At 46.0% G+C, this 57,671-nt stretch carries 53 protein-coding genes and 1 tRNA gene (2 of these 54 running past the window's edge); 40 read left to right on the forward strand and 14 right to left on the reverse strand.

Features of this window, described 5'->3' with window-relative positions; translation table 11 throughout:
• The 5 genes from uvrA to pelA (AC6B99_RS07450) all read left to right on the forward strand — a co-directional run.
• Positions 1-716: the 3' portion of an excinuclease ABC subunit UvrA gene (gene uvrA, locus AC6B99_RS07430; protein ID WP_496663100.1), read on the forward strand. 1,861 nt of this gene lie to the left of the window's left edge; the window shows 716 of its 2,577 coding nt (coding positions 1,862-2,577); its start codon lies off the left edge, out of view; the stop codon is at positions 714-716.
• A complete protein-coding gene (locus AC6B99_RS07435) occupies positions 682-1,002 on the forward strand; it encodes a hypothetical protein (RefSeq protein WP_056041855.1) in 321 nt (106 codons plus the stop codon). Before uvrA ends, AC6B99_RS07435 begins: the two co-directional genes overlap by 35 nt.
• Positions 1,003-1,023: 21 nt before the next feature.
• Positions 1,024-1,629, forward strand: a complete 606-nt coding sequence (locus AC6B99_RS07440; RefSeq protein ID WP_496663101.1) for a pentapeptide repeat-containing protein — start codon at positions 1,024-1,026, stop codon at positions 1,627-1,629.
• A gap of 204 nt (positions 1,630-1,833) precedes the next feature.
• Positions 1,834-2,331, forward strand: coding sequence for an EVE domain-containing protein (locus AC6B99_RS07445; RefSeq protein WP_081419113.1), 498 nt, complete (start codon positions 1,834-1,836; stop codon positions 2,329-2,331).
• Between the two features lie 167 nt (positions 2,332-2,498).
• On the forward strand, positions 2,499-3,449 hold the full coding sequence (gene pelA / locus AC6B99_RS07450; RefSeq protein WP_496663102.1) for a pectate lyase: 951 nt from the start codon (positions 2,499-2,501) through the stop codon (positions 3,447-3,449).
• A 128-nt stretch (positions 3,450-3,577) separates the two neighbouring features.
• On the opposite strand, the gene AC6B99_RS07455 is transcribed toward pelA (AC6B99_RS07450), so the two are convergent.
• Genes AC6B99_RS07455 through AC6B99_RS07465 form a run of 3 tightly spaced genes read right to left on the reverse strand, consistent with a single transcriptional unit; the run spans position 3,578 to position 6,031 of the window.
• Positions 3,578-4,582, reverse strand: coding sequence for an alpha/beta hydrolase family protein (locus AC6B99_RS07455; RefSeq protein WP_056041849.1), 1,005 nt, complete (start codon positions 4,580-4,582; stop codon positions 3,578-3,580).
• A gap of 25 nt (positions 4,583-4,607) precedes the next feature.
• Positions 4,608-5,243, reverse strand: coding sequence for a GNAT family N-acetyltransferase (locus tag AC6B99_RS07460; RefSeq protein WP_056041847.1), 636 nt, complete (start codon positions 5,241-5,243; stop codon positions 4,608-4,610).
• Entirely contained in the window at positions 5,240-6,031 is a 792-nt protein-coding gene (locus AC6B99_RS07465; protein ID WP_496663103.1) for a helix-turn-helix domain-containing protein, read from the reverse strand. The genes AC6B99_RS07460 and AC6B99_RS07465 overlap by 4 nt, the downstream gene beginning before the upstream one ends.
• Before the next feature lie 269 nt (positions 6,032-6,300).
• Between AC6B99_RS07465 and pelA (AC6B99_RS07470) the strand changes: the two genes are divergently transcribed.
• From pelA (AC6B99_RS07470) to AC6B99_RS07525, 12 genes are all read left to right on the forward strand, one after another.
• Positions 6,301-7,251 (forward strand): pectate lyase, encoded by a 951-nt coding sequence (gene pelA, locus AC6B99_RS07470; RefSeq protein ID WP_056041843.1) that lies wholly within the window; start codon positions 6,301-6,303, stop codon positions 7,249-7,251.
• Between the two features lie 216 nt (positions 7,252-7,467).
• Positions 7,468-8,487 (forward strand): DMT family transporter, encoded by a 1,020-nt coding sequence (locus AC6B99_RS07475; protein ID WP_235533310.1) that lies wholly within the window; start codon positions 7,468-7,470, stop codon positions 8,485-8,487.
• 279 nt (positions 8,488-8,766) lie between these two features.
• A complete protein-coding gene (locus AC6B99_RS07480; protein ID WP_056041841.1) occupies positions 8,767-9,597 on the forward strand; it encodes a histidine racemase CntK family protein in 831 nt (276 codons plus the stop codon).
• A 27-nt stretch (positions 9,598-9,624) separates the two neighbouring features.
• Positions 9,625-10,422: a methyltransferase domain-containing protein gene (locus AC6B99_RS07485; RefSeq protein ID WP_496663104.1), complete on the forward strand. Its 798-nt coding sequence runs from the start codon at positions 9,625-9,627 to the stop codon at positions 10,420-10,422.
• A 46-nt stretch (positions 10,423-10,468) separates the two neighbouring features.
• Positions 10,469-11,782 (forward strand): opine metallophore biosynthesis dehydrogenase, encoded by a 1,314-nt coding sequence (locus AC6B99_RS07490; protein ID WP_056041837.1) that lies wholly within the window; start codon positions 10,469-10,471, stop codon positions 11,780-11,782.
• Positions 11,783-11,813: 31 nt separating this feature from the next.
• A complete protein-coding gene (cntA, locus tag AC6B99_RS07495) occupies positions 11,814-13,448 on the forward strand; it encodes a staphylopine-dependent metal ABC transporter substrate-binding lipoprotein (protein WP_494861973.1) in 1,635 nt (544 codons plus the stop codon).
• Positions 13,449-13,474: 26 nt separating this feature from the next.
• Positions 13,475-14,407 (forward strand): nickel/cobalt ABC transporter permease, encoded by a 933-nt coding sequence (gene opp1B / locus AC6B99_RS07500; protein WP_056041833.1) that lies wholly within the window; start codon positions 13,475-13,477, stop codon positions 14,405-14,407.
• Positions 14,408-15,301, forward strand: a complete 894-nt coding sequence (gene cntC / locus AC6B99_RS07505; protein ID WP_056041831.1) for a staphylopine uptake ABC transporter permease subunit CntC — start codon at positions 14,408-14,410, stop codon at positions 15,299-15,301.
• 4 nt (positions 15,302-15,305) lie between these two features.
• A complete protein-coding gene (gene cntD / locus AC6B99_RS07510) occupies positions 15,306-16,127 on the forward strand; it encodes a staphylopine uptake ABC transporter ATP-binding protein CntD (RefSeq protein WP_056041829.1) in 822 nt (273 codons plus the stop codon).
• Positions 16,114-16,857 (forward strand): ABC transporter ATP-binding protein, encoded by a 744-nt coding sequence (locus AC6B99_RS07515; protein ID WP_056041827.1) that lies wholly within the window; start codon positions 16,114-16,116, stop codon positions 16,855-16,857. The genes cntD and AC6B99_RS07515 overlap by 14 nt, the downstream gene beginning before the upstream one ends.
• Before the next feature lie 62 nt (positions 16,858-16,919).
• Positions 16,920-18,110, forward strand: coding sequence for a staphylopine family metallophore export MFS transporter CntE (gene cntE / locus AC6B99_RS07520; RefSeq protein WP_056041825.1), 1,191 nt, complete (start codon positions 16,920-16,922; stop codon positions 18,108-18,110).
• A gap of 234 nt (positions 18,111-18,344) precedes the next feature.
• A complete protein-coding gene (locus AC6B99_RS07525) occupies positions 18,345-18,653 on the forward strand; it encodes a hypothetical protein (protein ID WP_056041823.1) in 309 nt (102 codons plus the stop codon).
• Between the two features lie 81 nt (positions 18,654-18,734).
• Here the strand turns inward: AC6B99_RS07525 and AC6B99_RS07530 are convergent, their stop codons facing one another.
• Positions 18,735-19,397, reverse strand: a complete 663-nt coding sequence (locus AC6B99_RS07530) for a helix-turn-helix transcriptional regulator (RefSeq protein ID WP_496663105.1) — start codon at positions 19,395-19,397, stop codon at positions 18,735-18,737.
• A 169-nt stretch (positions 19,398-19,566) separates the two neighbouring features.
• Here AC6B99_RS07530 and AC6B99_RS07535 point away from each other — a divergent pair, with 169 nt between their 5' ends.
• From AC6B99_RS07535 to AC6B99_RS07570, 8 genes are all read left to right on the forward strand, one after another.
• Positions 19,567-20,967 (forward strand): MFS transporter, encoded by a 1,401-nt coding sequence (locus tag AC6B99_RS07535; RefSeq protein ID WP_494861968.1) that lies wholly within the window; start codon positions 19,567-19,569, stop codon positions 20,965-20,967.
• A 19-nt stretch (positions 20,968-20,986) separates the two neighbouring features.
• Positions 20,987-22,351, forward strand: coding sequence for an FAD-binding oxidoreductase (locus tag AC6B99_RS07540; RefSeq protein ID WP_496663106.1), 1,365 nt, complete (start codon positions 20,987-20,989; stop codon positions 22,349-22,351).
• Between the two features lie 54 nt (positions 22,352-22,405).
• A complete protein-coding gene (locus AC6B99_RS07545) occupies positions 22,406-23,338 on the forward strand; it encodes a transposase (protein ID WP_496663107.1) in 933 nt (310 codons plus the stop codon).
• Between the two features lies 1 nt (position 23,339).
• A complete protein-coding gene (locus tag AC6B99_RS07550; protein WP_496663108.1) occupies positions 23,340-23,696 on the forward strand; it encodes a HesB/IscA family protein in 357 nt (118 codons plus the stop codon).
• A 142-nt stretch (positions 23,697-23,838) separates the two neighbouring features.
• Entirely contained in the window at positions 23,839-24,021 is a 183-nt protein-coding gene (locus tag AC6B99_RS07555) for a hypothetical protein (protein ID WP_056041814.1), read from the forward strand.
• A 149-nt stretch (positions 24,022-24,170) separates the two neighbouring features.
• Entirely contained in the window at positions 24,171-25,823 is a 1,653-nt protein-coding gene (locus AC6B99_RS07560; RefSeq protein ID WP_496663138.1) for a spore germination protein, read from the forward strand.
• Between the two features lie 26 nt (positions 25,824-25,849).
• Entirely contained in the window at positions 25,850-26,953 is a 1,104-nt protein-coding gene (locus tag AC6B99_RS07565; protein WP_494861961.1) for a GerAB/ArcD/ProY family transporter, read from the forward strand.
• Complete coding sequence (locus AC6B99_RS07570) at positions 26,946-28,136, forward strand: Ger(x)C family spore germination protein (protein WP_496663109.1); 1,191 nt, start codon at positions 26,946-26,948, stop codon at positions 28,134-28,136. The genes AC6B99_RS07565 and AC6B99_RS07570 overlap by 8 nt, the downstream gene beginning before the upstream one ends.
• Positions 28,137-28,308: 172 nt before the next feature.
• On the opposite strand, the gene AC6B99_RS07575 is transcribed toward AC6B99_RS07570, so the two are convergent.
• Positions 28,309-28,725: a MarR family winged helix-turn-helix transcriptional regulator gene (locus AC6B99_RS07575; protein ID WP_155973513.1), complete on the reverse strand. Its 417-nt coding sequence runs from the start codon at positions 28,723-28,725 to the stop codon at positions 28,309-28,311.
• A gap of 366 nt (positions 28,726-29,091) precedes the next feature.
• On the opposite strand from AC6B99_RS07575, the gene AC6B99_RS07580 reads away from it, so the two are divergent.
• Positions 29,092-30,102 (forward strand): LLM class flavin-dependent oxidoreductase, encoded by a 1,011-nt coding sequence (locus AC6B99_RS07580; RefSeq protein WP_496663110.1) that lies wholly within the window; start codon positions 29,092-29,094, stop codon positions 30,100-30,102.
• Positions 30,103-30,187: 85 nt separating this feature from the next.
• On the opposite strand, the gene AC6B99_RS07585 is transcribed toward AC6B99_RS07580, so the two are convergent.
• The 3 genes from AC6B99_RS07585 to AC6B99_RS07595 form a co-directional block, all read right to left on the reverse strand.
• A tRNA-Leu gene (locus AC6B99_RS07585) sits at positions 30,188-30,271 on the reverse strand.
• A gap of 80 nt (positions 30,272-30,351) precedes the next feature.
• Entirely contained in the window at positions 30,352-31,086 is a 735-nt protein-coding gene (locus AC6B99_RS07590) for a hypothetical protein (RefSeq protein ID WP_496663111.1), read from the reverse strand.
• Positions 31,087-31,146: 60 nt separating this feature from the next.
• Positions 31,147-31,977, reverse strand: a complete 831-nt coding sequence (locus AC6B99_RS07595) for a hypothetical protein (RefSeq protein ID WP_496663112.1) — start codon at positions 31,975-31,977, stop codon at positions 31,147-31,149.
• Positions 31,978-32,180: 203 nt separating this feature from the next.
• Between AC6B99_RS07595 and AC6B99_RS07600 the strand changes: the two genes are divergently transcribed.
• Entirely contained in the window at positions 32,181-33,125 is a 945-nt protein-coding gene (locus tag AC6B99_RS07600) for a divergent polysaccharide deacetylase family protein (RefSeq protein WP_235533309.1), read from the forward strand.
• Here AC6B99_RS07600 and AC6B99_RS07605 read toward each other — a convergent pair.
• Positions 33,078-33,815 carry an N-acetylmuramoyl-L-alanine amidase family protein gene (locus AC6B99_RS07605; RefSeq protein WP_235533308.1) on the reverse strand — a complete coding sequence of 246 codons (738 nt, stop codon included), beginning with the start codon at positions 33,813-33,815 and terminating at the stop codon, positions 33,078-33,080. The two genes, AC6B99_RS07600 and AC6B99_RS07605, sit on opposite strands and share 48 nt — an antisense overlap.
• 179 nt (positions 33,816-33,994) lie before the next feature.
• Between AC6B99_RS07605 and AC6B99_RS07610 the strand changes: the two genes are divergently transcribed.
• Positions 33,995-34,189 carry a YqzE family protein gene (locus tag AC6B99_RS07610; protein ID WP_056041798.1) on the forward strand — a complete coding sequence of 65 codons (195 nt, stop codon included), beginning with the start codon at positions 33,995-33,997 and terminating at the stop codon, positions 34,187-34,189.
• Here AC6B99_RS07610 and AC6B99_RS07615 read toward each other — a convergent pair.
• From AC6B99_RS07615 to AC6B99_RS07625, 3 genes are all read right to left on the reverse strand, one after another.
• Positions 34,180-35,076 carry a hypothetical protein gene (locus AC6B99_RS07615; protein ID WP_056041796.1) on the reverse strand — a complete coding sequence of 299 codons (897 nt, stop codon included), beginning with the start codon at positions 35,074-35,076 and terminating at the stop codon, positions 34,180-34,182. The genes AC6B99_RS07610 and AC6B99_RS07615 overlap by 10 nt on opposite strands.
• Positions 35,077-35,254: 178 nt before the next feature.
• Entirely contained in the window at positions 35,255-36,454 is a 1,200-nt protein-coding gene (locus AC6B99_RS07620; protein ID WP_494880623.1) for a YqhG family protein, read from the reverse strand.
• Positions 36,447-38,297, reverse strand: coding sequence for a DEAD/DEAH box helicase (locus AC6B99_RS07625; RefSeq protein WP_496663139.1), 1,851 nt, complete (start codon positions 38,295-38,297; stop codon positions 36,447-36,449). Before AC6B99_RS07625 ends, AC6B99_RS07620 begins: the two co-directional genes overlap by 8 nt.
• 302 nt (positions 38,298-38,599) lie before the next feature.
• On the opposite strand from AC6B99_RS07625, the gene AC6B99_RS07630 reads away from it, so the two are divergent.
• From AC6B99_RS07630 to AC6B99_RS07665, 8 genes are all read left to right on the forward strand, one after another.
• Positions 38,600-41,365 (forward strand): adenosylcobalamin-dependent ribonucleoside-diphosphate reductase, encoded by a 2,766-nt coding sequence (locus tag AC6B99_RS07630; RefSeq protein WP_496663113.1) that lies wholly within the window; start codon positions 38,600-38,602, stop codon positions 41,363-41,365.
• A gap of 503 nt (positions 41,366-41,868) precedes the next feature.
• A complete protein-coding gene (locus AC6B99_RS07635) occupies positions 41,869-42,777 on the forward strand; it encodes an ABC transporter permease (RefSeq protein ID WP_496663140.1) in 909 nt (302 codons plus the stop codon).
• Between the two features lie 21 nt (positions 42,778-42,798).
• Positions 42,799-43,680 (forward strand): carbohydrate ABC transporter permease, encoded by an 882-nt coding sequence (locus tag AC6B99_RS07640; protein ID WP_056041787.1) that lies wholly within the window; start codon positions 42,799-42,801, stop codon positions 43,678-43,680.
• 37 nt (positions 43,681-43,717) lie between these two features.
• Entirely contained in the window at positions 43,718-45,235 is a 1,518-nt protein-coding gene (locus AC6B99_RS07645) for an extracellular solute-binding protein (RefSeq protein WP_496663114.1), read from the forward strand.
• Between the two features lie 210 nt (positions 45,236-45,445).
• Positions 45,446-47,713 carry a helix-turn-helix domain-containing protein gene (locus AC6B99_RS07650; protein ID WP_496663115.1) on the forward strand — a complete coding sequence of 756 codons (2,268 nt, stop codon included), beginning with the start codon at positions 45,446-45,448 and terminating at the stop codon, positions 47,711-47,713.
• Between the two features lie 239 nt (positions 47,714-47,952).
• Positions 47,953-48,621: an NAD(P)H-dependent oxidoreductase gene (locus AC6B99_RS07655; protein ID WP_496663116.1), complete on the forward strand. Its 669-nt coding sequence runs from the start codon at positions 47,953-47,955 to the stop codon at positions 48,619-48,621.
• Positions 48,622-48,831: 210 nt separating this feature from the next.
• Positions 48,832-49,281, forward strand: a complete 450-nt coding sequence (locus AC6B99_RS07660) for a MarR family winged helix-turn-helix transcriptional regulator (RefSeq protein ID WP_056041780.1) — start codon at positions 48,832-48,834, stop codon at positions 49,279-49,281.
• Positions 49,282-49,480: 199 nt separating this feature from the next.
• Positions 49,481-50,428 (forward strand): glycoside hydrolase family 43 protein, encoded by a 948-nt coding sequence (locus AC6B99_RS07665; protein ID WP_496663117.1) that lies wholly within the window; start codon positions 49,481-49,483, stop codon positions 50,426-50,428.
• Between the two features lie 123 nt (positions 50,429-50,551).
• Here AC6B99_RS07665 and AC6B99_RS07670 read toward each other — a convergent pair whose 3' ends face one another.
• Both AC6B99_RS07670 and AC6B99_RS07675 read right to left on the reverse strand, forming a co-directional pair.
• A complete protein-coding gene (locus tag AC6B99_RS07670) occupies positions 50,552-52,156 on the reverse strand; it encodes a helix-turn-helix domain-containing protein (protein ID WP_494861885.1) in 1,605 nt (534 codons plus the stop codon).
• Positions 52,149-53,954 (reverse strand): sensor histidine kinase, encoded by a 1,806-nt coding sequence (locus AC6B99_RS07675; RefSeq protein ID WP_496663118.1) that lies wholly within the window; start codon positions 53,952-53,954, stop codon positions 52,149-52,151. Before AC6B99_RS07675 ends, AC6B99_RS07670 begins: the two co-directional genes overlap by 8 nt.
• Before the next feature lie 188 nt (positions 53,955-54,142).
• Between AC6B99_RS07675 and AC6B99_RS07680 the strand changes: the two genes are divergently transcribed.
• From AC6B99_RS07680 to uidA, 4 genes are all read left to right on the forward strand, one after another.
• Positions 54,143-55,096 carry a carbohydrate ABC transporter permease gene (locus AC6B99_RS07680; RefSeq protein WP_327204955.1) on the forward strand — a complete coding sequence of 318 codons (954 nt, stop codon included), beginning with the start codon at positions 54,143-54,145 and terminating at the stop codon, positions 55,094-55,096.
• 13 nt (positions 55,097-55,109) lie between these two features.
• Positions 55,110-55,940, forward strand: coding sequence for a carbohydrate ABC transporter permease (locus AC6B99_RS07685; protein ID WP_046229276.1), 831 nt, complete (start codon positions 55,110-55,112; stop codon positions 55,938-55,940).
• 27 nt (positions 55,941-55,967) lie between these two features.
• Positions 55,968-57,320 (forward strand): ABC transporter substrate-binding protein, encoded by a 1,353-nt coding sequence (locus AC6B99_RS07690; protein ID WP_496663119.1) that lies wholly within the window; start codon positions 55,968-55,970, stop codon positions 57,318-57,320.
• Between the two features lie 68 nt (positions 57,321-57,388).
• Positions 57,389-57,671, forward strand: the 5' end (the start) of a protein-coding gene (gene uidA, locus AC6B99_RS07695) for a beta-glucuronidase (RefSeq protein ID WP_496663120.1). The gene runs 1,517 nt beyond the window's last position; only the first 283 of its 1,800 coding nucleotides appear in the window; it begins with the start codon at positions 57,389-57,391; the stop codon falls past the right edge of the window.

The following is a 57,671-nucleotide window of genomic DNA, read 5'->3' on the forward strand; positions in this document are numbered from 1 at the left end:
ATGAAGCGAAAGTTCGTGGCTACGGCCCGGGAAGATTTTCGTTCAATATATCGGGGGGCCGCTGTGAGGCATGTGCCGGCGACGGAATGATGAAGCTGGAGATGCATTTTCTTCCTAGCGTATTTGTAGCCTGTGATGTATGCAAAGGGAAGCGATACAATCGTGAAACGCTGGAGGTTCACTATAAAGGTAAAAGCATAGCGGAAGTGTTAGAAATGACAGCGGATGAAGCGGTCACTTTTTTCGGCAACGTTCCTAAAATTCGTAAAAAGATCGAAGCGCTTTACAAGGTAGGACTGGGGTATGTGCAGCTGGGACAATCCTCCACGACCTTGTCAGGAGGGGAAGCACAGCGAGTGAAGCTTGCAGCAGAGCTGCAGAAGCCGGCTACAGGCTCAACCCTATATGTTATGGATGAACCTACGACAGGGCTGCATGTGGCGGATGTGCATCAACTGGTTCATATAGTGCATGCACTCGTCGATGGCGGGAATACGGTAGTTGTTATTGAGCACAATTTGGATTTGATTAAAAACGCAGATTATATCATCGATTTAGGCCCCGAAGGTGGTACACATGGCGGCAGTATCGTTTGCACAGGTACCCCAGAGGAGGTGGCCGATTGCGAAGCGAGCTACACCGGCCAATATTTGCGAGCTGAGCTGAAAGGAAACGAATCCAATGAATATGATGGATCAACCGGTTACCCATATTAAATTTGGTATTGGGCGTGTAGTAGGCAAGGAAGACGGGAAAATAAACGTTTTATTTTCAAATGCAATTGGGGAAAAATCATTCCAATATCCGGAAGCTTTTGCTCAATTTCTGCAAATGAACAATTCTGATCTCCAAAACTTTATTATATCGGAATATCAATCGAAGCAAGAAAAGCTGCTCAGAGAAGAGGCGGATCAATTGGCTGCTGTACTAGCTGAGCGAAAAACGCCAGAAAAATCAACAAAGTCATCGAAGAAAAAGGCAGAATCCAAAAAGAAGCAATAAAATAGGGCAGGAGGGTTATTTTTGTACCAATACAAGGAGCAGTCTTATAATGAGGTTCGGTTTGATGGACGTGATTTGCGTTATGGCGAATTATTTCGCTGTACGTTTACTAAATGCACATTTACGAATACTTCCATGGAGGAAGTAGTTACGACTAACTGTCGTTTTGTCGAATGCAGCTTTCGCGGAACATCCTTAAACGGCTCCGTTCATACGGGGACAGCCTTCGAAAATTGTAATTTCAACGATGCAAACCTATTTGTTTCCATATTCAACGCTTGCAAAATGACAGGCTCCGACTTTTCGAGTGCCCAAATGGACGGAATTACGATTGCTCAAGGAGATTGGGCTTACACGAACTTAAGGCATGCCCGATTTTCAAAACAAGATTTAAGAGGCGTTCGTTTTTTGGAGGCTGACTTTACGGATGCTAATTTGGAGAAGGCGGATTTAAGAGATGCCGATCTGACCCGAGTTTCTTTAAGCAAAGCTAGACTTAAAGGAGCCGATTTAAGAGGGGCCAAGCTGGATGGGATTGATTTAAAGGGCCTTGATTTGAAGGGGGTACGTATGGATAGCGAACAGGCCGTTATTTTCTTGCGATCCTATGGAGCCATCATCAATTAATTTGAAGGAAATGGACGAGCTAGAGAAGGTGATCAACACTACTGACAACCTGTTGTCAGTAGTGTTTTTGTATAGTTAGCTTAATAAAAGGCCGAGGAGAGAGCAAATATGTTACGAAATGAAGCGTATGATGCGAAAGCCGTAATGAAGAAGTTAGAGCAATTGGCGCAAAGGGGACACACTCAGCAGCCGGCGCAGCTTGCAATGTCCATGGAGCAGGATAGTTTAGCCGCAGTAGCAAGCGATTCGCTAGAGCAGCGCCGCTATTGGATAGGCGTCGTCTCGGAAGCGCATGTGCGGATAGGTGTGGAGGAGGGGGTTGCACAGCTTTGCAACGGCAAGGAAGCTGCGCTGAAGCGGATGCGGGCGGGAGATTGGCTCATTTATTATTCGCCGCGTACGGAGATGAACGGAGGAGAATCGCTGCAGGCGTTTACCGCCATTGGGCAGATGATGGATGACCGGATTTATCCGCATCAAATGACGGAATCGTTTATTCCCTTTCGGCGGGCCGTTCGCTTTCTGCCTTGCCGGACCGTGAAAATCGCGGGTCTGTTGGACGACTTGACGTTTACGAGTGGCAAACGCAACTGGGGCTATTGCTTCCGCTTCGGACAAATTAAAATTAGCGAGGCGGATTTTTTGACAATTGCCATAAAAATGCTAGGGGAAAGTATAGAGGAAGAGCTACATGCTTTATAGGTGTATAGCGAATGTCATATAACGCCATGTTTAGACACTCTTCTACATCTAGCGACAATTTTTTACAAGGATATTATTGACAAATTTATAAGGTCTAAGTATAATTCGAAAGGTAATTATGAGACAAAAATTACAACTATTTGAAAATTAGGAGAGTGAATTGTTCCATGAAAAAAAGTACGGTATCCGTAGCTCTAGCTTTTACTATGCTGCTCTCGGCTCCAGCAGTGCTGCTGCAGCCAGTTGCAACCGTTATGGCGGCAGATGCGTCGGGTACGACAGCAAGCATCTCGAATGTGCTGAAGAACCAGCAAAGTGACGGAGGGTGGAGAAAAGATTACGGACAGAGCAGCGGCGAATGGGCTAAATCTACGATTGATAATAAGGCAACTTATTCGGAGATTCGCAGATTAGCTAGTGAGTATAAGAAAACGAAGGACAGCAAATATTCCGCAGCGGCGATCAAGGGCATTAATTTCCTGATCAATATGCAATATGCCAATGGCGGTTTCCCGCAAGTGTATCAAAGCTCCGGCTATCATAAACATATTACTTATAATGATAATGCGATGATTAATGTGCTGATTTTGCTGGATGAGGTTGCGAACAAGAAAGGCGATTTCTCCTTTATCGACAGCACTTTGGCTAGCAAAAGCAAGCAAGCGGTGGACAAAGGAGTAGACTGCATCCTGAAATCACAGGTTACTGTCAATGGCAAATTGACGGCATGGGGACAGCAGCATGATTCCAGCACGCTGAAGCCAGCCGGAGCTAGAATCTATGAAGTGCCGTCTCTCACCGCTCAGGAGAGTGTAAACATTGTAAAATTTCTAAAAACAAGAGCATCCGATGCTAAAATCGCTGCGGCCATCAAGGGCGCTGAAGACTGGTTCAAAGCGTCGCAGATTACGGGAATCCGGGTCGAGAAGAAGAGCGGCGATGTCGTTGTCATTAGCGATCCAAATGTGAAGACGCCGATCTGGGCACGCTTTTACGAAATAGGCAGCAACAAGCCGATTTTTGTAGGCCGGGACGGCATAGTGAAGTACAAGCTTAGCGACATCGAGAAAGAAAGAAGAACAGGCTATGCCTGGTATGGCAACTGGCCGGCTAAGTAATGGTGCAATTGCCTTTGTCATAGGAATAGGGATAGGGATAGGGATAGGAACCAGCCGCGAGATTGCGCAGCTGGTTCCTATTTTTACTGCAGCATCCTTTTGGTTTCGTTCCTGACATTCAGATCAAGTCAGGGAAGCTGTTTTATAAAAAGCTCGATTTGATTCATATATTCGCTGACGGTTATTTTTCTTGGCGCAAACAGACTAATAAAAGTTGCTTTAAGCTCCGAATCTGCCGTGCTCGTGCTCAGCATCGAATGCTCTGTATTCGGGAAGACCGCGACAGTGAGCAGCGAAGGGGCCACGCCCTCGCGGTACACCTGTTCAGTCTCTTTTACATCTATGTGAATATCGTCCTCTCCGAGCAGCAGAAGCACGGGTGAACGGAAATTAGCCAGATCGCCAGCGGCGTCAGATAAAAAGTTTTTGCTCACAAATGCCCATCTTTCCTGTGACATCATTTCGCCTTGATGAGCTGTTTTTACATATTTCTCGTACGGGGCTTTGTTTTTTAACAGCGCATTGACTTGTTGCTCATATGCTAGCCGGGCTGTAATATCGTCCTCTGAGTACCCTTCCTTTTTCATTTGTTCGCGCGTATTATATTGACCCTGAGACAGCCAATTGATGGCAGGGGATACCAAAATGCTGAAAGCAAGCTGTTCTTCCCCTGCAAGCTTTGGGATGACCCATCCGGCTTGGCTGGCACCCCATGCACCGATTCTTGTATGATCAATCATGGGCTGTGTTCTGGCCCACGCTAAAGCTTGCTGCGCCTCTTCTACCCGGTCATCGATGCTCTGATCGAGCCAGTTGCCGGCAGAGCCGTCAATTCCCCGCTTATTGAGGGACAAAGAAGCGTAGCCGTGGGCAGCAAGCCGCTCCCAAAGCGGCTTGTATCCGTCATTATGAGAGGCATTAATCGGGCCGTCACCATGCACGAACAATACAAGCCCAAGCTTTCCCGAAGCGTGTTTGGGCATGGCGAGTATGCCTGTTAATTGGCCTTCGGGGCTGGGAATCTGGATCGTTTGCTCTACTATGTCAAAGCTATTTTGCTGCAATACATAGAAAGTCGAACTGCCTATAATCAATAAAATAACGATAAGGACAATGCCCATTTTCTTTTTCATAGCGGCTCCTCAATAGGTATTCATTTTATTTCAACTTAATTTTCATATATTCCCATTCCAATTCATGGAACAACATATACTTTAGCAGGCTGCGTTCTTTACGATGCATGTGATAGGAAAGCTGTTCATATAACCGTTTGGCGCCCAGATTATGGCTCGAAACGTGCAGACTCAGGACATTAAAAGAAGGATGGGCACGGGCATAAAGCTCCGCCCACCCCAGCATCAGCTTGCCGATGCCTTCGCCTCGATAATTAGGATGGACGGTTACGTCTGCGATATAACATTCGCCTGGTTGCGGCTTGTACGATAGAAAATACAAACCAAGCAGCAGTTTGAGTAAAGCTCCCTTACCAAATATACGGAATTCCCGCCATAAAGGGAGCATAGGCTGTGGTGTGCTTCCTTCCAGTTCGGACTCAGGCCACCACTTGATGGACAATGTCCCTACGATATTACCAGCTTGCAGCGCTACTACTCGATGTGTTGCGGGCTCATTGGGAAAGTGCTCCAGAAGCTTCTCAAAAAAGAGCGCAAGAATAGAGTCATTCAGCTTAGAAAGCTTAAAAAATTTCTCTTTAAAGCCGTGTACAAGCAATTGGCCGACTTGCCGATTATATTTGGCCTGCATCGGCTCAATTGTAATAGAAGAAACCTTCATATTTTCGCCTCCTGTTCGGCACGTAAGGCTGTTTCAACTTGGATGAGCAGCTCATAATGGAGTTTGTCGTGGCTAAACAAAGATAAATAAGATTTTTCAATGACAATTAACGGTCCCTCCGTAACATAAGCTTGTGCTGCTGCATGACCGTATAGCTGTTCGATTCGTTGTTCAAGCTCTTCCTCGTCGTTAACCTGGAAATGGGCGGAAAGATAGTCTCCTGAAGGCAGGACAAGGTCGCTGGGTTCGGGTGTTTCGGTGCATAGCTTAAGGGTAGATGATTGTTCATACACATAATAAATATCCGACTCGAACAAGTCCGGAACAGGGTCCGACTGTTCAGACAGCAGCCTCGCATGAAGTTTAGTTTGTTCAGCCTTGGCGAACCAGCACTTCAAATGAACCGATTTTTGCCATTTGATTTGATAGGGCTTGTTCTGTGTGCTAAATGCTTGCTGTTCATGAAGCACTTTGCGAATTAAAAGTTGGAGCTCCTGGAGCCTGGCAATCTCCTGATCGGTTTCGAGCAAAGACGTATGCAGCAATTGCTCATATTGCTCGGAAGAATAGGTAGAGAAGCAGTCCTTAATAGACGAGACAGGTATACCGAGCCTGCGCAGCAGTAATATATGGGACAACCGATAAATCTGATCTATTCCGTACATTCTATACTGGTTGTTATCAATATACGCAGGTTGAAGAATTCCTTTTTCTTCAAAATAACGAATTTGATGAACAGATACATGCATGAGTTTTGCGAGACTGCTAATTGTAATATCATTTTTCATTATGTCGCTCCTACTATTTTATGGGGGGAACATTGTCATTAGCTTCACTATATACCTTAGGTCAGCCCTAAGGTCAAGCCTGTGCTCCATTTATTTTCATTTGGCTTATGGATGGTTAGAAAATCGCCAACGACAGACAGCTTTCTACACAAAAATACAATTTTTTACAAGGATATTATTGACAATTGAGTCGAGACTCAGTAAACTAAAAAAGTAATTAAATATCATTAATTACAACTATTAGGAAAAAAGAAAGGGGATTTTGTTCAATGAAAAGAAGTACAGTAACCGCAGCTTTAGCTCTTAGCATGCTTCTCTCTGTTCCAGCCGTAATCATGCAACCGCTTACGACAGTGATGGCGGCAGATGCTTCGGGCACGACAGCAAGCCTTTCCGATGTTTTGAAAAACCAGCAAGCGGATGGAGGCTGGAGAAAGGATTACTCAGAAACTAGTGGCGAGTGGTCCAAGTCAACAATCGACAATAAGGCAACTTACTCGGAAATTCGCAGATTGGCGACCGAATATCAGAAAACGAAGGACAGCAAATATTCCACAGCGGCAATCAAGGGCATTAATTTTCTAATCAATATGCAATATGCGAATGGAGGATTCCCACAAGTTTATCAAAGCTCTGGCTATCATAAACATATTACCTATAATGATAATGCAATGGTTAATGTCCTGATTTTATTGGATGAAATTGCGAATAAAAAAGGGGATTTCTCCTTTATCGACAGCACGCTCGCTGCCAAAAGCAAGCAGGCGGTAGATAAAGGGGTAGACTGCATTTTGAACACGCAAGTTACAGTTAGCGGCAAATTGACAGCATGGGGCCAGCAGCATGACTCCAGCACATTGAAGCCGGCGGGGGCAAGAATTTATGAAGTGCCTTCACTCACCGCTCAGGAGAGCGTAAACATTGTGAAGTTTTTGAAAACGAGAACGTCCACTACGAAAATCGCCGCTGCGATTAAAGGGGCTGAAGATTGGTTCAAAGCGGTACAAATTAAGGGAATCCGGGTCGAGAAAACGAGCAATGATGTTGTTGTAATCAGCGATCCGAGCGTTACTACCCCAATCTGGGCGCGGTTCTATGAGATTGGTACCAACAAGCCAATCTTTGTGGGCCGTGACGGTGTAGTGAAGTACAAGCTCAGCGATATCGACCAGGAAAGAAGAACAGGCTACGCCTGGTATGGCAACTGGCCATCCAAGTAAGTAGAGGGATGCTCTTTCGAAATAGAAGGTGCGGAGAGCTGAATTGAAAGCGATTTCCTGATTGTGCCATAAGCCCGGAGGACCTTTATTATAAAAGGTTTTTCCGGGCTTATTCGATTTTTCTCCTTACAAGCCGTGCCGAATTATGATATGGTCGTTGAAGGCGCGCCATTAGAGCTGACGCTTGAGATATAAAGGATGAGGAGAAGGTTGGCTGTGAAGGAACAGAAGGAACAAAAGAATCAACAGAAACAACGCAATGGAATGCAACAAAGTAATCGGAGCAGGTTTAGCGATCCGAAATTTGTAGCGTTAATTGCTACTTTGTGCTGCTTATTATGGGGGAGTGCCTATCCGACTATTAAGCTGGGCTATCTCGCCTTTGATATTATGCCAGAGGACATCGCTTCAAAATATGTTTTTGCCGGCTATCGCTTTGTGCTGGCAGGGCTGTTGCTGCTGGTGTTATTCCGGGCCACGGGCAAGAAGGTGCTTTCCTTATCCAAAAGCCAGCTAACAAGCTTGCTCGTTCTGGGCCTGCTGCAGACAGGTCTCCAATATATATTTTTTTATGTGGGAGTAGGCAATACAACAGGCGTCAAAGGCTCGATTATGAATGCAACGACGACCTTTTTCAGCGTCATTTTGGCCCATTACCTTTATAAAAATGACAAGCTGGGCAAAAATAAAATTTTCGGCTGCCTGCTCGGGTTTATCGGCGTTATTGTTGTGAATTTCCATACGGATTTGCTGGAGTTTTCCTTTTCCTTTAAAGGGGAGGGGTTCGTCATTGTGGCAGCCCTCATCTTCTCCATCACGGCCATTTATGCCAAAAAGCTGACAGCTACCATTGATGTTTTGCTAGTGACAGGCTACAGCTTGCTCATTGGCGGCTTGGCTCTAACCTTGCTGGGCCTTGGACTTGGGGGCCGTGTGACGCATTTTACACCGGAGTCGACAGGCAACCTTATTTATTTGGCGCTGCTGTCCTCGGCCGCGTTCTGTCTGTGGAATTTGCTGCTTAAATATAACAAAGTCGGGCAGGTGTCCGTTTATAACTTCCTGATTCCTGTGTTCGGGACCTTGCTATCCGCATTGTTTCTCGGTGAACAGATTATGGAGTTTAAAAATCTCGTGGCCCTGCTGTTCGTTTCTCTTGGCATTTATATGGTCAATCGGACAAGAAAAGAGGTCATAGTCTCTCAAAGTTCCGAAGCCTTGCGAAGCAGTCGTTGATAGTAGTCGTTAATAGACGATGCTTCAGCGTAAAATACGTCAAAGCGTCAGAAGTTAAAACCCGTCAAGAGCCTTGTGAGATCAAGGCTCTTGACGGGTTTTTTTGATTGTTCCATTTTGGAGCTGCTAGTCCGAGCACAATCTGTCTATTTTCATCATTGACAGTGCTCCAAATTATGGTTATGATGTACTCGAATGTTAATAGTAATTATTACTATTAAGCAACAATAAAGCAAGAGGAGCGCTGGATCAAAAAAATTGAATTAGAGGGTAGTTATGATGAAACGAGAAATCGATTTTGTAAAGTTCAACCCCACGCAAAATATGACCATTCTTGTGAAAACCAATCATGCCGCTTCCGAGTACAAGCAAATTGCTTCAAAAATGATGTCTTATGACCATGTTTATGCTGAACAAGTAGGCTTTATCGAACAGCCCAAGCACGGTGCTGCTGCCTATTTGCAAATGGCGGGAGGTGAGTTTTGCGGAAATGCGTGTATGGCGCTGGCTGCATTTATTGCTTCTGAACAAGGAATCAATCAAAGCGATTTAATGGAAATCGTATTAGAAGCGTCGGGAACCGATCAATTAGTGACATGCCAAGTGAAAAAAATGCAAGAGGAGTTTTTTTGCCAAGTGGCGATGCCTATGCCTCGAAAAATCGAGCAGAAGACCGTTGTGTATGAAGGCGATGATTTGAATATTGTCATTGTGCGCTATGATGATTTTTTTCATATTGTCATTGAAGTAGAGCAGTTCGACAGGGCCGAGAAGGACAGAGCACAATCACTAGCCAAGCTGCTTGGCATAACGTTAGGAGCCAACTTGATCGGCATATTATTGTTTAAATCTGACTCTAATGAAATGGCTCCGCTCATTTACGTTCCTTCTTTAGACAGCATGATATGGGAGCGAGGGTGCGGATCAGGTACGGCTTCACTTGGCGCATATCTGTCTTGGAAAAACAAAGGAGCTATTGCTGCACCAGTTAAGCAGCCCGGCGGCACGATTCATGTAATGGCTGATTGCTATAAAGATGAAGTAACAAGCTTGAAAATTGAAGGATCTGTTGGAATCGTAGCACAAGGCAAAGCATTTATTTCTGTATAACGATTAATGGGTATGGGGGAGAAGGGAATGAATCAGTTAACGACATTTGAACAAAGCTTGACCTTGTTTCGAGAACGGTTTACGGATTTAGTAAAGCGATATGACGGCACGTCTCATAAAAGCTCGGAGCTAGAGCGGGTCATAGATGACTATTCAGCTTTCATCCTAGACGAGGGGAACAAAGCATCATGGGAAGCCTTGGAGCAGCAAGTCGGTAATGAGCTTCCTCTGCTTCTCGCTGACCTAAGGAAGATGTCTTCGTTATGCGTCGCTATTATGGAAAAATATCGCGCCTTGAAGCTGCTGGATGGAGAAGTGGACAATACCGATTATTTTAAAAATATCGAGTCCTGCATTGAACAAGAATTTGGCAGCTTTCAGGTCACGGAGGGATCCATCGTATTGTTGATTGGCTCAGGCTCGTTCCCCATGACGCCATTATTTATCGCAAAGCGGACGGGCGCACAAGTAGTCGGCATTGATATCGATGAGGAAGCTATCGAGCTAGGACGAAAAGTGATACATAAATTAGGAAGCGAATTAAACATTCGGTTAGAAAAATCGTTCATAGAGCAGCTTGATATCATCAAGGATGTGACCCATATTATTTTCAGCTCAACCGTTTCCAATAAATACGAGCTGCTGGAGCAATTATATGACTTAACGAATGAGCAAGTGGTCGTGGCGATGAGATACGGCGATCAACTGAAGTCCTTATTCAATTACCCTATGCAAGCGGTGGATGAAGGAAGGTGGAGGCTGGTTGACACCATATTGCGTCATGACCATGTGTTTGATATAGCTTTGTACAAGCGTAATTCTTAGATTTAAAAAAAGCACAGGCTTAATCATGATCCAATAGGAGGTTTATATGAGTGAATTCCAACGCGTGTTAATCGTAGGCACGGGGCCCGCTTCTATTCAGCTTGCCGTCACGCTAAAAAAGGATTTGAACAGCTGTATTGGCATTGTTGGCAGAAAGTCGGCTCGTTCGGAACGTTTTTTTACGGCACTTAAGCACAGCCAAAATCAAGTGAGGGTAGACGTTCAAAATAAAAAGCATCAGCAGATGGAAGGCAGCTGTATCATCGATCATGTTTATGATGGATATGGCAGCATGACGGGAGAATGGGATACGCTGATCTTTGCTGTCACAACCGATGCGTATATGGAGGTTTTGAAGCAGCTTAATGATCAACTGCTCCAACAAGTAAGGTGCATCGTATTAATTTCGCCCACCTTCGGCTCCAACAGCTTAGTACGCCATTATATGAATACGATTTTGCCAAATGTAAATGTGGACATCATCAGCTTTTCTACCTACCTTGGCGATACACGCTGGAAGAGCGGCGAGCCAACCAATCATGTGTTGACGACAGGGGTTAAGAAAAAGGTTTTCATTGGCTCCTCGAACAATGCTTCACCCCATGTAGAAAGGCTCTGTGCATTATTTGAACGATTGGGCATTAGGCTGGAAGTCATGAGCAGTCCCATAGAGGCGGAGACGAGAAACATCTCTCTCTATGTCCATCCGCCATTGTTTATGAACCCTTTCTCACTAAACGTTATCTTCGGCCATTCAGCTGTAAGGAAATATGTATATAAAATGTTTCCCGAAGGACCTATTACGCAATATTTAATTCGCGATATGCTGGCCGGGTGGAAAGAGATGACGAATGTGATCGAAAAGCTGAATTTGAATGGTGTAAATCTGCTGAAGTTCATGATCGATGATAATTATCCAGTTAGATTAGAGAGCTTATCGCGTCATGATATCGATAATTTTATTCAGTTGGAGACGATTCATCAAGAGTATTTATTGTACATACGCTATACGTCGCTGTTAATCGACCCATTCTCGGAGCCGGATCAGGACGGGAAATATTTCGATTTTTCCGCCGTTCCCATTCGTCAAATCTTCGTCAACCAAGAGCAATATTGGGATATTCCACGAATGCCCAAAGAGGATTATTATCGGATAAAAATCATTCAGGGCATTGCAAGATTCGCAGGCTCAAGCTGCCCAACCCTTGATCAATTCATTGCAGCCTATGAGCATAAAATCGAGGAAGCTGCCCAAGCGCTTAAAGGCGAAAAAATATCGGATGCATTCGTTGTCCAGAGCTTTGAAGAAGATTTGAAGATGATCTGCAGTGAAATCGGCAGCAGCATAGAACACAGGTGATGGAGTGCGCACTTATACAGGAGGATATGACATGACAAGAAAAATCGTTGTTTTATTATCGGCATTAATCGTTTCAATTGTATTATTGGCAGGCTGCAGTGGCGGTAATGATCGTAATGCTGGAAATGCTGAAAATGCTGCAAAAACAGAAGCAGCGGATCAAGGCAAGGAACTGGTGTACGCCACAGCAAAAGATATTAATGATATGAACCCCCATCTGTATCCCGGCTCATTGCCAGCGCAAGGGATGGTGTACGAATCATTAGTTGAAAACACGGAGGATGGTATCAAGCCATTGCTTGCCGAGTCCTGGACAGTGTCTAACGATGGCAAAGTATACACCTTTCATTTAAGAAAAGATGTGAAATTCCACGATGGCGAGCCATTTAACGCCGATGCGGTAAAGAAGAATATAGAAGCGGTGCAAAGCAATGCAAGCAAGCATGCCTGGATCAAGCTTTCGACGAAAATTGTGAGCGTAAGCGTACTCGATGAGTATACGTTTGAAATGGTGCTGTCCGAGCCGTATTACCCGGCATTGCTTGAATTATCGATGACTAGACCCTATGTATTCATCTCGCCCAAAGATTTTGTTAATGGGGAAACGAAAGATGGCGTAAGCGGCCATAACGGCACGGGGCCCTATAAGCTGACCGAACATAAAACCGATCAATATGCGGTATTCGAAGCGAATGATAGCTATTGGGGCGGTGCGCCAAAGGTGAAGAACATTACAGCGAAGGTGCTTCCGGCAGGGGAGACAACCTTTTTGGCGCTGCAAAAGGGAGAGGTCAACTTTATATTTACAGATGATCGGGGCTCAGACAGCATTGATGTGGAGGCGATGAATCAGTTAATGGATTCGGGCGACTTCCAGCTTGTCAGAAGCAAAGCGATGAATACGAAAATGATCGTTGCCAACAGCAGCAAAGCGGATAATCCCGCCCATGAAACGGCTGTTCGTGAAGCCATTTGGTATTCGATTGACAGAGAAACGATCAGCAAGCAAATTTTTAGCGGTACGGAAACAGCAGCCCATACGCTATTTTCCGCTAACGTCCATTATGCCAATGTCGAGCTAAAGCAACGCGGCTTTAATTTGGATACAGCGAAGCAGCTACTGGAGAAAGCAGGCTGGATGCAGAAGAATGGCAGCGAGATTAGAATGAAGGACGGCAAGCCATTAGCGATGAAGCTTTATTATGACGTCAGCTCCTCCTCGCAAAAAACAGAGGCCGAGTTCATTCAAAACACAGTAAAAAAGATCGGGGTCCAGTTGGAGCTTATCGGCGAAGAATCTTCCTCCATTGCAAGCAGAAGAGCTACGGGAGACTATGATTTGCTGTTCAATCAAACATGGGGACTCGCCTACGACCCGCAGAGCACCATTTCCGCTTTTACTTCCGAGTCGGCTTATTACCACACGACAAGCGGCATCAACCAAGCGGATGAGCTGTACAAGAAAATTGATGAAGTAATGGTCACGCTGGATGAGGAAAAACGGAAATCGTTGTATGCGGATATTTTAGCGATCGTTCATGATGAAGCCGTCTTTATTCCCATTACCAATGGCAGCGTTACGATTGTAGCTCCCAAAGACTTGCAGGGTATTTCATTTAAGCAAACCCAATTTGAACTGCCCTTTGAGCAAATGCATTTTGAATAGATGATAACCAAAACAAGGAGCTTGCTATGGTCAGCTATATTATCAAACGGTCACTCCTTTCGATTCCGTTGCTTGTAATCATATCTTTTTTAACGTTTGGCTTGAACAATTTGTCCCCGTTAGATCCGGCTGAAGTCATATTGCACGCGCAAGGCGTGCCGGCCATTACGGATGAATTAATAGCGGAAACGAAAGCAGCGCTTGGGATGGATCGGCCATTTCTAATCCGCTATTTGAACTGGTTCGTGTCATGCCTGCAGCTTGATTTCGGGAACTCGTATGTTACCGGCAAAACCGTGTGGTCCTTGCTGGCTCCCGCTTTTCTAAATACGTTAAAGCTGACGTTGGTGTCGGCGGCTGCCATTATTGCGCTGTCCATTGGATTAGGTGTAATTAGTGCCCTTAGAGAAGGGAAAATGACCGATAAATCGATTAGAGGCGTTTCCTTTTTTCTAACCTCCATGCCGCCTTATTGGCTTGCGGCGCTTATGGTTTGGTATTTTTCCGTGCAATTGGATTTGCTGCCGACAAGCGGGATGGATTCGTACGCAAGTTATATTTTACCGGTTCTTGTAATCACGATCAGTTATACAGGCATTTATTTTCGAATCGTTCGAAGCTCGATGTTAAGTAATATGAATGAAGACTACGTGCTGTATGGCAGGGCAAGCGGTTTGCCAGAGATGAAAATAACGATGCATATATTGAGAAATTCATTGCAGGTTGCTGTATCAGTGTTTTGTATGGCGATCCCGATTATTTTAGGCAGCACGGTCGTTGTGGAAAATATTTTTGCATGGCCGGGGTTAGGAACGCTGAGTGTTAAAGCCATTCTTAGCAGGGATTTCCCGATCATTCAGGCGTATGTCCTTGTACTCGCCATGGCTTTTGTGCTGTTCAACACCGTTTCTGACATTATGAATGCGGCGATGAACCCTAAATTAAGGAAGGGACACTAAATGAAACGATTGCGATTTCTGTTGAAAGATAAGCTGGCCGCAGCTTCTTTATCGATTCTTGTTTTGACCCTGGCTGCCGGCATATTCGCTCCTTTATTTGCTCCGCATGATCCTGAAGAAGTGCATATGGAGCTTCGATATGCTGCGTCATCGTGGGAGTATTTGTTAGGCAACGATCACCTTGGGCGCTGCATTTTATCGAGATTAATTTTTGGAATCCGTCCTAGTGTTCTTTGGGTGCTTGCTGCATTGGCCGTATCGGTCGGAATTGGAGCGGTTTTAGGCTTAATAGCAGGTTACTTTAGAGGGATCATAGATGCCATTGTGATGAGAATTTGTGATGTGATGCTTTCTTTCCCTGGCTATGTCATGACCTTGGCCGTGATCGGTATTTTGGGGGTAGGCCTTGAAAATATTTTGCTCGCTTTCGTCTTGATGAAATGGGCATGGTTTGCGCGAATCATTAGAACTTCTGTGATGCAATATGCTGAATCCGACTATGTGAAATTTTCCAAAGTGCTTGGTGTCAGCAACCTCAAAATAATAGCCAAGCATATTGTTCCAGTAGCGCTTCCGGAAATTGCGGTCATTGCAAGCAGCTCCTTCGGTTCCATGATATTGCAATTATCAGGCTTTTCGTTTCTTGGCTTAGGCATTCAGGCTCCGAATGCGGAGTGGGGCATGATGTTAAATGAGGCGAGGGAAGTAATGTTCTCAAAGCCAGCGTTTATGCTCGCGCCCGGTTTAACGATTATTATAGTCGTATCGGCGATCAACTTTTTATCGGATGCGCTTCAGGTTGCTTTAGATCCTAAGTTATTGGCCTCCAAATATAAGCAGCAAGCACGGGGACTTGCTGCCATTGCTAGACTACAAGGCAAGGAGGTGGCTTGATTTTATGGCTATTTTGGAAGTGGCGAATTTGAAAATTTGGGACAGCCAGACGGGTCAGGTCATTGTTCCGGGCAGCTCCTTTCATGTCAAGCAAGGCCGCTGCCTAGCCATTGTCGGCGAAAGCGGAAGCGGGAAATCCCTCACATGCAGAGCCATCATGAGATTAAACAAGCCTGGCATCCGCCAAGCTGGGGACATTTTGTTTAACGGGGTCAATCTCAGCGAGCTTTCAGAAAAGGAAATGAGGAAAAAACGAGGCAAGCAGCTGTGTATGATTTTGCAAAATGGAATGCGTGCCTTTGATCCTTCTTGCGTGGTCGGCGTTCATTTGCGGGAAACGCTGGCCTGCCATTTCGGTTGGGGCCGAGAAGAAATAACGGCTAAAATGAAACGTGCTATGGAAAGCGTGATGCTGAAAGATCCGATCGCGGTGATGAATATGTATCCGCATCAGTTGTCCGGCGGCATGCTGCAGCGGATTATGATTGCGCTCACTCTGGTGCTAGAGCCTGCTATCGTTATCGCGGATGAGCCGACGACGGCTCTTGATACGATCTCGCAGTTCGAGGTCGTTGAACAATTTATTCAATTGCGGGAGAAAATGGGCTGCTCGATGATTTTTATTTCACATGATTTAGGCATCGTCCGAAAAATAGCGGATGACGTTCTGGTTATGAAAGAAGGGGAAATTGTGGATCGCGGGACGAGCCCGTTTATTTTCTCGGAGTCTGCGCATGCCTATACCCGATATTTAGTATCCTCGAAGCAAGCGCTGAATGATCATTTCAAGCGATTAATGGGAGGAGTTAGCCTTGCTCAGCGTTGACCATGTTCATAAAACCTATTTAAAAGGCGGATTTTTCTCAAAAGAAATACAGCAGGTGCTGACAGACATTAGCTTCGAATGCGGGCAGGGTGAATGCTTGGGCATTATCGGGGAAAGCGGAAGCGGCAAATCGACATTGGGACGATTATTATTGGGGCTTGAAAAGCCTGATAGCGGAACGATTTTATTTGAGGGGAACAACGTAGAGGATCGACGAGCGAGACGGGGACAGATTAGCGCCGTATTTCAGGACTATTCCTCCTCGATTAACCCCTTTTATACAGTAGAACAGGCACTGATGGAGCCTTTGAAGCAGCAAAGCAGAGGTCGCCTTGAAGCTCAGGACAAAATGGATTTGCTCCTGCAGCAGGTGGGCTTAAACACGTCCTATCGAAAAAAATATCCGCATGAGCTATCGGGTGGGGAAGCTCAACGCGTATGCATTGCAAGAGCCGTTGCAACAGAACCAAAATGTATCGTATTTGATGAAGCGATTAGCTCTTTGGACGGCTCCGTGCAAATGCAGGTGCTGGAATTGCTAAAAAGCTTGAGGAAAATTTACAACATGGCTTATATTTTCATCACCCATGATATTCAGGCTGCCGCTTATATTTGCGATAAAGTTTTGATGATTAGAAATGGTCAAATCGAAGAAATGGTCCATATGGAACAATTAAAAGACGTCCAGTCAGCGTATGCAAGGAGATTGCTGCAGATGATCATTACCTGACGCTAGCAGCAAAGAGAGTTCCAGAGCCAGTCACAAGGAGAATAGAGGAAGGAGCAGAAGTGGTGAGAGGAGCTCTATCATGGCCTTTTGTTCGATTATATATTTTGACCCTGTTGTATTTTAGTGCAAACTCCATACTTAATGTCATTATCCCCTTGAAGGGTGAATCGCTTGGCGCTACCAATACAACGATCGGTATCATTATGGGGGCGTATTTATTTACAACGATGTTTTTTCGGCCATGGGCGGGCAAAATGATTCAAAGGTACGGGCCCATCCGCGTGCTGCGCACCATTCTTATTATGAATGGCTTTGCTTTAATCCTATATACGTTTACAGGATTAGAGGGCTATTTCGTCGCTCGCATGCTGCAAGGCGTATGTACGGCTTTTTTCTCCATGGCTTTGCAACTGGGCATTATCGATGCGCTGCCAGAAAAGGATCGTTCACAGGGGATTTCCATGTATTCCCTATGCGCTTCGATGCCGGGTATTATTGGCCCATTACTGGCTTTAGGCATTTGGCAAACAGGGCAGATGAATGATTTTACAGTGGCCATGATTGCCATTGCTGTCCTTACAGGCGTAGTAGGGTATAGCGCCAAAATGGACAATCAAGAGGCCAAGCCTTTTCCCGACAAGTCAGAGCAGGGGGCAAAAATGTCCGCTTCCTTTGGCCAGTTATTCAAAAACCCGCATTTGTTCAAATGCAGTGTGCTGATGCTGATCGCTTCCCTTGTATTTGGAGCGGTGACCACCTTCATACCGCTTTACGCTGCACAAGTCGAAGGTGGCAATGCCGCTATTTATCTCATGCTGCAGGCAGGAGCGGTAGTCGTGGCCCGATTTGTATTACGAAAGAAAATTCCATCAGACGGAAAATGGCATTCAGCTTTTATCATGGTTATTATGCTGATGCTAGCTGCAGCGGCGTTATGTGTGGGCTTTTCTGCAAGGGGTGGAGCCGGGTTTTTCTATGTCGGTGCAGGTTTGATGGGGATCGCTCAGGCGCTGCTTTATCCTACATTAACAACTTATTTAACGTTTGTATTGCCGCAATTGAATCGTAATGTATTAATTGGTTTATTTATTGCGATGGCGGATTTGGGCGTTTCGCTTGGAGGAGTTATTATGGGGCCGATAGCGGATATTTTTTCTTATTCCTTTATGTATATGATATGCGCGATATTGGGCGTGTCGATGATTGTTTTTTCTTATGAGCGACGTAAAATTTTTGTTGAATATAAGAAATGATAAGTACGATCCTTATAATGGGCTTCTATTTCAACGCGAAACGGTAGCTTTGCAGCCGTTTATGCATGGGATCAAAATAGAGCTGCTGCGTGAAAGCAAGGCTTGAGCTCGTATCACGCACTCCAAGCCGCAGAAATAGGGGAGGCCATAGCCTTCCATGTCAAACATACAAGCCGCATTCTCTTTCTGCGAATACAATAACGTGTATTCCAAAACCGAAAGGGGATAATTATTTTGAACAGAAATAATTACTATAATATGGGTGTTATAGGCAATATGGGTAATGTAGGCGGTATGAATGACATGAACTTTTGTCCCGATTGTCCAACGCAGACGATCTATGATCCTCCGATTGTACAATACGAGAACTACTATCACCCACAGCTTGTGAATGTCGTTCAAAACATTGAAACCGTGAAGCAGCATCATTGTTGTCCTGTCTACAAGCAGCATTTCACGCATACGGAGAAAAATGTTATGGTTTCGAGTGCGAGACGCGCAAAGCGGGCTAAAGCATCTGCTAATAAACGTTCAAAAAAATAGGCTGAATAGTAAACTAAGACCCGTAAGAACAGCTGCTTGGTGAGCCAAGCGACCGTCTTGCGGGTCTTTATTTAAGCAGAATTAGGCTTGCTTGCCTATGCTAACCCTGTAGACACAGTTTCGGCCTCCCACCAAAATATGCTCCACCCGTTCGATAAGCGCCTGCTCTCCGAGAACAGCTCGGAATAAATGCAGCTCATTTTTACATAACCCGGTACAGACTACGGCAGCCTCGCAAATCGGACAATGCTTCTCAATAAATAGATAGCTCCCATCGTCTTGCTCTTGAATTTCGGCCATATAACCTTCATTTGTTCGAATCTCGGCCAGCTTCTCAAGCTTGTCCCTAATGTCCGATGCGTCACCTATGTGCTGAAGATATTGCGCTTGCATATTTTTATCCCGGACAGCGAGCAGCTTGTCTAACCCCTCGTTACCGAAAGCCTCTCTCATCGAATGGATCAAACTGACGGACAACTCCGAATAACCGCTTGGAAAAAAACGATTAGCTTCGGGAGTTAATCTCCATAGCTTTGCCGGCCGGCCCATGGGGCGGGCTTCTTCTTCATGTGTAACTAATCCTTCTTCTTTCAGGGCATTTAAATGCTGGCGAATCGCCATTCCAGATAGCATAAATTCGGAGGCTAGTGCCATCACATCCATCCCGCCCTGCTGCTTTAGCAGATCAATGATCGCTCTTCGGGTTCTGGTCGAGGAATCTTTATTTGTTTGATTTCGGCTCATGGTGCCCTCCTTATTAAGCAACTGAATCTACTACATCGCTCCTTACATTTTAAATAAAAATGTTGACAAAGTCAAAGGTGAACGGTACCGTATACTTTGTAAAGAAAAATGTTTACTAAGTATCCGGATACGGTGTATACATAACAATCTTGTTTGGAGGTCAATTTTAATGTCTAATCATCAAAGCATTTTCAGCCCGCGTTACTTTGCATTGTCTATAGGAATTATCCTGTCCGTGATGGCGGTTGGATTCGAAGGCCTTTCGGTAACGACGATTGCTCCTTCCATCGCTGGCGACTTGAACGGCATTGACCTATTTGGCTGGATATTCAGCACGTATCTGCTTGCGCAGATTATTGGCACCTTGGTCGTTGGTCGTATCATTGATCGAAAAGGGCCAGCAGCACCGTTCACTTACGCCCTGTTATTATTCATCGTTGGACTGATCGCTGCGGCGACAGCAAGTGATATGTATATGATGATTTTGGCCCGAGCCATGCAGGGCCTAGGTGCCGGTGCCATGATGACTTGTGTTTACACGGCAATATCTTTAAGCTACCCCGATGAATTACGTGCGAAAATACTCGGAGCATTCGGTACTGCCTATGTGCTTCCATCTATGCTCGGCCCATACGTTGCAGGCCTTATCGCCGATCAATGGTCCTGGCGCTTCGTTTTCTGGGGAATATTACCGATCCTGATCGTTTCAGCGCTGCTTAGCCTGCCTGCTTTTAGGAAGCTGAAAACGCAGGGGACACAAGGGGAAAATGGAGCTGCCGCTACATGGATGGCGTTGCTATTGACGGTCGGTACGGGGATTTTATTAGTTGGTCTCAGCAAGCTGCCGACCATTACAGGGTTTGTTTTAGGCATTATCGGCTTAGTGCTAATGGTATATCCGCTGCGCAAACTGCTCCCCAAGGGAACGCTTGCTATGAGAAGAGGCATGCCGGCTATTCTCGCAACACGTGGGCTATTCTTCGCCGCTTATACGAGCACACAAAATTTTCTGGTATTGGCTTTAATAGATGTGAAAGGAATTACGCCTTCTCAGGCCGGATTAATTGTAGCTAGCGCCGCACTGAGTTGGTGCGTCATTGCTTATCTGCAAGGACGTTGGGATTCGGCAGACCAGGGACGTGGACGTCATACAAGAATTATTCTGGGTGTGCTGCTGCTTGCAATTGGGATTGCCTTCGTATTTTGGGTACCCGTTGTAACCGTTGCTGTCGCGGTTATTGGCCAAATTATAGCGGGGATTGGAATCGGATTGGCGCATCCGATTAGCGGCGTTGTGGCCTTTTCCCAAACAGGAGAAGAAGGGGTTGGCAAAACCTCGGCAAATCTGCAATTTGCAGATTCTTTTACACCGGGCGTCGTTATCGGGATAGGCGGTTCTATCCTAGTTGTTTGCCAAGCTGCCGGGATGTCGATGCAAGCTGCATTAACGGTAACGATGGGCTTTCATCTCTTGTTAATCGTTATGAGTTTATTGGCTAGCACGCGGATTACACCAGCAACTGAAGCAAATAGAGCAAGTCTTCAAACTTCAGGCTTGAAAAACAAATAAACGAAAGGAGAGATGTACAATGTTTAACACCTTAAAAGCTAATATTGATGGAAATCTCATTTTACCAGGAGAGCAAGGGTACGACGAAAGAAGAAAGGTGTGGAATTTGGCCATTGATAAATATCCGGCAGCCATCTTAGTTTGCAAGACTGCAACCGATGTTGTCGCTGCCGTTCAATTTGCCAAAGAGAAAGACATCCCCGTTTCCATTCGGGGTGGTGGTCATCATGTTGCTGGAACAGCCGTTTGCGATAAAGGTATCATGATTGATTTATCTGATATGCGTAAGGTTACCGTAGACACTGTAAGGCGTATAGCTGTTGTAGAACCAGGCGCAACTTTAGGGGATGTCGATGCACAGACGCAGAAATACGGTCTAGCTACTCCGACAGGAACGGTTTCAGAAACGGGCATTGCGGGACTCGCTTTATGCGGTGGTCTCGGTTATCTAAAAGGGATGTACGGCATAACAAGCGACAATTTGATTAGGGCGCGTATCGTTACTGCTAACGGGGAAGAGATTCAAGTAAGCGAACAGGAAAATCCCGATTTGTATTGGGCCATTCGTGGTGGCGGGGGAAACTTCGGAGTCGTCACTTCCTTCGAATTTCAGCTTTACCCTATAGGTCCTGAAGTTTTGGCTGTCGATGTCATGTATGACTATAAAGATGCGAAGCAGATTTTGCAAAAAGCGCAGGCTTACCTGCAGCAGGCACCGGATGAAGTGTCCTTTAATATGATGACCTTCCAGCTGCCTTCGTTGCCTAGTGTGCCTGAAGCAATGCATAACAAACGCGTTATAGTGATTGCCGGGTTATATGCAGGTGATAAGGCAGATGGGGAAAAGGCCATTCAACCACTGCGTGAATTGGCTATCCCGATTGCCGATCAAACGGGTATCGTCCTATATACTGAATTACAGAGTAGGTTTGACCTAGCAGCTCCGAAAAATGTTCCCGTTTATGGAACATCACTTTTTGTTAAAGAATTGAACGATGAAATCATTGATAAGCTGCTCAGCAAACTAGAGAATCCTCCAAGACCGTCTTTACTGGTACAATTCTGGAGCTGTCACGGCCGGATGAATCGCATACCTTCCGATGCTACCGCATTTGCTGTTCGTGATGCATCGTTTCTTCTCAGTTTGGATGTCGACTTTCCCATGGAGGAAGCGGAGAAGTGTGCCGATTGGATAGAATCCGTTTACGAGGCGTTATTGCCCTATTCGCTTCGCAAGTCATCTTATCTGAATACCGTTCGAGCCGATGAGCAAATAACGAAAGATGCCTATGCAGCTAATTACGAGAGGCTGCTCGCCATCAAGAAGCAATACGATCCGACAAACTTTTTCCGCAAAAATCATAATATTGACCCGCAAATTTAGTTTTCTTTTTGCAGGATTAAAACTGCTGAGCAATGGGGGTAGACCTTTTGAGGAGTGTTCGCCTTGCTTTCGAAAAATCGGCAAGAGGAAAATCGCAAAATATATTTTCGACCCGAATTTACTTTTTGCCCGCATTGTGAGAAGAAATTACAGCGTGCCCACACAGGATGGCACAAAAAAATTACGACGTTAAACGGTATTATTGAAGCATGGAGTATAGCCTACACATGCAAAAATATGATTTGCTCGCACAAAGGCATCTTCTACAAATCAGCGGAAGCCGAAATGCTCGGTATGAAACAGTCATCCTATGGTGGGGATGTGCTAAGCCTTGCAGGAGCGTTGTGCTTTACGCCACATATGACGGTGAGCGAACTCACTGCTGCACTTCATGTGACGACTGAGCTCAATGGCGGCATTGTTTTGTCGATGCACGGTGTGCAGCAAAAAAAGGGGAACGAAACGCTCTACATCTTATATGAAGTATTTAGCGGCACGGTAATTGCTGCAAAAAATATGGAAAGTGGAACGGTTGCGGAACTTCAAGCTCTCATTTTGCCAGTCATTAAACTAGGATTTCCTATTGTAGGTATCGTGTTTGATGGCCAGTATAGTTTGAGATTGGCCTTTGAAGGCTTGCTTCCCGGTTTACCTTACCAATACTGCCAATACCGCTATATCTCTAAACCAATTTTAGGGGAAGATCGCAAACTAAAAAAGCGACTGAAAAAGAATATGCGAGCTATAAGAGATTTTGAAAGAAAAATCGGGCAAATGGAAAAAAACATCAGTAAGCAATCAGATGAAGCCGACACTTCAATTAATGGAATGGCTGAAATTCATATGGCCAAGAAATATATCGCAGCTGCTCGGGCTTTATTGTTGGAAGGTGGGGATCCCCCCTTTAACCTCCCAGGTATGCTGATCTATGAACGAGCGCAAGCCATTCAAGCTTCTTTGTCTCGATACTTAGTGAGGAGTGAATGAGATGATAGAAATCAGTGAAAAAGCCAAATCGACTATTCATCAAATGATCTTGGATAAAAATATTGCTGATCTGTTTCTTCGAGTAGGTATTGAAGACGGCGGATGCAGCGGATTATCTTACAATATTAAACTAGACGACCTGTTGACGGAAGAAGATGAGGTATTGCCGACTGAAACCTTCAATATCGTATGGGATAAACGGAGCATCGAATTTTTAGAAGGGATCAAAATTGACTACCAAAATCAAGGCATGACTGGCGGATTTACGATCGACAACCCTAATGCGAAAGCCTCCTGCGGCTGCGGCGCGAGCTTCAGAACAGCAACCTACAAAGGAAGCCGTAAAAAGTGTGACTGAACTGACAATTAAAATTTAGGAATAGAGGGGTGTGAAACAAGGTCGAGGCATAGGCGATAGTGAAATCTGAGGGAAATGAATAAAAGAATTGAAATTCATCATAATACTCAAGTACACTTACCTATGGATTGGGGGATAAAACATGCTCGATAGCCTCGAGAGTAATTATGATTGTGCAAATGCGGGAGATGATCTGCATCAACTCAAGCAGGAGCTCGAATCGCTTCGTGAACAGCAAGCGGAGGACAAAGAAGCACAAGAAGCGATCAATCGACTTGAAAATCAAATTTCGTTCATATTGAACAAATGTGATATCAACCATTAGCCTGAATTTGTAAAAAAATGAACGCTAGCCCGATTTAGATCGTCAACTTCGATCTAAATCGGGCTTTTTGATTTTCTGAAAAATGGTGCATGAAAAGAAAATAAAGGGACAAGTTAAAATTGAGCTTTATTAAGAAAGGATGGAATAGCGTGTGGTCTGTTATAATATCGCACCTCCCTGATTGGAAAGTTTGTACGCAGGCTATTTTAAGCCTGATCATTGCCATTGCTCTTTATTATCTAAATAAATATTTGCGGTCATTAGTTACAAAAAAGAATGCTCCTATCCAAAAAGAACGGAAGAGTAAGCACCATGCCGCTCCTTCGAATTTGTCCGAAGATTATGATGAAAATTTGAATGCAATTAAACAAGCTATTGGCAGTAACAGTGATGTCCATTTTCGTGAATTTCAAATAACAGAATTTCATGCTCGGGCTACGCTCGTTTTTGTAGATGGGATGCAAAATGAAGAGCTGGTCAGTAAGCAGGTCATGAATATTTTAATGAAAGATGTTAAGCATGATATGACTGACGGGAGCCATTTCGTTAATCCATTGGAGTTCTCCTCGTATCTTAAAGATAAAGTACTACCTGTTTGCGAAGCCTATGAAGTTGCAGAACTTCATGATTTAAAACAATCCATTTTGATGGGTTTTACAGCCTTGTTCATTGAAGGCATGCCTCACGCTCTGCTTATCAGCTCGTCAGGAATGAAGACCAGGGCAATCAATGAACCAAGCTCTGAGGCTTTGCTTCGAGGTCCTCGTATCGGATTTACCGAGGTAATAAGTGAGAACACATCGATGCTGCGCAGACAAGGCTACAGTGAAGATCTGGAAATAAATATGTACGAGGTAGGAACTCGAATTAAAAAGAAGCTGGTTATTGCTTACATGAAGGAAATTGTTAATCCAGACCTGCTTCAGGAGGTAAAAGATCGAGTTGGAAAAATCAATATGGATTTCATTGCTGAATCGGGTTATGTGGAACAGCTCATTGAAGATGATTACCTAAGCCCATTTCAGCAAACTCAAAATACAGAACGCCCGGATCGGGTCATTAGCGGATTGTTAGAAGGAAGGATTGCCATTCTATTGGACGGCACTCCTTTTGCTCTAATTGTTCCAGTGACGTTTAGCATGCTGCTGCAATCGCCTGAGGATTATTATGATCGTTGGCTGCCGGGGACTCTTTTGCGCATGCTGCGATTTTTCGCAGCGTTCTTGGCCCTTATGGCACCAGCTTTGTATATTTCGTTTATTTCCTTTCATCCGGGCTTAATCCCGACAGAGCTTGCCGTTACGATCATTGAAACAAGGCAGGGTGTCCCTTTTCCTTCATTGATAGAAGTGATGATTTTGGAAATATCGATTGAAATATTGCGTGAGGCAGGCATTCGCTTGCCTAAGCCTATTGGACCGGCAATGGGCATTGTTGGCGGTTTGATCATTGGTGAAGCAGCGGTCCAGGCAGGAATTGTCAGTCCTTTTTTGGTGATCGTAGTCGCTGTGACGGCTATATCGTCTTTCTCGATACCCGTATATAGCGCAGGGATTACACTGCGTATATTACGTTTCGCTGGCATGTTATGTGCGGCAGTGCTAGGGATGTTTGGAACCATTTTGTTTATATTGTTAATTTGCGGTCATTTAAGCAAGCTGAAAAGCTTTGGAGTTCCTTATGTGACTCCGATCTCACCGTTTCGCTTTAACGACTGGAAGGATTTATTTCTGCGTTCCCCGCTGCCTTTTATGAATAAACGACCGGACATGATGAAGACGCAAGATAAGAAGCGAAGATAGTAACGGCTTAGAGAGGGGGCGCAAACGTGTTTATTCGCAACGATGATAAAATCACCACAACACAAACATCGATCTTTATTACGGATTCAGTGCTGGGGGCTGGTATTTTGACCTTGCCCCGAGGTGTGATCGAAGCTGCACAAACACCGGATGTCTGGCTTTCTGTGCTATTAGGCGGCATTATCGTCATTTTGGTAACGATGGTCATGGTGAAATTAAGTCAGCAATTTCCTAATAACACGGTATATCAATACTCTAAAAGAATTGTAGGCACTATACCTGGCGGAATCTTAGGTGTTTGCTTGATTTGCTATTACATTATTATTGCGGGTTTTGAGGTAAGGATATTTGCAGAGATAACCATGTATTACTTGCTGGAAGGAACTCCGATCTGGGCTATTGTCATTCCCTTTATTTGGGTGGGCACCTATATTTGCTTTGGAGGGATTAATTCCATTGCACGAGTTTTTCAAATTATTTTCCCAATCAGCATTCTAATACTGGTGCTTTCGTATTTCCTCAGTATTCGATTATTTGATATTGATAATTTACGTCCTGTTTTGAGCGAAGGCGTCCTCCCCGTATTCAAAGGGTTGAAATCAACTGTACTTATATTTACAGGATGCGAAGTAATCATGACTCTCGTCGCACATATGCAGCATCCCGAGCGGGCAGTCAGAGCGACTGTTGCAGGAATAGGCGTTCCTTTTGTGCTATATCTTATGACTGTAGTCGTCGTCATAGGGGGAATGTCAATTGATTCGGTGCTGAATAGCACCTGGCCTACAATCGATCTTCTTCGCAGCTTTGAAATTACAGGATTAATTTTTGAACGTTTTGAGTTTCCGTTTCTAGTCATTTGGATGATGCAGTTATTTTGCAATTTCACCAGTTTTTACTTTAATGCTTCGTTAGGAATTTCACAGGTTTTTCATCTTAAAATTCACCCGGTGATATTTGGATTAATCCCCGTTATATTTATCACTACGATGCTACCTGTGCGAATAAATGAAGTTTTTAAGCTAGGTGATACGATAGGCAAGATGGGGATCTTTTTGTTTTTTCTCGTGCCTGTCTTACTTACTGTCATATTGCTCTTTAGAAAGAAGGTTTTGAATCATCATGTATAGATTTAAAAACTTGTTTGCTTTACTTCTTTTATCGTCACTTGTTTTCACTCAAGGCTGCTGGAGCAGTAAAGAAATTGAGGATTTAAGTGTTTATGCAGGTCTGGCTCTAGATGTAGGTGAACGGCCTGAAGTTGAACGCAATCTGGAAAGAGAAGGCGCAAAGTACGATAAAAAAAATCTGGTTTCAGCTACCATACAAATTGTTCCGATAAAATCGTTCGAAAGGCAAGAGAAGTCAAATGAGAAGCAGCTGTTGAAGTATTCCAATTTGCGCCTAACGGGGGATTCTGTATTTGAAATTATGCGCCAATACTCAACAAGAAGGGAGCGTCCAGTCATTGGGCATCATCTTAAAGTCATAGTAGTAGCTACAAAATTGGCACAACAGCATCAGATGGACCAATTAATGGACTTTGTGCTGCGTGATAATGATATACGTCCAAGCTGCCGGGTATTTTTTAGCAATGGGAAGGCTTATGATACCTTTATTAGTAATCAGCCGGAAGAGGTACCTGCTTTTCGGATAAACTCAATGACACAAAATAGTTTCAGAACCAATAAGGTAATGAAAGAGGTTAATCTAACGCAGTTGGATGGATTGCTGCATTCCAAACAAAGCTTCTTATTGCAAAATATCGTCTCTTCAAAGGGGGAAATAGAATTTTCAGGGGCCGGCATCATTAAGGGGAGTACAAGCAAGTGGATAGGCGATTTGAATCAGGAAAATGTGGAAAGCCTATCCTGGATTCAAGGAACAGGTAAAGGAGGGGTTATCAAAAGTTATGATTGGAGAAATGATAACATTACCTATGAGATCAAATCCATGAAAAGTAAAATGACTCCCAAATTACAGGGCGATGCAATTTCCTTTCACATTGCGATTGAATCAACCGGGAGATTAATTGAAAATTGGGATACGAAAGAAAACCCATCCGAGCTAGCTTATTTAGAGGGAGCAGAGAGGGTTTTTGAAGAAAGATTAACAACCATGATTGATCATCTGATGCGGAAAATGCAGTCGAAATACAAAGTAGACGTAGCTGGATTCGGGAAATCTCTCGCTATTAAATATCCGCATAAATGGAAAAAGGTTAAGGACGACTGGGACGAAGTGTTCAGCCGGGTTCCCGTAACCTTTGAAATTAAATTGAAGATTACTGATTTTGGTTCTTCGACAAAATAAACTTATGCTCAGTTAGGGGGTGCATACAAACGATAAAAAGCGGTTCATTCATGGTGAATGAATGTCATGAAAAGGCCTCCCTCTAATGAAGAGGGAGGTAAGGATCGTCAGTAGAGGTGCAAAACTTGGATTCGTATATACGTTGGGTTTTGATTAATTATGGATAAGGTTGTTATATTTTTTTGATGAGTATTTGTAATTCTTGTTTAATATTCTGTTCAGAAGCAGCAGAGAGATAAATTTGATGAAAGGTATCGATACATTTCCTTACTTCTTCTTCACCTCTTGCAGATAGACGTGTATAAACACCGCGGCGATCGCCCTCGCAAACATCTCGTTCAAGGCCCTTACAATTTTTTGCTTCTAGCCTGGTTACAAGCCTGGATACAGCACTTTGACTTAGCCCAACCAAGTCAGGCAGGTCTTGTAGTCTCAATTTTTTATCATCTGCTAGTAATAAATGATAAAGCACATAAAATTCTTTCAATGTTATATTATGTTTATCTTGAAATGCAATTTCGAGTTTATTATTTATTTTCATTTGAATATGCGAAAGGGATAACCAATTATCTAAAAGTTCGTTATTCATAATAAGATTCTCCTATTCTATAAAATGAAGACCTATGATTATCGTATGGCACGGGGTTATACATAAATCCATTTAATCTATGATAACGTTTGTTTTGTTTCAAGTCCATTTTGTTTTACTTTGAAAAGGCAATAATAAGGAATAAGGGCTCAAGGAAACCTTGAAACCTGTAATAGGTAGTCTTTTAAAAGAGTTACATGATATTGACATGTCATATTTTGCGTGCAATAATGTATGCGTGCGAATGCATTTATTTTTTTGTCGTAGTGTCGAATCGTCAAGTGGATAGTAATGGAAATATAAATATACCCGTTTCTGTCTTGGATCTTGCCCGTAAGCCCACAGGGAAAAGGAGGAATGATTAATATGATTAAATTAGGTGTGCTTGACCAAGTACTTGTCCCTGAAGGCCAAACAGCCACAGAAGGACTGCAGCAATCGACTCGTCTCATACAAGCGGTGGAGGAACTAGGCTACTCCCGTTTTTGGGTGTCCGAGCATCATTCCATGCGTGCGCTTGCTTTCTCAAGTCCGGAGGTGCTAATCGCCCATTTGGCAGCTGCAACCTCCCGTATTCGTGTCGGTTCTGGCGGTATCATGCTTCCACATTACAGTGCCTACAAAGTTGCAGAGAATTTTCGGCTGCTGGAGGCGCTTCATCCAAACCGTATCGACTTAGGTTTGGGTCGGGCACCGGGCGGTATGCCGCTTGCGACCAGAGCGCTGCAGCAGGATAAATACGTTGATGTGAATAAATACCCTCAGCAGGTGCAGGATATTATCGGCTATTTGCATGGTTCAATGCCTGCTGGGCATCCGTTTGAGAAGCTGCTCGCTGCACCTGCTATTTCGACGGCACCTGAAATATGGCTGCTTGGTTCCAGTGGTGAGAGTGCAAGAATAGCGGCAAGGCTGGGCACTTCTTATGCGTTCGCGGAGTTTTTCGGCACGCCTGGCGGAGAAGAGGCGATGCAGCATTATAACGAGCATTTTAAATCTAACAACGTATTACAAAATCATCCACGTTCTATAATTGCAACTATTGTGATTTGCGCTGAAACGGAAGAAGAAGCGAATCGATTGGCGATGAGCAGCGATTTGTTATTCCTCGGTATTCAAACAGGTCTGGAGGTGCCATTTCTGCCCTCTGTGCAGACTGCAGCCGATTATCCGTATACGGAGCAGGATCGGCATCATATTCTGCAAACTCGCCAGCGGCGGGTTATCGGTACGCCAGAACAGGTAAAGAAACAACTGCTTCTGATGAGCAAGGAATACAATGTTGGGGAGATTCTCATCAATAGCCCGATTTATGATGAGAAAGCGCGAATCCATTCCTACAGGCTGATTGCAGATGCATTTGGGATGAGCGTGTAGCAGCTTGAATTTCAAAAGCATATAAAAAACAGGTTCGTGAATCGCTCTAAGAGCCATTTCACGAACCTGTTAGTTGAAGATTTAATGCGGTCGAGAGGACTCGAACCTCCACGGCTGTTACACCACTAGAACCTGAATCTAGCGCGTCTGCCAATTCCGCCACGACCGCACATGCAAAATTTACTTTTTTAATTTAGCATGTTGTCATGGGGGAAGTCAAGTTGGCTTTAAGAAGTTGAAATTTTCAGTCTAATCGGTTGCGTCATCATAATAGTAATCGTCAATGTCATTGGCCACGATCTTGAACCAAATGCCAGAGCTTCGGTCACTTTCGATGGAGTAGGTTATTCCAGCTGTCTCAACACTACTTTCCATGTTATACAAATCAACATCAGAATCATCCCATAACAGAGAGATTACAATGTCTTCCACATTCGTATCGATTTCGGATACTGGATTAGCGGCAGCGATTGTAGTATGAATAGTATTCAGAAGATTATTTAGCGTATCTTGCGTTTCATCATTTTGGATGAAAATCGTCACCCCGGGGATGCTCCCGTCATATGGGCTAATAATGCCTGCCAATTTATGAGTTTCAGAGAAGTCATATTGAAAGGAAATTACGCCATCCCCAATATCGGTTAAGGTCATTTCTCCTAATTTTGGCGTTACGTCTAACAGCCGGGCTGCCTCATTAAATTTGGATTGCAACTCCTCCAAGTTCTCCCATATTTTAATAGGAGCGCTTTCCAATGGTGACTCCGTTATCGGCTCCTCATCCAATACATACTCATCATCCAGTTCCTCTTCCATTGTAAAAGCAGGCTCTTCCTCCGCAATCGTAGGAATTGCTTCCGTATTAGAGGTTAGCCCAACCGAAAAAGCCCGGCTTGGGTTGAGCGTCTTATTAATGAAATAGCCTAGCGTAATGGAGCCGATTAATAAAAGCAATACCGTCCAAATAATATAAAATGATTTATGCAAAAGATCACGCTGCCTTTATGTAGAATGAGGTGGAAACATGAAATAGAAAAAGCTTTATTTTTAGTTATAGAGGGCAAGCAGCTGTTTCCAAATATGAAATTTCTCGCCGCAGGCAGGGCAATTCGTGTGTCCAGCCAAATAGGGCAGCTGCACCTTAAGCTGCTCATCACCCAATCGCTCAGCTCGGCTGTGTACATAACGAAGGCTGGATTCCTCCGAGCTTGCAGGATCAGCAGGGGTAATATTCACAGGCGTATCCTTGTCGTTAAAAACGGGATCTGCCTTGTACGCGACAAGCATCTCCCCGCTTTCATCCGGCCAAATGTACGTTTCATGCTCACAAGCAGGGCATGCAGCGACATATTCATCTCCCTCGCTGTGGGTTTGCAGCATATTGGCAACGGCTTGCTCCCCTTGAAAAGCAGCATCTGCGATTGCGATATAACGCTTCTCTGAGTCATCTTTATTAGGCCGCGCATAGTCGGCAATCTGCTCGGACATTTCACTAAACTTTTTAATGGCATCATAATAAGAAAGATAAATATCAGTCCGTACCTTTGCAGTAATATCAGGTACTAATTCCTCAAATTCAGCCGGCATTTCCGATGTTAAATGACAAGAATTGTTTGCTTCGAATAAGCCGCACGTGATGTAAATATCCAGCTTCACTTCCGGATCGTTCGAGAGCCGGGCGATTTCCGCCAAATAAGGGACCGCGGCGTAGGTGCACGGATAAATCGTATTTTGATGATAAAGATGTTCCCAGTAAAGCTCGTCTTTGACCTCTGAGTCATAGTTTTGCGCTAGCTGCTGCAGCATTTCCGGTACAGAATCGGCGAAGCCGTAAGGACCTTCCAGTTCCGACCAAATCGAGCTATTTAAAGCGAGCATAACGAATCGCCTCCTCATAAATAAATATCCAGCATCCTTCCTAGCTATTTTACTATGGAATTGGTGATTTTGGCGATATGTGACAAAGGAAGCAGAATAACGGCGAATTAATTTCCAGCATTCAGCATATTTTGGCGCAAGTTCACAAACAATGAAAGGGAATGAGTGATGACGCGTAGATAGCGAATGAGGAGTGTGGAAGTGTGAACGTGAAGAGAAGCTATTTATGGAAAAAGAAGGCGGTTAGGCTGCTTGGATTAACGATGCTGGTTTTGTCTATGAGCAATGGGACAGGAACCGCTTCCGTTTTTGCTGCCGAGCAGCATTCGCATGCATTCCAGCAACAACAGCAGATACAGCAGCAGCTAGTCTCGGAGACGCTGTCCGTTTCGCAAATACCATCGAATGAAGCGCAATCCCCTGCACAGGAGCGGCGCCACCTTGCCATCGTCATTGACGATTTCGGCAATGATATGGAGGGGACGGAGGAAATGCTGAAGCTGCCGATCAAGTTTACAGCGGCGGTGATGCCGTTTATGCCCTCTACGCAAAAAGATGCAGAGGAGGCGCATCGGCTGGGGCATGATGTCATCGTGCATATGCCAATGGAGCCAAATAAGGGCTTGAAAAAATGGCTCGGTCCCGGAGCCATTACGGCAGATCTAAGCGATGACGAAGTCCGCAAGCGGATCAATGCGGCCATTGACAATGTGCCGCATGCGATTGGCATGAATAATCATATGGGATCCAAGGTGACTGCGGATGAGCGGATTATGCGTATCGTGCTTGACGTTTGCAAGCAGCGCGGGTTGTTTTTCCTCGATAGCCGGACGACCTATAAGACCGTTGTACCGAAGGTATCCAAGGAGGTTGGCGTACCGCTGCTGTCCAACGATGTTTTTCTCGATGATGTGTATACGGTGCAGCATATTAGCAAGCAAATGAATGAAGTGCAAAAGCATCTCGCTACGCATGTTACCTGCGTCGTAATCGGTCATGTGGGGCCTCCAGGCAAAAAAACAGCGGCTGTTCTAAGACAGTCGATACCTGCCATGAACACCGCTGTTTCCATCGTCAAGCTATCGGATATGGTGCTGCAATCATTTGGTGATCAGCTTGTATTGCCGAATTCCGGAAGCGATCGCTGATGCGATGTGCAGCTGCTCACGGGGGTCGGTGAGCATCGTTCGATCATCGCTATTGCTGACGAAGCCCATTTCTACAATAACGGCTGGCTGGTATACGCGTCTAAGTAAATAAAACGGCTTGCCTTCCCTTGGGAGAAAGCGTGTACGCTGCTGGCGATTAAGCGTGTCCTGAATACAGAAAGCAAGCAGGGCGCTTTCTCCGCTGCTCTGATGCAGCACCAGCGGCCCGCGTTCCGAGCGGTCGGGTGTCGAATTGACATGCAGGCTGACGAGCAGCTGCGTAGGAATTTCCTCAGTAAGCTGCCGCCGTTGCGACAAATCGCGCCGATGACGGGAGCCGCTAATATGCCAGCGATTATCGTCGCTAAGCGCATAATCGTCCGTGCGATTCAGCACGGCGGTAATGCCTTGGCTGTTTAGAAGCAAATAAAGCTTTTTGGCTACAGCAAGGTTAATGTCTTTTTCCACTACGCCTCCAGCTGTTGCACCGCCATCTATGCCGCCATGTCCTGCATCAATGAGTACGACGGAAGAAGGCATAGTCCAATGCCCAGCATGTGGGGCGGATTGTTGGGAGGGTGGAGCCGCATCGTCTTTTGAAGCGTTATGTTCTTCTGCTGCCATTGATGCGGAATGGGCAGGAAGGCAGAAGAGCAGTGTAATGATCAAACATCTAAAGCAAGCAAGCACATGCCATCCTCCTTTTGAAAGGCTTTTTTCTTAGCTATATCGTGGCTCAATGGAGGAAATCTCATGCATGTTTATGTTTGGAGATGACAGGGCAAACTGATATCATCAATGGGTGTGAGAAACAACTGTCCTAAGAAGCGACTGTCTTGATACTTAAGCAAAAAAGGAGAGCGACAGAAATGGCCAGCGGGGATGATTTAATTAAATATGTGACCGTTCAGGTTGTGGAATATATGGAAAAGCCAAAAGGGGAACGCAAGCAAATGAAAGCGTCAGCGAAGGCGATAAGGGAGCCATGGCTGACGCGCTGGTTCGGCTGGGGTCCTGTCAGTCTAATGATGTGGTGGCGGGGAAAAAGCGAGCGTCAGCGGTAAAAGTCGCCTAGCTCAAGAAGCAGCGAAAGCGGCACATAACGCTGGCTTTCGCCTAGCTCGTCTGTTTCAAGGGCAACGTAGACAGCGCCGTTATTCCAGCTGTGATAGCCCGTTGCCGACCACACATACAGCATGTCGCCATTAAACCTTGCCGCTGTATAGGTAAGGTGTTTCTTTTTGTCCAAAATGTGCAGCAGCTTTATTGAGCCTTTGGATTCAGCCTTGTCTACAGGAGCATCTGTCAGCCATTGCAGCTTCTCGTAAGGGCTGAATGAGGAATTGGATACCGCTTTGGCAATGCCCGCAGTGGCGGTCATAGGCGTTTGTACTTGAATAAGCTTGAGCTCCTGACTTGCCTCGGCGCTCCAGAGAGAATCATTCAGCGGCAGCGCTTCACCGCTCATGGCATCGGTAAATGCAGTGGACTTGCCGGAAATTTTCCACACGGACAGCAGGGGATGGACATATAGCGGCGTACTCGTAATGGCAGATGGAATGAGTTCAAGCCGCTGAAGCGATTGCTGCAGCGTCGTTAAATTATACAGATAGTCGCCAAGCCCATATTCACCTAAAACAAACCCGCCGCTCTCCGTTGCATGGACAACGAGGTAGCCGACGGTTTTTTTGTGCTGAATAACGCTGGCCATCCAGCTGTGTGTGCCAGGGCCAAGTGCGGATATGCTGAGCGTTGCGCCTTGCCAGCTTTTAAAAGCAGGCTGAGCTGCGAGCTGTTCGGTCCATGCCTTTGCATGGGCGAGGAGGGACGATTGGCCTGCTTGTTCCTGCTCCGGCATGGCGGCAGCTTGCAGGAGTTGGAGGCTGCTTGTCCATAATAAAGCGCTTAATAATAATGCGCCGATCATTAGCTTCCGAATTTGGCTCAGCAATAAATTCACCCTTTTCTTCATGAGGCAGATCGCTAAAGTGGCGAATGCTGCCTATTATTAACTCGCAGCTTCATTATAAAAGGCAGAGCGGGAGAAGGCTGTTGGAATGTGTCAGGCATGCAGCAGCCTGTCCCGTTCTTTTTTTGCCGCAATGGTGCGGATCGGGTCTGATCTTTGTCTATTCGATACCTTCCAGATGGAAAATACCGCAGTTAATGGCGGAAGCCGTCACGCGGGGCTCATATTGCCAGCGAATTTCCGATTGGCGCTGTTCGTACTGCTCGCGTACGCTTTGCTTCAGCTCATCGTCAGCCGCATGCTCAATTAACGGCTCATAATACAGCCGGATGCGTTCCAGCTCCTCTTCCAGCCGCTCGGTTGCGGCGCCTGCCCATTCATAATCGTAGCTTTTCAGCTTGCGTTCGAGCGCCTGCTCCATAATAGACAGCGCCTTGTTAAAGGAAAGGCCATTTTTCGCCAAATGAATGTTCGCGGGCAGGCGCGGCGTGAGCCTGAGGCGCTGAAGCCGATCATGGAACTGCTCGGTGCAATGCCCCGTTGCCAGCGAAATGCCGTAGCTGTGTATTTCCTCGCGCTTGCGGTCGCAGGCGAACTCTACGCGCATATTGATGCCGAGCCAGGCGGTGTAAGGGGTAGAGCTGTAGGGAGAGGCGGCACCGCGTTCCGGTTCTTGAAAAAGAAAGACGTAGCTGCCCTTCGATTTTGCCGCACCAAACAGCTGATCCAGCTTGCGCGAGCCGAAATACATTTCCTCGCGCGGAATGCGCAGCCCCGTCTGATTGATATTGCCGTGCACGAAGCCGAGCGAGCGGCCAAGCGCTGCATCAGCTGCTGCCGCTTGGCCCGTGTCGGCTGCCGCTGTGCTGGCACTGCTATCGGCACTTTCGGCAGGGCCGGCTGCAGGACCAGAACTCGCTGGCGCCGTCGAGGTTGATGCTAAACCTGCCGTATCACCGTGGACGGTTGGACTTGCAATTGTATTTGCGGGGCCTATGCCCGCATCAGGCCTCACGCTGCTTGCTGCACCGGGAAACGCTGCTGCACCTACGTTTCCTGCAGCGCCAGCTACTATGTCCGCCGTCCCAACGGCACCGCCCGGCAAGCGCTGCTGCGCGGGCAGTGTCCCGGCTTGAGCGGCGTCATATTTTTCGCGGTCGGTTACGAGCAGGTAGGTCATCGTCTCGGGAGCGGCATTCGTACGGTCAACGAAGCTCCAGTAGTACGGGCGGTTCGTCAGCTCCCGATCCGCATCAGGAGACAGTTTTACGGTGAAATGGCAGGGCGATTTCTCCAAAACCTGGCACTGCGTCGCCTCCAAATATCGCTGTACAAACTTGTGTACCTGCTTCTCATTCATGTCTAATCTCCACCGTCTGCCCGAGGGCTGTCATTTGTGACACTATTTGCGCGCTTGCCTGCAGCTCAGGGCCTTGCTGCACTTCATCGCGAATTTGCGTAATCGAGGAGGCGAGATCGCTAATTTTCTCGCGCAGCTCCGTTTCGCTGCCGCCTGATTCGAGCAGCATGCGGGCAAGCTGCTGCTCCAGCGAGCCATCCTTTTTCTCAAAACGCTCCAAAATATGATCCAGCTCGCCAATCACAAGCTCAAACATATTAATTTTTTCATGCAGCAAATGCACAATATGCTCCTCTATCGTACCGAGGGTGCATAGGTTGTAAATTTTCACATCCTCGGTTTGTCCAAGCCGGTGGACGCGGCCAATCCGCTGCTCTACGCGCATCGGGTTCCACGGCAGATCGAAGTTGATCATATGGTGGCAAAACTGCAAATTGATGCCTTCGCCGCCCGCCTCTGTTGCAATCAATACTTGGGCCCGGCCGCGGAACAGGTCCATCATCCAATCCTTTTTGCCGCGGTTCATCCCGCCCCTGTAAGGGACGGCAATCATGTCGTGAGAACGGAAATATTGCAGCAAATACTCCTGCGTAGCCCGATACTCGGTGAAAATAATAACTTTATCGTTCATTTCCTTAACGAGCTCAAGCGCCTTCTCCGCCTTCGTATTGGCTTCAATTTTTTTAATAAACTCGACGAGCTCCCATATTTTTGCGCGGACGGGTGAATCCTCAGCCGTCTTTTTGAACATATTGACGAGAGTCAGGAAGACAGCATCGCGGCTGCTGCAAACTTCGCGCTGGAGCGTGACCAAGGACAGCATGCTGCTCAGGTCGGGGCCGCTCTCATCGTAGCGTTCATGCACGAAGGCGGTCACTGCGTCGTAAAGCGCCTGCTCGTCAGCTGACAGCTGCAGCGGAATATTTTTCACAAAACGCTTCGTAAAAGAAATGCCGCCGTCGCCGCGGCGATTGCGGATCATAATGCTGGACAGCGCCGTTTGCAGCTGCTCCTCGTTTTTCGGAAGACGCTTGTCAACGACAAAGTTGGCGGCGAACTCGCTTTGGCGGCCGAGCTGGCCAGGCTTGAGCAGAGTGATCAAATTGTACAGCTCATCCAAATTGTTTTGCACCGGCGTTGCGGTGAGCAGCAGACAATATTTTTTGCGCAGCTCGGTGACGAACTGGTAGTTGGTCGTTTTTTTGTTTTTGAGCTTATGCGCCTCGTCGATGATGACCATATCGTAGTCGGTACCGAGAATGACGTCGCGATGCGGATCGCGTTTAGCCGTATCCATCGAAGCGACGACGACGTCATAATGCCATGTGTGGGCTTTTTTCTGAGCGACGGCGGAAATGCCGAATTTCTGATTCAGCTCGCGCACCCATTGCAGCACAAGCGAGGCTGGCACAAGAATGAGCGTACGGCGTACGAGTCCGCGAACGATGTATTCCTTCAGCACAAGCCCCGCTTCAATCGTTTTGCCAAGGCCAACCTCATCAGCGAGAATGGCGCGTCCGCCCATTTCATGCAGCACCTTGCGCGCGGTCGAGATTTGATGAGGCATCGGTTCAAGCATTGGCAGACTGCGCAAGCATTGCAGCTGCTCGAAGCTTTCAATCCGTTTCGCCTGCTCCGCTTCCATCGATAGCTGATATAACGTCCAGTCATCCCATGGACCGTTTTTGGCAATACGGCTTTGCAACTCGTCGAAAGTGGAACGGTCATATTGCAAATCTACGAGCGGATGAAGCTTGCGGGTGACTAGTGCACTTTCTGGAGCGGCGGAAGATCCGTGTAGCGGTTGTTTAATATCTGAAGACAAGGGAGCAGCTCCTTTCATCGTTAAAGCCAATCATTCATCGTCCAATCGAACAAAATGAGTAGGTTGCAATCTTTGTTTCTAGTATGGCCCTTTCATCGCCTATTCATAAGAAAGGGCCAAAAAAAGCGTGAGGACAAGCAAAGGAAAGCGCAGGCTTTGGCCAACGAGAAAATTGGGCGTTTTTGGCTGGAAATGAAGGAGAAACACAATATGTAGTATGTTATAATGATATTTAGACACAATATATCGGATTTGTGGGACACCGTGTTAGCGGGCAAATAGGTGGGTTTTTGCAAATGTGAGGAGAGGCGGCGTTACTTATGGAGAAGAAACAAACCTTAAATGAAAATAGAAGAGGCAGCGGCAGGCTGGAGGGGCTCAGCGAGAAAATTTTTCTCGATCGTTATGCCTGGAAAAATGCTGATTCCAACAGCGCAAAGCCCGGAGACATCGTGCTGGTGCTGACAAAAGATGATCCGAAGTTTCCGACGAAGGAAGTCGGAGAGATCGTTGCCCGTGAGGGGGACCAGGTGGAGGTGCAGCTCCGAAACGGTGAGCGTATAACGGCTGCAGTTGAGAAGCTGACGCTGACCATTGAGCAGGCGCCGGAGGAAATGTGGGATCGTCTGGCGAAGGCGGTGGCCGGAGTCGAGGGCAGCGAGGAGAAGCGGGCGGAATGGACGGAACGTTTTCGCTATATTTTGGACGACTGGAAGCTCGTGCCGGGTGGCAGAATTGCAGCGGGGGCAGGTGCCAGCGAGGAATTAACGCTGTTTAACTGTTATGTGCTGCCTTCTCCGGCAGACAGCCGTGGCGGCATTATGAAGACGTTGACGGAAATGACGGAAATTATGGCGCGCGGGGGCGGCGTTGGCATTAATCTATCGTCGCTTCGCCCGCGCCGCGCCATTGTCGCAGGGGTAAATGGCGCATCAAGCGGGGCGGTATCATGGGGAGGGCTGTTCAGCTATACGACGGGGTTGATTGAGCAGGGCGGCAGCCGCCGCGGCGCCTTAATGCTGATGATCAACGACTGGCATCCCGATGTGCTGGATTTTATTACAGTCAAGCAGACGATGGGCCAGGTGACGAACGCGAATTTATCAGTATGCGTCAGCAACGCTTTTATGAAAGCCGTAAAGGAAGATTTAGAGTGGGAGCTTGTATTCCCCGATACGAAGGATGCACAGTACAACGAGCTTTGGACAGGGGATTTGGATGCTTGGCGGGCACTTGGCAAAAAGGTGATTTTGTACAAAACGGTCCGCGCCCGTGATATCTGGCACATGATAATTGAATCAGCGTGGAAGTCGGCAGAGCCCGGCGTGGTTTTTATGGAGTATTATAATCAGATGTCGAATAGCTGGTATTTCAATCGGATTACTAGTACTAATCCGTGTGGTGAACAGGGCCTGCCGGGCTGGGGTGTCTGCAATCTTTCAGCGGTCAATCTGTCGCGTTTCTATAATGAGCAGCAGCATGATGTCGACTGGGAGGAGCTGGCGAAGGTGACGCGTTGGTCGGTGCGTTTTCTCGATAACGTCATTGACACCACACCGTATCATTTTCCTGAAAATGAAGCGAACCAGAAGCGCGAGCGCCGCGTCGGGCTCGGCACGATGGGGCTTGCGGAGCTACTGATTAAGCTGCAAATCCGTTATGGCAGCGCAGAGTCTCTCGATTTTCTCGATAAGCTATATGGGTTTATGGCCCGCGAGGCGTATCTCGCTTCGACGGAAATTGCGGCGGAGAAAGGCGCTTTTGCTGCCTTTGAGGCAGATAAATTTTTGCAAAGCGGCTTTATGCGAAGCTTGACGTCGCACTATCCTGAGGTTGGAGCTGCTGTAGAGCAGCATGGCATTCGGAATGTAACGGTGCTGACGCAGGCGCCAACGGGCAGCACGGGAACGATGGTCGGCACCTCGACGGGCATTGAGCCGTATTTTGCCTTTGAATATTTTCGCCAAAGCAGGCTTGGCTATGACAAGCAGCTCGTTCCGATTGCCCAGCAGTGGAAGGATTCGCATCCTGGCGAGGAGCTGCCGGATTATTTTGTAGCGGCGATGGACTTGTCTGCGAAGGATCATATTCGGGTACAGGCGGCAATCCAGCGCTGGGTGGACAGCTCGATTTCGAAGACGGCGAACTGCCCGAATGACTTTACAGTGGAAGAGACGAAGGAGCTTTATGAGTTGGCGTTCGATCTTGGCTGCAAGGGCGTGACCATTTATCGCGACGGCAGCAGGGATGTGCAGGTGCTGTCGACTACGGATGAGAAGGAGAAAAAACAAGAGAAGGAAGTGGAGCTACAGCCGTCACCAGGAGAGGGTAGCGAGGATAAAGCTGCTCGATTGGATGATCATGGTGCCAATGCTATTATTGAGGAAATGGCTTCTCAAGATGCTCCAAGTGCTGAGAGTGTACAGGACGCAGCAGGCCCAATAACAACTACAGCTACAACCGCTGTTAGTCCGAAAACGCTGGACAAAGCATACAAAAATCGCCCGCAGGTACTGCGCGGTGCCACCTACAAAGTAAATACGCCGTTCGGCATGGCGTACATTACGATCAATGATCTCTCCGGCTTGCCGGGCGAAATTTTTCTGAATGTCGGCAAAGCTGGCTCCGACGTGTTCGCCATGGCGGAAGCGCTGGGCCGCGTCTGCTCGCTTTTCCTTCGTTATGGCGATCATGGTCATAAGGTGGAGCTGTTAATCAAGCACTTGAAGGGGATCGGCGGCACAGGTGCGATTGGGTTTGGCGCAAACCGCGTGGAATCGATTGCTGATGCTGTGGCGAAGGCGTTGGAGCAGCATATAGCGGCTGCTGACCTGCAGCAGTTGGATGTGGAACGGTCAGAGGAAAGCCGTGAAGCAGCTCAAGGAACTGAAGCCAGTAAGGGCTTAAAAGTAGTTTCATCCGCAACAGCTGCATCAATAGCGGCTGCTAACGTCATTCCAGACTCAGCAAAAAGACGCAGCAGCGCAAGCTCGCTCGATCTTTGCCCTTCTTGTGGGTCAGCGTCGTTGATTAATATAGAAGGCTGCAAGCAGTGCAGCAATTGCGGGTACAGCCGATGTAATTAAAGATTTCTTATAGGGAAAGTCTTGTTTTATACTGACTGTGAACATCCATATTTAATGGATTTGTTCCAAGTTTGTTAAAGACAATGTACAATTTATTGGTCAGAGATTAACGAGTAATATCTACAGTTGCGTTTCAACAAATTATATTAAATCGTTTTGACTCGTTAAACGGGCTCACGTTGCTGGTTATGCTTCTCTCCAACCAAATCGTTTCTGAGGTTGTGATATGAAAGAAAGGGTCCGCATCCTGCGGGCCCTTTCTTTATGGGCAAAAACACGAAAAAGCATCCAAAGACAGCGACCTCAACTAATGACAATGCCCGGTATTTACAGCAGAAATGGTATATGACTAGCCAATTAGGTCAAGTAGGGACTATCGACGGCAATTACGGTTGCCCCGTATGATGAGGCTGCAGATTCAATTACCTATGCAAAGAAAGGAAGGCAGCAGCATGTTAAAAAGAAATACAGAGTCAGTAAGAGTCCCCGCGCCGCGGACATCCATGTCATCTACATTGGTCGGCAGACTTATGCGGAACCGGTGGCTCTATATGATGGTTTTCCCCGGATTATTGTACTTTCTTATATTTAAGTACTGGCCGATGTACGGAATCTTCATCGCCTTTCAAGATTTTCAGCCTTTTCTCGGTTTTTGGAACAGTCCATTCGTAGGGTTGAAGCATTTCGAGCGTTTGTTCAGCGATTCCAGCTTTATGATTCTGTTTCGGAATACGCTCATTCTTGCGACTTACAACATTGTTTTTTTCTTTCCGCTGCCGATTGTTATTGCGCTTATGCTCAACGAGCTGAGATTGGAATTTACAAAGCGTATCGTGCAGACGCTCATTTACATTCCGCATTTTATGTCTTGGGTTGTTGTCGTAGGTATCTCCTACATGTTCCTGACGACGGAAGGTGGCATTATGAACGAGCTGCTAGTCCGCTTTGGAGGCGAAAAGATTAATTTTCTCGTTAGCAATGAATGGTTCCGGACGATTATTACGGCTGAGGTCATGTGGAAGGAAACAGGCTGGGGCACGATCATTTTCCTTGCGGCATTGTCCGGCGTGGATCCTCAGCTCTACGAAGCGGCCCGTATGGATGGAGCGAACAGGCTTCGCCAGCTTTGGCATATTACGCTGCCAGCCATTCGCAGCACCATCATTATTTTGCTCATCTTGCGTCTCGGCCACTTTCTCGACACGGGCTTTGAGCAGATTTTCCTTATGCTTAACGCCATGAACCGTGAGGTTGGAGAGGTGTTCGATACGTACGTATACTCCGTCGGAATCAGCCAAGGACAATACAGCTTCAGCACGGCGGTAGGCGTATTTAAGTCGATTGTTGGTCTGATCCTTGTCGTTGTGGCCAACCGACTAGCCAAAAAATTCGGAGAAGAAGGCATCTATTAGAGAGAGGAGCGTGAAACCACCATGCGAATTAAACAAAGCTGGGGGAGCCGGATTTTCGATAGCGTGAACGTTGTACTACTGCTTGTGTTCGCTTTAATGACTGTCATTCCGTTCATTTATGTCATTGCAGGCTCATTTGCTACCCAGAAGGAATTGTTAATGCGAGGCTTTATTTTATTTCCGACTGAATTTTCTTTGGATGCATACAAGTACATTTTTTCTACTCAAACACTTGTCAGAAGCCTGCTGGTAACGGTTTATATTACGGTTGTAGGCACGCTGATTAACCTTTTTTTCACATGCTTGATGGCTTATCCTTTAGCGCGCAAGGATATGGATTTTCAAAAGCCGATCTTGATGTTGGTTGTGTTCACCATGCTGTTCAGCGGCGGCATGATTCCGACGTTCCTCGTGGTGAAGGAGCTCGGCATGATCGATTCCTATTGGGCCTTGCTTATTCCCGGAGCGATCAGCGCCTTTAACTTGATTATTATCCGCAATTTTTTTCAACAGCTGCCGGATGGGCTGGAGGAATCGGCTAAAATAGACGGCTGCAACGATCTTGGCATTTTTCTTAAAATCGTGCTGCCGCTATCCATGCCCGCTATCGCGACCTTTTCGTTATTTTATGCGGTTGGCCATTGGAATACGTTCTTTAACGCGGTTCTCTACATTAATGACCATACCAAGTGGCCGATCCAGGTGCTCTTGCGGCAAATCGTCATCCTGGCCTCGGGCGGTATTGGGGACTCCAGTACAATGGAAACGGACTATGTCGCTCCACCGGATCAAGCTGTGAAGATGGCGGTAATCGTGGTCTCAACTCTTCCGATTCTGCTTGTATACCCGTTCTTGCAAAAGCATTTTGCAAAAGGGGTATTGCTAGGCTCGGTTAAGGGATGAAGATATAATAGGATTTAGATAAAGGGAGGATGCAAGTATGAACAGAAAATATCAAAAAAGAAGATTAGCGAAAGCAGGGGCATTGCTGGTCGCAATCGCGCTGACCGTTACAGCCTGCGGAGGAAACAATGATGGAAATCCGCAAAGCGGCGGCAATTCAGGAGATGCACAAGGACCGCTTCAGCTGACAATGATGCTCCCAACCTACAGTGCGGAGCAAATGCCGGCCAATAGTTCTGTTCTGAAAATGCTGGAGGAGCAAACAGGCGCGAAGCTAAGCGTCTCCTGGGTTCCATCCGCCTCTTATACGGATAAGCTCAGCGCTACTATCGCATCCGGCGAATTGCCAAAAACGTTCGTGGCATTGGAGCCGAAAGCCTCCTACATCGTTAACGCCGCCCGTTCTGGCATGTTCTGGGAAGTCGGTCCGTACCTGAAGAATTATACAAACCTCAGCAAAATGTCGGAGCTCGTCTTAAGCAACGTTTCGATTGACGGGAAAGTGTACGGCTTGTATCGCGAGCGTGATCTCGCTCGCTTCGGGCTGATGATCCGCCAAGATTGGCTTAGCAATCTGGGGATTGAAGCGCCTACAAACGTCGATGAGCTTTACAATGTTCTGAAAGCCTTTACAACCGGAGATCCAGACAAAAATGCCAAGCAGGATACGATTGGACTCGCTGTTGGCATGCAAGGAAACAACATCGCAGGGTTCAAAGACATTCTCGTTTATATGGGCGGACCTAACGAGTGGGAGCTTCAGGATGGCAAGCTCGTTCCAGCTCATATGACGCAAGCCTATTTGGATACAATGAAGTTTTACAAAAAGCTGTACGACGAAAAAATCATTAATCAGGACTTCGCAACCGTTCAGGACGGCCGTTCGGTCATGTATAAAGGCCATGCAGGGCTATGGATCGATAATATGCTAGACGGTAAAAACATTGAGGACAACATCAAGAAGGTCGTTCCCAATGCCAAAATCAACTTGCTTAACCGTATCGAAGGATCGTTGGGTGATCGTACGCGCGCTGGTTCTGGTTATCTCGGCATGTATATGATTCCGAAAACAAGCGTCAAAACGGAAGCAGAACTAGAGCAAATATTGGCATACTTTGATAAAGTGTCTGAGAAGGAAAATCAGAACCTGATGAAATACGGTATTGATGGCCAGCAATATACGCTAGAGAATGGCGTGTATACTCCGAGTTCAGATGCGAAGCTCAGAGCAGATATTACCGACGGCGGTCAATTTATGATTCTACAGGATGAGGTTGTCAATTACGGGACAGAGCTGGAACTGCTTAGTTCGAAATTGTTTCAGGACAATGCGACGTTCGCCGTGCCAAACCCTGCTGCGCCGTTTATTTCAAACACGGATATTGAGAAAGGCAAGGAGTTGTCCAAAATCATTGCTGATGCAACCGTGAAATTCATTATGGGCGCGATCAACGAGGACGATTGGAACGGTGCGGTCAAGCAATGGCTTCAAAGCGGCGGCAGCAAAGTGATTGAAGAAATGAATGCCGAATACGCCAAGCAGGCTGGGAAATGACATAAGAGCAAAGCTCAGAGCCGAATGCAATGAAGCATTAATTAGATCAAGAACATTCAAAACGGAGACTGACTTGCTAGTCGTTTTACATGAATAATGGATGCGGAAGGTTACAGGAACGTATGGGAAGTCAGGAGCTGCATGATGGCTAAATATGGAGTTTTCTTGTACACTTTAAGGAATATCAGGAAACGACCAATTGGAGGCATTATGAGATTCCGGTCCCCGTCTTATTTATTGAAGCTGATGCTGTTGTCTATATTAATCGGTACGCTTCCGGTCATTACGCTAGGCACGTTCGCTTATTTTAACGCCTCCGGAACGGTGCAGGAAAAAGTGGACGAGAGCAACAAGCTGCTGTTAAAACAAATGCAGGTGCGTACAGAGCAAACACTCAGGACGATCGATAATTCTGCAACACAGCTGCTCCAGTCGCAAAATGTTACAAGCGCTTTCAATCGAAGTTTATCCAATCATGATTTCCAATTGGTGCAAGAGCTATATAAAGGCATTTCGCAGATTCAAACGTATGAGCTCGGCATCAAGGAAGTGTTTCTATTTAGCCTGAACAACGATTGGATCGTTTCGAGCAGCGGCGTAAACGAGTACAGCTTTCCTGAGTTTAGGCCAGTACTAGAATCGTTTTCACGGAACGCGAAGGGCTCGTTCTGGAGCAGCGGATCAGTAGAATTCCCTGATTCGTTCCAGTCCGTTTATTTTGTGAAAAAGTATCCGTTCAACTCTCCCAACCCAACAGGTATTATATGTGTGGTATTGTCCTCTGATGTGATGAAAAATATGGACGAGTTTTTGAACAGTAAGTTCGGCAGCGCATTTATCGTGGATCAGAATGCCACGATTATTGTTCACCGTGACCACGACAAACTGGGAAGCCGAATCGTGGATGAACCCTATCTGAAATCATTTATCGATACGAATGAAACTATCGGTCAATACGCGACTAATCGGTACGGAGAGGCAGTTACGGTCACTTTTCGTAAATCCCCCTATAACGGATGGAGCTATGTATCCGTCATTTCCAATGAGCAGGTAAACGAGCAAAATAAAATAATCGGCTGGATTACCATGCTCGTATGCTTGATTATTCTGCTCGTAACGCTCATCGTTGCTTGGTTTGGCTCCAAAAAAATGTACAGTCCGATTCAATCCCTATATTCTTCTTTAACAGTTGTTCCTGCAATGAATGAAAAGGTGAAGTCGAGCGGTGAGCTTCAGGTAATCGGCGAACGCGTTGACTATTTGATTCGTAATCAGTCTCTTATTATGAATGAGTTGAAGGGGCAGCAAACGCAGCTTAAAGAATTTTTTATGCAAAAGTTATTTGGCGGCACGATTCAGCCTAATGATTTTTTAGAGAAGCTGAGCTTGTATGGTTTGGAGCAGCCGTGGCCATCTATGTGCGTCGTTGCGATTCAAATCGATACGCTTAAGGATACGAGATACGCGGAAGGAAATCGGGACTTGCTGATGTTTGCTATTAACAACATCGTTGGCGAATTGATTCTTTCCGAGCAAAGGCTGGAGCCGATTGTCAAATCGGACTACCAAGTGACGCTGATCGGTTCCTTGCAGACGGGAGAGCGCTTTAAAGAGCAGATTTTCAACTTGTCAGACGAAATTCAGAAGGCCATATACCAGTACTTGGAGATTAAAATAAGTATCGGTATTAGCCGTCCGTTCGTGTCGTTTGCAGAGACGCAGCAAGCCCTTCACGAGGCAACGACCGCCCTTAAGGCCAGGGTAGGATTAGGGCAGGAATCGATCCTGTTTATTGAAGATGTGCAGCCGCAGAAGAGTCATTTGAACAGATATCCGATTGTGGGTGAGCAAGCCTTGTTAGATGCAATCCGGGTTGGAAATGAGGAGCAGGCAGAAGCCGCTTTGAAGCAATTAATTGGCGAGTTGTTTTGGCCTCAAGAGCAGCATCGTGATTATCAATTGTCATTGCTGCGGCTTCTGATTGCCCTTCTCAAGTTTGGACAGGAGTTATCTATTCCAATGGAGCGGATTCCGGAGGATGAAGCGGCGTTAATTCAGTCGCTGTTCAAGCTTCGAAACGTACAGGAGATGGAGCACTGGTTCTGGTCCATATTCGTGCTGCCATATATCCAGGAGTTAGGCACTCGCCGGGACTCTCAATTCAAGCATATTTCCGATGCAATAATTGATATTATAGTAAGAGAATTTGATTCGGCGCTTACGCTAGAGGAATGCGCTTCGCGCATCAACTATCACCCGCATTATGTGAGCCGTGTGTTCCGTCAGGAGACGGGCATTAATTTCGGGGAATATCTATCACAGCATCGGATTGCTATAGCGAAGAAATGGCTGAAGGAGTCCGACCTGAAGATTGTAGAAATCGCCGAACGGCTGCAGTATAATAATTCTGCCAATTTTATACGTTCCTTTCGCAAGCTTGTGGGCAAGACACCGGGGCAGTACAGAGAGGAAGGATAAAATCGGTTATCAAATGAAGTAATGACTTCGTTTTTTCGCGTAAAGGTGAGGACTGTAATTAAACCAGTCCTCACCTTTTTTGTATCAGAAAGCATCCCCTTTAGCATCCAAAATAAAAAGAACGCTTGTTAACACATCAACAGTTGATGTGTAAACGGTTGATGTATAAACAATATAAAGATTAACGCTTTTAAGTTTTTCAGGCAAATAAAAAAAGCATGTATGGAGGATGGTTCTGTATGAATACCGAAGAAAAAAAACAAGAAATTTTAAAGGCTTATGAATTTAGATTTGCATGTAAAAACTTTGATACAGCCAAACAGATTCCCGATAATGATTTTAAATTCATTTTGGAAACGGGCAGATTATCACCAAGTTCATTTGGTCTTGAACCATGGAAGTTTGTCGTAGTTCAAGATTCTACGCTTCGTGAAAAATTAAGACCGGTTTCTAGCGGCGCTCAGGGACAGCTTTCGACTGCTAGCCATTTACTGTTTGTTTTGGCTAGAAAACAAAGCGGGCTTAGATTCGATTCTCCTTACGTAAACAAAATGATGCAGGATATTCAACATATGCCGGAAGACATTGCCCGATTTGTTTCCAGCATTTATAAAACGTTTACTGAAACAGAACTTCAAGATGATGACCAGCTCATTTTTGAATGGGCATGTAAACAAAGTTATATTGCTATCGGTAATATGATGACAGCTGCGGCTCAAATCGGGATTGACTCATGCCCAATTGAAGGCATCGACCGAGAGAAGGTGGCTGCTATTTTTGAAGAAGAGGGAATTATTCATAATAACGAATTTGGGGTAGCTTGCCTAGTTGCTTTCGGATATCGGCTAGAGGAGCCTAAACGTCCAAAAACAAGGCAAATCCTGAGTGACATCGTTGAGTGGAGATAAACCGACAAAGTATAATTTAATTAGACGAAGTAAAAGAAGCTGCTATTAGAGCGGCTTTTTTTTATGGAACAGGCATAAGCTATACATGTTTTTGTGGAGCATAGGCGAGCTGCCTAGCTGCTTGTAAAAAAAGAAATTAAGCGGTATAGTGTCTAATACATTGTCAAAAAAATTTGCCAAATATCTATTTAATGAAAGATGGGATGTTTCTTGAAAACAGATTGGGCTCAGGAAGCCGCAATTTTATTCCAAATGTATGGTGTAAACAAAACGATTAATACCTCATTTGATGCCTGCATTAGTATCAGTCAATCTCGTTTTGAAATACTCTCATTAATTTACCAAGAGTTCGAAATCAGTCAAGGTGATTTGCAAAGAAAAGTGACCATTGATAAGTCAGCCGTTACTAGACATATTAAACAGCTTGAAGAAAACGAGATTATATTAAGAAGAAGAAAAGAGGATGATAACCGTATAATTCTAGTCCGACTAACAGAACAGGGGCGACACTTAATTGAAAATGCACAAAGAGAGAAAGAGAGTTTTGCAAGGGCATTGCTCGCTGATATTGGTGAAGAAGAACTTGTTGCTTTTAGGGCAGTATTATCAAAATTAAATAAGAATGTCAAAGAGATTAAGGCGAGCGAATGCCGTCAATAGGTAAATCCAGCCGTTGTGCAGCTTATTTTTCCTATTTCAAGAAACCTGTATACTGTTCAGGCTTGCAAGATCTATATTCGAAGGGGTGCACCCAAATTGCGGTTCTACGCACTTTATTGAATTAGGTCTTTTTTTGCTGCAAATTTCATCAATGCAATTTCTGAACGATTTATTAAAGGCAGAACATGATGGAGGGCACATGAAAAATACGAAAGAGCCAATTTACGGCTATTTATTTGCACACTTTATCGGTGAACAGGAGGACGGGGAGCAGATCTATTTCGCATTGAGTCAAGATGGGCTCCATTGGCAGGATCTACATCTAAATCAACCCGTCTTGCGCTCAACAATCGGCGAAAAGGGAGTTCGAGATCCGTATTTGCTTCGTAGCATCGACGGCAACAAATTCTATTTAATGGCTACTGATCTTAGTATCTATCATCGCGGCGGTTGGCAAGGGTCTCAAGCAACGGTCACCGGAAGCCACTCGCTCATGATTTGGGAGTCGTCCGATCTGGTGAATTGGTCTGAGCCTCGAATGGTTAAGGTCGCTCCAAAGGAAGCGGGCTGTGCCTGGGCGCCGGAAGCGATCTATGATGAAGAGGAAGATGATTACATGGTTTTCTGGGCTTCCAGCATGGTGTCCAGTAACGGCAAGGAAAAGGGATTGCACATCTACGCCAGCAAAACACGGGATTTTCGAACCTTTACACCTTCTGAACTGTACATCACTCGAGGTGAAGATCGTACGATTATCGACACCACTATTATTAAAGCAGGCGGTATGTATTATCGAGCTTCGGGCGATGGACAAATCACGATCGAATCCAGCGAGCGACTTATGGGGGAATGGAAAGTTATTTCTACACTTGAGTCATTAGGTCTGGGACTAACTGGAAAGGATGTAGAGGGTCCAGAGTTTTTCAAGTTTAACGGCGAAGAGAAGTGGGGGCTTCTTGTTGATCAGTATGGAACGAATCGTGGCTACTTGCCACTCGTTACAACGAATATCGGCGATACAACCGGGAAGTGCTGGCGGAAGCCGGCGGCAGAAGAATATGCTTTTGGTCGTTTAAAGAAACGCCATGGAACGGTGATGCCGGTCACTCAGAGTGAGTACGATGCTATCCTGGCTAAGTGGGGATGACTAAGCATAAATTTCTTTCTTTTTTTATGGTAGAATCTGCTGTTTAAATAATCTTATTAGAATCCAGCTCGCATATGAGCTGGATTCTATATTTAATGGGGGTATTTTTTAAGTTGTATGTGCTCACATTGATTTACGATACTCGTTTGGAGACATGCCGGAGGCGTTGCGGAACAGCTTAATAAAGTAACTGGTATGCTCGTAGCCTAGCTGCTCCGCAATTTCTACCACGGTCATGTCGGACTGATTCAATAGCTCTTTCGCTTTCTCCATCTTCGTCCGCGTGACGAATTCGACGAAGGTTTCCCCGGTTTCCTGCTTGAAAATACGACTGAAGTGCGACGGATTCAGATTCAACCGATGGGCCATCTCATCCATTGCGATTTTCTCTCCAATATGGGTTTGAATGTAGCGCTGGGCTTCCGCGATCTCCCTCCGTACCGTATGGTCGCGCAGCATCTGAATATCGGTAGCTTTCTCTTCGAGAAAGTTCTGAAGCCATTCCAAAAGATGATTCAGCGTTTCGATAGAAGCGATTTGCTGCTGCTGCAGCTCACTGTTGAAGTTGATCACGAAGTTTTGCATCACCGTATATTTGAGCTCTAGCTCCAATGCCATTTTTAGTACCCAGCTTTTCACAGATTCGACTGGATAAACACGATCTTGAATGAATGCTCCCCATCGCTTCACCGTAGATTGGATGAGCGCCCTTTCTCCCCCAAGCATGCTGTCCTTCAGCTCCTGAAAGGCCTTGGCATAATGCAGGAACAAATCTTCTTTCGTCGTTTGGAGCGGCCGCAGCTCCGCAAAGACGAGCTCTCCTGCATAGAAACGGAACATCTTCACATTCATCAAATCTTGTAATTGCTTCTTCAATTGCAGGAAATCCCGAGCCACATCACCACGATAGAATGATATCCCAATACTGAGATGTCGGTACACTAATTGTTGAACACGCTTCAGCTCGGAGCGGATGTCCTCATGAAGATTACGTTTCAATGTGGCCGGGAAAGGAAACAGAAGGAAGTATTGGCGTTCGTTCGGTACAAGCAAGATAACACCTTCGTATTGAACCAATTCCTGCAAGGCGTTGTCGATGACGAATTGCATATTCATGGCTCCGCCAAACCGGCTTGCGAGCTCGAAGGAGCGCTCCGGCAGCACCGCAACAGGCAGGTATGGCATGCCATCACGGAGGTGGATGCCCATCCTCTCTGCTTCGTCGTTCCACTCCGCTTCGTTCCATATCGGCTGCTCCAGCAGCTTGCGAATAAATCGGGTATGAATGGCGGACAGATTTTGCTGCACGACGTTCTGCAGCTGGAGACGGTTGTTCTCGGCTTGTTTCTCTTCGGCTAACGTGCAAGCAAGCTGCTGCAGAACCGTAACGACATGCTCCATGCGAAGGCTTTCCTTCAGGATATAATCGTTGACGTTAAGCTTAACGGCTCTTTGGGCATATTGAAAATCCTCGTGACAGGATAAAATAATGGTCTTCAAACGAGGATTTGCCTCGCGAGCCTTCTCGATGAGATCAAGACCATCCATCACGGGCATACCGATATCCGTAATAAGAATGTCCGGCTGTTGGTTCTGGCAGGCTTCCCATGCTTCACCTCCATTGGAGCAGAGCGCGGAAAGCTCAAATCCAAGCTTGGACCAAGGAATGATATTGCTTAAATAATCAAGCACGGGGTAATGGTCGTCTGCAATAACAACTTTAAACATGGTGTTCACCTACCTCTACAGATTCGGCTGGCTCAGCAGCAGGGAATATTAATACGACTGTCGTCTGTTCGCCGTACACGCTATGAATGTTCATCTCAAAACGGTCACTATAAATCAACTTCAACCTGCTGTACACATTAAATAATCCAATTCCTGAGGCGGCTGTACGCTCCTCCGCCATCATCCTCTCAATTACGTCCCGCTTCTGAACATTGAATCGATCTTTCAAAGTCTGAAGCGTCTCTGGTGTCATGCCCAGACCATTATCTGCGATTGTGATACGCAGCATATGAGCATCCGTGGCTACCTTAATCGTGATGATACCGCCGCTCTGCGTAAATCCATGCTTATAAGCATTTTCGATGATTGGCTGCAAAATAAATCTAGGCACCGTTATGGTTAACGGGTCTGGCTGAATGTCTAGGTGGCACTCGGTCGGGAATCTCATTGTAAATTTCATTAAATCAATATACTGCATCGTCGTTTCAATCTCGGCATACAGCGTTACGAATTCATTTTGCCTCATCAAGCTTGCCCGCAGCAGCGAGGCTAAGGAGCCGACCGCATGAGCGGTGTCTTCATCATGCTTTAACAATAATTTCAAGCGTATGGAGCTTAGGACATTGAACAAAAAGTGCGGATGTACTTGCGCCTGGAGCATCGCCATTTCCGCTTGCCTCTTCAATTGTTGTTCGATCTCAACTTGCTGGAGCATTTGCTGAATCCGATCCAGCATCATGTCGAATGAGCGTCCGAGCCGCCCAATCTCGTCACGGCCGCGAATATTGGAGCGGTATTGCAAATCCCCGGATTCCACCTTCTTGGCCGCCTCGCCCAGCAATCGAACCGGTTTCGTGAATCTACCCAATAGATAGGTCAAAGCAAATAAGAAAAAGATGGCAAACAGCGATTGAAGCAATAAGGCGGACTGATAGAAGGTATTTAATTTACCGGTAAGCTGCTCGTAAGGAGCCAGACTTACCAGTCTCCAGTCCGCATAACGGAGTGGAAGCGAGAGATGAATTTGATTCTCTCCTCGCAGGTGAATAAAGCTTGGTGAAGAGCTTGTCTCCTCGTTCATGATCGTGTGGAATGGCTGACCAATTACGTCGGCGTTTCGATTGGATAGAATGATATTTTCGTCACTCAGCAGGTAAACATCTTCTTCCAAGCCAGCGAACAGATCTCGAATGGAGTCTTCCGTTCGACTGACAATCAAATAAGCGAAGGGGGCTTGATCAACAGCCTCCGTCAATGCCCGAGCCGTCAAATAAACATATCCTTGATCTTGATCCAGCGGCGGCAAGTAGTTCCGCAATCCACCCAAAAACAACGTCTCGTATGCCGTCAGTCGGGATGCCTTGGCGAACCAGTCCTGCTGAGTAAATTGCTGTGGCTCGAAATCGTAAAAGGAATAATCGGAATAAGCGCGGCCATCCCTTGTCAGCAGCGTAAGCCGTAAATCAGGCTTCTCTCCCGCAATCTGCTCTAGCCGGGTCGTTAGTTGTCTAGCAGCAATCGGATGATCCTGGGCTTCCTCCAGCAAGGTTTTAATCTCGGGATCGAATTGGACGAAATTTGAGATAGACACAAGCTCCTCCATAATTGCATTGGCTTGAGATTGTACAATGGCAAGGGATTGCGTTGCTTTCTCAAGGGTGTGCTCTCGAATAATTAACTTGGAGTAGTAGCTGCTAATATACAGCATAGCTACCGTAGGCAATACCAGACAGGCAATAGATGTCAGAATCAGCTTTTGCCGCAAGGATAAATGTTTTAGCTTTAATATAACACGCATGATGTTGTGCACCCCTCGTTGCCATTCTTCTTTATAAAGCCATACTACAGCATGCTGATGAACGATTCATTCAACATTTTTTGCAATGAGGGAAAAAATATCGCAAAACTTTTTTGCTATAGAAAAAATCGTTGCATGTTTGCATGGAACGCGGCACCTATAATGAGGAAGACATAGAGGACAGTGAGGTGGCAAATTTGGAGCAGACAACGAGAAATGGTTTGGATCAGGGGGCGAAAACAGGCAAGGCTCTCCGAATCCGCAAGCAAGGGTTTTACGACATGATTAATGGTTATCTATTTATTTTGCCAATGCTGTTGTTGACTATGACGCTGGTCGTTATCCCGATCATTTTGTCAGGGTTGATAAGTTTTACCGAGTGGAACTTCATTGCAGGGCTCGATGGGCTAAATTTTATCGGATTTGAGAATTATAATAATTTGCTGCATGATGAAGGGTTCCATCGAGCGCTTCGGAACAATGTCATCATGATCGCGGTTGTTCCCGTATCGATGCTTTTCGCGCTGGTGCTCGCGGCTTTGATTAACCAAGCAACCTACTTTAAAGATTTCTTCAAAGTCATCTACTTTATGCCTTTCATTTCAAGTTTCGTGGCAATCGCTTTATTATGGCGAGTCTTGTTCCATCCCAACAGCGGACCAATTAACGGATTTTTGCGGGGGATAGGCATTGAGAATCCGCCGCTTTGGCTGGCGGACCCGCAATTCGCACTGATTGCAGTCATGATTATTATGGTTTGGACTTCGCTTGGTTTTAATATGGTCATTTATTTGGCAGGCTTGCAGGGAATTCCAAAGGATATTTATGAGGCGGCCGATGTAGATGGAGCTTCTCCTCTGAGGCAGTTTTTCACTATTACCTTGCCCATGCTTTCTCCGACAACCTTCTTTTTGCTTATTACAGGTGTGGTTGGCTCGTTTAAGGTTTTCGATCTCATTATGGTGTTGACCAGCGGCGGCCCTGCCGGCTCTACATCGGTCATCGTTTATTACCTTTACGAAGCGGCGTTTGTTAACCTGCAATCCGGCTATGCGTCTGCGATGGGGATCGTGCTGCTGCTGCTGATCTTATTCGTGACACTTATCCAATGGGTGGGTCAGAAGAAATGGGTAAATTACTAGGGGGAATACACATATGCAATCCGTCAGCGCGAGCCGTCTGATCGTCACGGCTCTAATGGGAATCGTCGGGATATTTTTTATCCTGCCATTCATTTGGATGTTATCGGCCTCGTTCAAGCCTGAATTGGAGGTTATGACATACCCCATACAATGGATTCCGAAAACATGGTACATGATAGAAAACTACACACAAGTCTGGTCTGGTGCTGTTCCATTCACTCTTTATTACTTGAATAGCATTAAAGTGACACTGATGGCTACCGCATTGTCGTTAATCATTTCGGCTATGGCTGCTTATGGATTTTCCAAGGTGATCTTCAAAGGCCGGGAAGCTATGTTTATCTTAGTGCTGGCTACTTACATGATTCCTTCTCAGGCCATCCTTGTTCCGCAATTTATGATGTTTCGCTGGCTTGGTCTATTCGATAGCCATTTCGGTCTTGTATTGCTTGCAGCATCGGGAGTATTAGGCACGTTCTTGCTGCGCCAGTTCTTCATGAGCGTCCATAATGAGATTATCGAATCTGCGCGAATCGACGGCGCGAATCATTGGATTATTTTCTTCCGGATCGGGCTGCCGTTAGTCAAGCCGGCGCTTGCGACTTATATGATTCTGCGTTTCATTTGGACATGGAACGATTATCAGAATCCACTTATTTTCCTGCGCTCTGAAGCCTTGTTCACGCTTCAGCTGGGGATTCGGAAGTTTGCCGATTTTAATGGAGAGTTTTATTCGCTTATGATGGCGGGAGCCGTTTCTGCGATCTTGCCACTGTTGATCATCTTCATTGTAGGCCAGAAACAAGTGATTGAAGGCGTGGCCTCGGGAAGTGTCAAAGGATAGAAAACTATTATTCAAGGGGGAATTTCGATGTTAAAGAAAAAATGGATTCAGGCGACTGTCGTTTCGGTTTTGGTTGCGCTTGCAACATCAGCATGCTCGGGGGCAGGCGGCAATAGTACGGCGGAGGAGACGGGAAGCAAGGGCTCTTCAGACGGGGCAGTCACCATTAAATTGCATACTTGGTATCCGAAGAAAGCTGATAATTGGGATATCGTAATCGAGGAGTTCGAGAAGAAACATCCTGGGATCAAGGTGGAGTTCAACTCCGCAGAAGACAACAACTCGAATGAATATTATAAAAAGCTGGATTTAGCCGCGGCTTCTGGCGACGATCTGGATGTTATTATGTTTAGTAACATGGCATTTCTCAGCCAGCGCGCCGAGCTCGGCTTGTTGGAGCCAGTTGATACGTATATAGAGAAGGAAGGTTTCTCTCTGGCGGACGAGTACTCCACGGACACACGAATCAAAGATGTAACCTATGGCTTGCCAGGCAAGCTTTCTACACCTATGGTTTTCATCAATGAGAGCCGTCTCCATCAAGCGGGACTGGAGCTTCCGAAGGAATGGACCTGGGACCAGTATATGGAGTATGCCAAGGCGATGACGACGACCGCAAACGGCAAAACGCAATACGGCACCTATTTCCACAGCTGGATTCAATTCGGTTATTTCATTCAGAATATGGGGCAATCGACTACCGGAGCTAATCTCACGACGGACGATGGCTTGAAAGCAAACATCGATACTCCTGCAATAAGGAAATCGTTGGAAGTTCGTCTGCAAGGGGAACGAGAAGGCTCGGCGACGCCTTACTCAGAAATTGTGAGCCAGAAGCTAAATTACCGTCCACAATACTTCAACCAGGATACGAGCATGATTACGATGGCATCATTCTTGGTGCCGGAAGCAGGGGGAACGGAGCAAGTACCTGCAACGTTCAAAACCGTGTTCGCACCACTTCCGACGATGAACGCAGGGGATCCGCTCACAGGCAACGTCAGCGGCGACGTATTTGGCGTATACAGCAAGTCCAAGCATAAAGAAGCTGCTTACACCTTTATCCGCTGGTTCACTACGGAAGGAATCGTCCTGCAGGGCAAGAACTTCCCAGCGTGGAAAAAAGCCGATCTGAACAAGGTTGTAGACAACATTATTGCGGGCACGAAAACGCCTGAAAAAATCGATAAGGAATCCTTGATGTACGTTCTCGAAAACACGAAGCAGGCCACCCCAGCTGTCGCTGTTCCTTACCATGCGGAGTTAGAAAAGGTGTTCCTGGAGGAATTCGACAAAATGATGTTATCCGGCGTCGACATTGATACGACGATTCGCAATACACAAGAAAAGGTTCAGAAAATTATTGATTCCAAGCAGTAAAAGGTTATGTGCAGCGCGGATGGGTATTCGCGCTGCACATCTATTATCCATTATGAGGAGTGATAAGGATGCTATACCCTATTAATACGTCTTCTCGCAGCGTTATCGATTTGTCCGGCATTTGGAATTTCAAAACAGATCCCGGAATCGGTTTACTGGAAGGATGGCAGATGCAGTCGCTAAGCGACACGATTGCGATGGCTGTTCCGTCTTCCTATAACGATATCGGCGTGAACGCCGAAATACGAAATCATGTAGGATGGGTTTGGTACGAAAGGGAAATTGTTATTCCAAAGACGCTGGCCTCGCAGCGAATCGTTCTTCGATTCAGCTCGGCCACCCATGAAGCGA

The organism is Paenibacillus liaoningensis, from assembly GCF_059609455.1.

Coding starts and splice junctions, on each gene's coding strand:
- AC6B99_RS07435 (WP_056041855.1), top strand. CDS start 682: ATGAATATGATGGATCAACCGGTTACCCATATTAAATTTGGTATTGGG.
- AC6B99_RS07445 (WP_081419113.1), top strand. CDS start 1,834: ATGTCCATGGAGCAGGATAGTTTAGCCGCAGTAGCAAGCGATTCGCTA.
- pelA (WP_496663102.1), top strand. CDS start 2,499: ATGAAAAAAAGTACGGTATCCGTAGCTCTAGCTTTTACTATGCTGCTC.
- AC6B99_RS07455 (WP_056041849.1), bottom strand. CDS start 4,582: ATGAAAAAGAAAATGGGCATTGTCCTTATCGTTATTTTATTGATTATA.
- AC6B99_RS07460 (WP_056041847.1), bottom strand. CDS start 5,243: ATGAAGGTTTCTTCTATTACAATTGAGCCGATGCAGGCCAAATATAAT.
- AC6B99_RS07465 (WP_496663103.1), bottom strand. CDS start 6,031: ATGAAAAATGATATTACAATTAGCAGTCTCGCAAAACTCATGCATGTA.
- pelA (WP_056041843.1), top strand. CDS start 6,301: ATGAAAAGAAGTACAGTAACCGCAGCTTTAGCTCTTAGCATGCTTCTC.
- AC6B99_RS07480 (WP_056041841.1), top strand. CDS start 8,767: ATGAAACGAGAAATCGATTTTGTAAAGTTCAACCCCACGCAAAATATG.
- AC6B99_RS07485 (WP_496663104.1), top strand. CDS start 9,625: ATGAATCAGTTAACGACATTTGAACAAAGCTTGACCTTGTTTCGAGAA.
- AC6B99_RS07490 (WP_056041837.1), top strand. CDS start 10,469: ATGAGTGAATTCCAACGCGTGTTAATCGTAGGCACGGGGCCCGCTTCT.
- cntA (WP_494861973.1), top strand. CDS start 11,814: ATGACAAGAAAAATCGTTGTTTTATTATCGGCATTAATCGTTTCAATT.
- opp1B (WP_056041833.1), top strand. CDS start 13,475: ATGGTCAGCTATATTATCAAACGGTCACTCCTTTCGATTCCGTTGCTT.
- cntC (WP_056041831.1), top strand. CDS start 14,408: ATGAAACGATTGCGATTTCTGTTGAAAGATAAGCTGGCCGCAGCTTCT.
- cntD (WP_056041829.1), top strand. CDS start 15,306: ATGGCTATTTTGGAAGTGGCGAATTTGAAAATTTGGGACAGCCAGACG.
- AC6B99_RS07530 (WP_496663105.1), bottom strand. CDS start 19,397: ATGAGCCGAAATCAAACAAATAAAGATTCCTCGACCAGAACCCGAAGA.
- AC6B99_RS07535 (WP_494861968.1), top strand. CDS start 19,567: ATGTCTAATCATCAAAGCATTTTCAGCCCGCGTTACTTTGCATTGTCT.
- AC6B99_RS07540 (WP_496663106.1), top strand. CDS start 20,987: ATGTTTAACACCTTAAAAGCTAATATTGATGGAAATCTCATTTTACCA.
- AC6B99_RS07550 (WP_496663108.1), top strand. CDS start 23,340: ATGATAGAAATCAGTGAAAAAGCCAAATCGACTATTCATCAAATGATC.
- AC6B99_RS07555 (WP_056041814.1), top strand. CDS start 23,839: ATGCTCGATAGCCTCGAGAGTAATTATGATTGTGCAAATGCGGGAGAT.
- AC6B99_RS07570 (WP_496663109.1), top strand. CDS start 26,946: ATGTATAGATTTAAAAACTTGTTTGCTTTACTTCTTTTATCGTCACTT.
- AC6B99_RS07575 (WP_155973513.1), bottom strand. CDS start 28,725: ATGAATAACGAACTTTTAGATAATTGGTTATCCCTTTCGCATATTCAA.
- AC6B99_RS07580 (WP_496663110.1), top strand. CDS start 29,092: ATGATTAAATTAGGTGTGCTTGACCAAGTACTTGTCCCTGAAGGCCAA.
- AC6B99_RS07595 (WP_496663112.1), bottom strand. CDS start 31,977: ATGCTCGCTTTAAATAGCTCGATTTGGTCGGAACTGGAAGGTCCTTAC.
- AC6B99_RS07610 (WP_056041798.1), top strand. CDS start 33,995: ATGGCCAGCGGGGATGATTTAATTAAATATGTGACCGTTCAGGTTGTG.
- AC6B99_RS07620 (WP_494880623.1), bottom strand. CDS start 36,454: ATGAATGAGAAGCAGGTACACAAGTTTGTACAGCGATATTTGGAGGCG.
- AC6B99_RS07625 (WP_496663139.1), bottom strand. CDS start 38,297: ATGAAAGGAGCTGCTCCCTTGTCTTCAGATATTAAACAACCGCTACAC.
- AC6B99_RS07630 (WP_496663113.1), top strand. CDS start 38,600: ATGGAGAAGAAACAAACCTTAAATGAAAATAGAAGAGGCAGCGGCAGG.
- AC6B99_RS07635 (WP_496663140.1), top strand. CDS start 41,869: ATGTCATCTACATTGGTCGGCAGACTTATGCGGAACCGGTGGCTCTAT.
- AC6B99_RS07640 (WP_056041787.1), top strand. CDS start 42,799: ATGCGAATTAAACAAAGCTGGGGGAGCCGGATTTTCGATAGCGTGAAC.
- AC6B99_RS07645 (WP_496663114.1), top strand. CDS start 43,718: ATGAACAGAAAATATCAAAAAAGAAGATTAGCGAAAGCAGGGGCATTG.
- AC6B99_RS07650 (WP_496663115.1), top strand. CDS start 45,446: ATGAGATTCCGGTCCCCGTCTTATTTATTGAAGCTGATGCTGTTGTCT.
- AC6B99_RS07655 (WP_496663116.1), top strand. CDS start 47,953: ATGAATACCGAAGAAAAAAAACAAGAAATTTTAAAGGCTTATGAATTT.
- AC6B99_RS07665 (WP_496663117.1), top strand. CDS start 49,481: ATGAAAAATACGAAAGAGCCAATTTACGGCTATTTATTTGCACACTTT.
- AC6B99_RS07670 (WP_494861885.1), bottom strand. CDS start 52,156: ATGTTTAAAGTTGTTATTGCAGACGACCATTACCCCGTGCTTGATTAT.
- AC6B99_RS07675 (WP_496663118.1), bottom strand. CDS start 53,954: ATGCGTGTTATATTAAAGCTAAAACATTTATCCTTGCGGCAAAAGCTG.
- AC6B99_RS07685 (WP_046229276.1), top strand. CDS start 55,110: ATGCAATCCGTCAGCGCGAGCCGTCTGATCGTCACGGCTCTAATGGGA.
- AC6B99_RS07690 (WP_496663119.1), top strand. CDS start 55,968: ATGTTAAAGAAAAAATGGATTCAGGCGACTGTCGTTTCGGTTTTGGTT.